The sequence below is a fragment of the Sphingomonas sp. Leaf25 genome (genome assembly GCF_001421635.1).
Taxonomy (GTDB): Bacteria; Pseudomonadota; Alphaproteobacteria; order Sphingomonadales; family Sphingomonadaceae; genus Sphingomonas.
The window spans coordinates 397992-455662 of sequence record NZ_LMKU01000012.1; the positions used below are offsets into that span (position 1 = coordinate 397992).

Sequence of the window (57671 nt, forward strand, 5' to 3'; positions counted from 1 at the left end):
ATACATGCGCCGGCGTCTGGTCGAATGTCGATCGGTCCCCGCCGGCCGGCAAGGGGCTGTCGGTGGTTCCGGCACCCCCTTGCCGGCCGGCGGGGGTCAGTATCTCCGCTGACCGGTGGCAGAAGACACGCCGGTCGTCCTCGATCAGCATCGGCGGCATTTCCGCGGCACAGGCGTCGATCGCCATCGGGCAGCGCGGCTGAAAACTGCACCCTTGCGCGCGCATGCGTGCTCCGCCGGCGGCACCCGCGTCGCGCGCGGGCGTTTCCTCCAGCCAGCCCGGGCGCAGTTCGGGCACCGACGCGGTCAGCAACCGGGTATAGGGATGGTGGGCGCCATGCCCCAGTCCGTCCCGCGTCACCCGTTCGGCGACGCGCCCGGCATAGAGCACCAAGACGTCGTCGCTGATCGCGCGCACGATCTCCAAGTCATGGGTGATGAACATATAGGCGAGGCCGAGTTCGCGGCGCAGCTCGATCAGCAGGTCGAGCACCGCTTCGGCGACCACCGGGTCCAGCGCCGAGGTCACTTCGTCGCACAGCAGCAGATCGGGCCGCGCGGCAAGCGCCCGGGCAAGGTTCACGCGCTGCTTCTGGCCGCCCGACAACTCGCCCGGCAGCCGCCCCGCCAGCGCGGCGGGCAGGCGGACGAGGTCGAGCAGGCGCGCGACTTCCGCCCGCGCCGACCGGCGGTCCAGCCCGTGATAGAAGGCGAGGGGGCGGGCAATCGCCGCGCCCACGCTGACCGCCGGATTGAGTGCGGTGTCGGCGCTCTGGAACACCATCTGCACCCGGCGCAACTCGTCGCGCGACCGCCGCCGCACGATCGGCGAGAGCGGTCGCCCGTCGAGCAGGATACGCCCGGCGGTCGGCGGATGCAGCCCGGCGGCGACCCGCGCCAGCGTGCTCTTGCCGCACCCCGATTCGCCGATCACGCCCAGCACCTGTCCGCGCCGGATCGACACGTCGATCCCGTCGAGGATGCGGGTGCGCGGGGTGCCGTCGTGGTTGGTGCCGCCATAGCCCGCGACCACGCCCCACAGTTCGAGCAGCGGGCGGTCGTCGACCACCGCCGGCGCCACGGCGGGCGCGCGCGGCGCGGCGGCGGCGACCAGCGCGCGGCTATAGTCGTGGCGTGGCGCGAACAGAATCTGGTCGGTCGATCCCAGTTCCTGCACCTCGCCGCCGCGCAGCACCGCGATGCGATCCGCGATCTGCGCGACCACCGACAGGTCGTGGGTGACATAGACTGCGGTGGTGCCAAGATCGCGCACCGCATCCTTGAACGCTTTCAGCACCTCGATCTGGGTCGTCACGTCGAGCGCGGTGGTCGGCTCGTCGAAGATCACCAGCTTGGGATCGGTGATGAGCGCCATCGCCGCCATGAGCCGCTGGAGCTGTCCGCCCGAGACCTGGTGCGGATAGCGCGCGCCGACCCCGTCGGGATCGGGCAGCGCGAGGCGGCGGAACAACGCCTTCGCCTTTTCCTCGGCGGCGGCGCGGTCGAGCGTACCGTGGATCAGCGCGGGTTCGATCACCTGCGCCATGATCGTCAGCGACGGGTTGAACGCTGCGGCGGCGCTCTGCGCGACATAGGCGACGGTGCGCCCGCGCAAGCCCCGCAGCGTATCGGCATCGGCGCCGTCGAGCCGTATCCCCGCGACCTCGATCTCGCCGCCCGCGATGTGGCAGCCGGGGCGGGCATAGCCCATCAGCGACAGCGCGATCGTCGTCTTGCCCGACCCCGATTCACCGATCAGTGCCAGCACCTCGCCCGGTGCCACCGACAGGGTGGCGTCGGGAACGATCACGATCTCGCGCCCGTCGTCGCCGGTGGCGGTGATGCGCAGATGCTCGATACGCGCGAGTGGCGCGGTCATCGCCGCCGCCGTCCGGGAAGGGAATCGATCAACAGGTTCATCCCGATGGTAAGAGAGGCGATCGCCACCGCCGGAAACAGCACGGCGGCCGCACCGAACCCCAGCCCGGCGATATTCTCGCGGACCAGCGCGCCCAGATCGGCCTGCGGCGGCTGCACGCCCAGCCCCAGGAACGACAGTCCGCTGAGCAGCAGCACGACGAAGACGAAGCGCAACCCGAAGTCGGCGGCGAGCGGCCCGGTGACGTTGGGCAGCACCTCGCGCACCACGATATAGGGCAGGCGTTCGCCGCGCGCGCGGGCGGCGGCGACGAAGTCGAGCGCCATGACCCCCATCGCCAGCGACCGTGCGGTGCGGAACGCGCCGGGGGTGTAGATCACCGCCAGCGTGCCGATCAGCACCGGGATCGACGCGCCGGTGGCGGCGATCACCACCAATGCGAACATCAGGCTGGGGATCGCGATCACGATGTCGAACGCGCGCGACAGCAGCACGTCGATCCACCCGCCCGCCGCCGCCGCGAGGCCCAGCAGGATGCCGGTCGCCGCCGCGATGGCGGTCGCGACGAACGCGACGAATACCGTGTAGCGCGCCCCGACCAGCAACCGGCTGAGCATGTCGCGACCGAGATAGTCGGTCCCCAGCGGAAAGGCGCGGCTGATCCCGCCGAACACGTCGAGATCGACGACCTCACCCACGCCGTGCGGCGCGATGGCCGGACCGACCAGCGCCACCGCCAGCCACAGCGCCACCAGCACCAGCCCGATCCGGCCGCTTGGTCCCAGACCCCTCACCGGTGGCGCAATCGCGGATTGGCGAGGATCGCGACGACGTCGGCGGTCGTCACCAGCAGCAGATAGGCGATGCAGAAGATGATCGCCACCGTCTGCACCAGCGGCAGGTCGCGGGTGGCCACCGCATCGACCATCAGCCGCGCAACCCCCGGATAGTTGAAGATGATTTCGACCACGATCACGCCCCCCAGCAAGGTCGACAGGCTGAGCGCGATCGCATTGGCGATCGGCCCGACGGCATTGGGCAACGCATGGCGCAGCACGACGCGGGCGGGCGAACACCCCTTCAGCCGCGCCGCTTCGGCATAGGAGGTGTCGAGCGCGTCGATCACCGCCGCGCGGGTCATCCGCACCATCTGCGCCATCACGAAACAGGCAAGGCTGAACACCGGCAGGGCGAACACCCGCAGCAGATCCCACATCGAATGCACGTCGCGCGTCGACGACAGCGCGGGCAGCCAGCGCAGCGTGACCGCGAACAGCATCACCGCCAGCGTCGCGATCAGGAATTCGGGGACCGACACGACGCCGATCGTCGCGATGCTGATCGCGCGGTCGAACGCGGTCCCGCGCTTCACCGCCGCGACGATGCCGAGCAGCAGCGCGAGCGGCACCGATACCAGCGCGGTTAGCCCGGCGAGCGTCAGCGAATTGCCAAGCCGCGCCGCGATCATCTCCCAGACCGGCAGTCCGGTGATGAGCGAGCGCCCCGGATCGCCGACGAGCACGCCGCCTGCCCAGTCGAGGTAGCGCGCCCATGCCGGCTGGTCGAGGTGCATCGCGGCGCGAAGCCCCGCCAGCGCCTCGGGCGTGGCGCTCTGCCCCAGAATGGCTTCGGCCACGTCGCCTTCCATGAGTTGGGCGATACCGAACACCGCCAGCGACACGAAGAACAGCGTCACCAGCGACGCACCGATTCGGCGCGCGGTCAGCGATACGAGCGGCGGGACGGTCATGCGCCTTCCAGCCAGACATGCGCGGCGAAATCGAACCCCATCAATCCCCCCTGCGGCATCGGGCGCAGCCCCTTCACGCGCGGGCTGTGCGCGTCGAGCAGGCTGAGGAACAGCGGAATGCCGACCCCGGCATGGTCGTGGACCAGATGCTGCATCTCGCCGTACAGCGACTTGCGGCGCGCTTCGTCGGTTTCCCCACGCGCTTCGACCAGCAGGCGGTCGAACCGCGCATTGCGCCACCCGCTTTCGTTCCACGCGGCGTCGGACGCGAAGAACTGGGTGAAGCTGATGTCGGCGGTCGGGCGCGGGTTGGTGTTGCCGAACCCCAGCGGGACCTTCATCCAACTGTTGGTCCAATAGCCGTCGGACGGCACCCGGCGTATGTCGAAGCCGATGCCCGCGCGGCGGCCCGCGTCCTGGATCAGCACCGCCATGTCGTCCGATTTGTCGGCGGCGGTCGAGGTGACGATCGGCACCTGCGCGCCGATCAGCCCGGCCCGGCGGAAATGGAACCGGGCGCGCTCAGGATCGAACGGGCGTTGCGGCACGCTGGGGTCGTAATAGGGGTTGGTCGGGGCGATCGGCTGATCGTTGCCGATCGTGGCATAGCCGCGAAAGATCGCGGTGCGCATCGTCTCGCGGTCGAGCAGCAGTTTCATTCCCGCGACGAAATCGGGGTTGTTGCCCGGTGCCCGGTCGACCCGGACGATCAGGTTGGTGTAGCCGCTCGACTTGGTTTCCAGAAGCTCGAACCCCGCGCCAGTCAGATGGCGCGCCATGCGCGGGTTGATCGCGTGGATCAGGTCGACATCGCCCGACAGCAGCGCGTTGATCCGCGCGCTGTCATCGGGAATCGCGAACAGCTCGACCTCGCCCAGCCGGACCGGGCCGCGCCAATACTCGTCGAACCGCGCCGCGACCGAGCGGACGCCGGGAGCGAATTCGATCATCCGCATCGGCCCGGTGCCGATCGGGCGGTGAAACTCGCGCGTACCGTCGCGGATGATCTGAAACTGCTGGATGCCAAGGATCGTCGGCAGGTCGGCGTTGGGGCTTTTCAGCACCACGCGCACCCGGTCGGGACCGTCGGCGACAACCGAGGCGAACTGTTCGGCGAACACCCGCGCCTTCGATCCGACACCGGGGTCGAGGTGACGGCGCAGCGAATAGACGACATCGGCGACGGTGAGCGGTGACCCGTCGTGGAAGCGCACGCCCTTGCGCAACCGGATCGACCAGTCGCGCGCGTCGGCCGTCTCGATCGCCTCGGCCAGTGCCGGTTCCGGGCGGAACTGCGCGTCGAGCCGGGTCAGCCCGTCATAGACCATCGCGCAGCGGCAAAAATCGGTGACGACCGTCTGGCGCGCCGGGTCCATCGTGTCGGCGGTCGAGCTGACCGCGACGGCGACGCGCAGCCGCCCGCCGGCAGGTTCGGGTTTCGCCGCTTCGAATCCGCACGCGCCGAGGCCGAGCGACAGCCCGCCACCGCCGAGCAGGCGGATCGCGTCACGCCGCGCGATCAATGCCGCCAGTCCTGATACCGGTAATAGGCGCCGACCGCGGGCAGGAACCATGGCGGTCCGAAATGCCCCGGCACGGCGGGCCACGGCAGGGCATGGAACGGATTTTCGTCCACGGAACGCGCGCCGCCGATGATCCGCGCCATGGTTTCGCCCATCAGCACCGACATCTGCGTGCCGTGCCCGCTATAGCCCAACGCATAGAATACGCCGTCGCGTTCCCCGGCGCGCGGCAATCGGTCGGCGGTCAGGTCGACGATACCGCCCCAGGTGTGGGTGATGCGGGTATCGGCCAGTTGCGGAAAGATGCGCCGCATCCCGGCTTGCAGGACTTCGCCGCTGCGCAGGTCGCTGCGCGGGCTGGACAGGGCGAAGCGCGCCCGCCCGCCGAAGATCAGCCGGTCGTCGGCGGTCAGCCGGAAATAATTGCCGATGTTGCGGGTCGTCGTCCCGTTGCGCCGCCCCGGCAGGATGGTGCGAGCCAACGCGCCCAGCGGCTCGGTCGCGACGATGAAGCTACCGATCGGGACGATCCGCCGGCGCAGCCACGCGAACGGCCCGGCCATCGACGCGCCGGTCGCCAGCAGCACCGCGTCCGCCTCGATCGTGCCGCGCGGGGTCGTCAGCCGGTGGCGGCCGCCGGGCAGCCGCGTCATCGCGGTCAGCGGCGCATCCTCGAACAGTCTCGCGCCGTGGCGCACCGCCGCGTCGGCCAGTCCGGCGGCGAACCGTCCCATGTGGAGCGACGCGCTGCGCGGGAATACCAGCCCCCCGTGAAAGGCGTCGGAGGCGATCTCGTCCGAAAGCCCGGCGCGCGACAGCAGTCGCAGGTCGGGTTCGACCGTCTGGGCCAGCACTTCGGCGGCGCGGGCCAGCTTGGCGGCGTGTTCGGGCTTGTCGGCCAGCTTCAGCTTGCCGTTGCGGGTGAAGTCGCAGGCGATGTGCTCTTCGGTCACAATCGCCTCGACCCGGTCGACCCCGGCGTCGAACGCGCGGTAAAGCGCGGTGGCGCGCTCGATCCCGAACCGGGAGATCAGCGCCGCCATGTCACCGGCGATGCCGTTGTTGCATTGCCCGCCGTTGCGCCCCGAAGCTTCGCCCGCGATGCGGCCCGCCTCGATCACCACGACGTCGGTGCCCGCCAGCGCCAGCGTTCGCGCCGCCGCCATCCCGGTGAAGCCGCCGCCCACGACCACCACCGATGCGCGCGTCGGCAGCGGGCCCGGTTCGGCCCGTGCGAAGCGCTCGCCGCTGTCCAGCCAATAGGATTCCAGCTTCATCGCGTGTCCGGCTTCCCCCGCCGGGGCACCAGCACCCCGTTGCGGCATAATCTGCTCGAACCGCACCGGCATCGATAGGGGATAGTTGTGCCGGTCGTCGGTCATCTATGCCGAACCTTCCCCACGGGACCGCACAGCGTACCGCGCCCTCCGGGTTCGCGACCCGTTCGCGGGTCGGGGCAGCATCGGCCTGCGATGGTGATGAAACCACTGGCGCAGCCGGACGTGCGGCAGGATATTCCGGGCGGAGCGGCGTTTCCGCGCGATATGATGCCGTCGCTTCCCCCGCGCGGCACCTCCTGCGCCAGGGGACGGGCTATAGCAGGGCAAGAGAGACAGCGATGGAACGCGAGACGATGCAGACAAGTGCCGCCCCCGAGCCCGCCCCGGCGGAGAGCCGCACCATGCGGTTGCGCCCGATGACGCAGGAGGACATCGACGGCGTCCACCGGTTGTCGAAGGGCGAGCAATGGCCGCACCGCGTCGAGGATCTGGCCGACATGCTGGCGGTCGGCACCGGCACCGTCGCCGAACTGAACGGCGAGGTCGTCGCCACGACGATGTGGTGGCGCGCGGGACCGGCGATCGCGACGCTGGGCATGGTGATCGTGTCACGGCGGCACCGGGGCGCGGGAATCGGCCGGATCATGATGGACGCGGTGCTCGACCAGATCGCCGCCGCGCTCGGCCCCGATGCCGCGATCCAGCTCAACGCGACCGAGGACGGGTTGCCGCTCTATCGCAAGCTGGGCTTTTCGGGGGTGGGGGAAATCCTCCAGCATCAAGGCGCGGCGTTTCAGGCGCCGCTGGTCCCGCTGGGGCCGGGCGAGCGGCTGCGCCCGATGGGCGAGCGCGACGGCGCGGTGGTCGATGCGCTGGTCCGCGCGGGCAGCGGGCTGGACCGTCCGGCGGTGATGACCGTGCTGCGCGACAAGGCGCATGGCGTGGTGCTGACGCACGGTGACGAGGTAAGCGGGGTCGCGCTGTTCCGCCGGTTCGGCCGGGGCTATGTCGTGGGGCCGGTGATCGCGCCCGACGTGACCCGCGCCAAGGCGCTGATCGCCCAGTGGATCGGGTCGCGCAGCGGCGAGTTCATCCGCCTCGACATCCATGGCGACAGCGGGCTGGGGCCGTGGCTGGAGGAACTGGGGCTGGTTCGGGTCGGGCGCGTGGTGACGATGGTCCGGGGTGGCGAGCCGGCCGCCGCCGCGCCCGCCACGTCGTTCGCGATCGTGAGCCAGGCGCTATGCTGAGCATCGCGGACCTGCGCGCGAGCGGGCTGCTGGTCGAGGCGATGCGGATCGGCGATCGCTGGTGCGGCGCGGCGGACGGCGGCACGCTCGACGTCACCGATCCCGCGACCGGCGCGACGATCGGCACCGTTCCGGCGGCGGGCACGGTCGATACCGATGCGGCGATCGCCGCCGCCGCCGCCGCGCTGCCGGCATGGCGGCGACGCACCGCCGACGACCGCGCGACGCTGCTCGAAGCATGGCATGCGGCGATCCTCGCCCATGCCGATGGGCTGGCGGCGATCATGACCGCCGAACAGGGCAAGCCGATCGCCGAGGCCAAGGGCGAGATCGGCTATGCCGCCAGCTTCGTCAAATGGTTCGCGGGCGAAGGCCGGCGGATCGCGGGGCACATGATCCCGGCGCCGAGCGGCGACCGCCGTATCCTCGCGACGCGCGAACCGGTCGGCGTCTGCGCGGCGATCACCCCGTGGAATTTTCCGGCGGCGATGATTACCCGCAAGGTGGCGCCCGCGCTCGCTGCTGGCTGCACCGTCGTCATCAAGCCGTCCGAACTGACCCCGTTCACCGCGCTGGCGCTGGTCCGGCTGGCCGAACGTGCGGGGATGCCGCCGGGCGTCGTCAACATCGTCACCGGATTGCCGCAAGCGATCGGCGCGGCGCTGACCGCCTCGCCGGTCGTGCGCAAGCTGTCGTTCACCGGATCGACGCGGGTCGGATCGCTGCTGATGCGGCAGTCGGCGGATACGCTCAAGCGGCTCAGCCTCGAACTGGGCGGCAACGCGCCGTTCATCGTGTTCGACGACGCCGATGTCGATGCGGCGGTGGCGGGCGCGATGCTCAGCAAGTTCCGCAACGCCGGGCAGACCTGCGTCTGCGCCAACCGCCTGCTGGTGCAGGACGGCATCCACGACGCCTTCGTCGCGAAGCTGGGCGAGGCGGTGCGCGCGCTCACGGTCGGCGACGGACGGACAGCGGGGGTGACGATCGGGCCGCTCATCAACGCCGCCGCCTGTGCCAAGGTCGCCGATCATGTCGCCGACGCGCTGGACAAGGGCGCGCGGATCGTCGCCGCGCCCGACGGTGCGCGCGACGACGATCGGTTCGCGCGCCCGGTCGTGCTGACCGGGGCCACCGCCGACATGCGGCTGGCGTCGGAGGAGACGTTCGGCCCGGTCGCGCCGGTGTTCCGCTTCACCCACGAAGCGGAGGCGGTGGCGCTGGCCAATGCCACGCCGTTCGGCCTCGCCAGCTATTTCTACACCAACGACCTGCACCGCGCATGGCGCGTCGGCGAGGCGCTGGAGTTCGGCATGGTCGGGCTGAACACCGGCACGCTGGCGATGGAAATGGCCCCGTTCGGCGGGATCAAGGCCTCGGGCCTCGGCCGCGAGGGCGGGCGTGAAGGCATCGACGAATATCTGGAAACCAAGGCGTTTCATTGGGGAGGGTTGCAAGGCTCGTGAAAAACTATCGGATCGCGGTGATTCCCGGCGACGGGATCGGCAAGGAAGTCGTGCCCGAGGGGATTCGCGCGCTCGAAGCCGCTGCCGCCGCGTACGGGTTCACCGTCGAGCAGCAATGGCATGATTTCGCGAGCTGCGACTATTACGTCCGCCACGGGCGAATGATGCCCGAGGACTGGAAGGCGCGGATCGGCGATGTCGATGCGATCTTCTTCGGCGCGGTCGGCTGGCCCGATACGGTGCCCGACCATATCTCGCTGTGGGATTCGCTGATCCAGTTCCGTCGCGAATATGACCAGTACGTCAATCTGCGCCCCGCGCGGCTGATGCCCGGCGTGCCGTGCCCGCTGGCGGGGCGCAAGCCGGGCGACATCGACATGATGATCGTGCGCGAGAATACCGAGGGCGAATATTCCGCGATCGGCGGCACCGCCTTTCCCGGCACCGACCGCGAGGTGGTGTTGCAGGAAACGATCATGACCCGCACCGGCACCGACCGCATCCTGCGCTATGCCTTCGACCTCGCGCAGCAGCGGCCCGCCAAACATCTGACGTCGGCGACCAAATCCAACGGCATCGCCATCACCATGCCGTGGTGGGACAGCCGCGTGGTGGAGATGGCGGCACGCTACCCGGACGTGCGGACCGACAAATATCATATCGACATCCTTGCCGCGCAGTTCGTGATGAACCCCGACCGGTTCGACGTGGTGGTCGCATCCAACCTGTTCGGCGACATCCTCTCCGACCTTGGCCCCGCATGTACCGGCACCATCGGCATCGCGCCGTGCGGCAACATCAACCCCGACCGGTCGGTCCCCTCGCTGTTCGAGCCGGTCCACGGGTCCGCTCCCGACATAGCCGGGCAGGGGATCGCCAACCCGATCGGGCAGATCTGGTGCGCGGCGATGCTGCTCGACCATGTCGGCGAACATGCCGCCGCCGCGTCGATCGTCACCGCGATCGAAACCGTGCTGGCGAGCGAAACCGGCCGGACCCGCGACCTGAAGGGCACCGCCTCGACCATCGATTGCGGCAAGGCGGTGGCGGCGGCGATCGGCTAGGGCCGATCGACATTCAGCTATTCCGGTGCAGTTCGTAGTCGAAAATACCACCATCCTTTGTCACCCCGGACTTGTTCCGGGGTCCACAGTGCAGCGATCGATGCCGCTCGAGGCACCTGCGACAGCGTTCGCGGCCAAGTGGACCCCGGAACAAGTCCGGGGTGACGGAAAGGGTCTTTGCTGGCGTTATGGCCGGCTGAATGTCGATTGGCCCTAGACGGCGGCTACGGCATAATCTGCCGCAGGATCGCCAACTTCGGCAGTCGGCGGCGGTGGCGGCGGCGGGTTGATCGTCCCGCCGCCCCCCGTCGCCGGGTAGGATGCGGCATCACTTCCAACGGGGCTGCCATGTTCTCCAATTCGCTGATCGAGGCCGACCGCCGTCACCTCATCCATCCCGTCACCGCATGGCGCGGGCATGAGGCGCGCGGCGCGACCGTGCTGACGCGCGGGCAGGGTATGTATCTGACTGACGGCGACGGTCGCGACCTGCTCGATGCCTTTTCCGGGCTGTGGTGCGTCAACATCGGCTATGGTCACGAGAACGTGGTCGAGGCGGCGGCCGAACAGATGCGGCGGCTGCCCTATGCCACCGGCTATTTCTCCTATGCCAGCGAACCGGCGATCCGGCTGGCCGAGCGGCTGGCCACGCTGGCCCCCGCCGGGCTGGACCGGGTCTATTTCACCCAGGGCGGATCGGATTCGATCGACTCGGCGCTGCGCTTCATCGTCCATTACTGGAACGCCAAGGGGCAGCCGACCCGGAAACACGTCATCGCGCTCGACAAGGGCTATCACGGGTCGTCGTCGAACGGCGCGGGGATCACCGGGCTGCCCGCGTTCCACCGGCTGTTCGATCTGCCGCATGGCTGGCAGCACCATATCCCCGCGCCCTATGGCTATCGCCACGCGGCGGGTGACGATCCGCAGGCGGTGATCGCCGCCAGCGTCGCGTCGCTGCGCGACAAGGTCGCGGCGCTGGGCGCCGAAAATGTCGCGGCGTTCTTTGCCGAGCCGGTGCAGGGATCGGCCGGCGTCCTCGTGCCGCCGAAGGGCTGGCTGGCGGCGATGCGCGCCACCTGCACCGAGCTGGACATCCTGCTGGTCGTCGACGAGGTCATCACCGGGTTCGGGCGGACGGGGCCGATGTTCGCGTGCGAGCACGAAGGCGTCTCGCCCGACCTGATGACGCTGGCCAAGGGGCTGACCGCCGGATACGCGCCGATGGGGGCGCTGCTCCTGTCCGAAGAAATCTATGCCGGGATCGCCGACGGGCCGGACAACCACCTGCCGATCGGGCATGGTGCGACCTATTCGGGGCATCCGGTGTCGGCGGCGGTCGGCATGGCGGTGCTCGACCTGTACGAAGACGGCATCCTCGCCAACGGCATCGCCCGCGCGCCGCAACTGGCGGCGGGGCTGGCGACGATCGCCGGTCATCCGCTGGTCGGCGACGTGCGGCAGGCGGGGATGCTGGCGGGGATCGAACTGGTCGCCGATCGCGCGACCAAGGCGCGGTTCGATCCCGCGCTTCGCCTTCCCGACCTGCTGACCCGCGCGGCCCACGCCAACCGGATCATCTTCCGCGCCTTTGCCGACGGCACGATCGGCCTTGCGCCCGCGATCAGTTGCGACGAAGCCGACATGGACGAACTGCTCGCACGGCTCACCGCCACGCTTGACGACGTGCTGGACCGGCCGGATGTTCGTGCGGCATTGCGATAGACGCCATCAATCCGGCAGGACGGGATAGACTTGCGACCATGACCCCATCGCCCAAACTCGACCGACTGGATTTCCGCATCCTCGCGCAGTTGCAGCGCAACGGGCGGATCACCAACGTCGATCTGGCCGATGCGGTCGGCCTGTCGCCCAGCCCGTGCCTGTCGCGGGTCAAGCGGCTGGAAAAGGCCGGGTATATCACCGGCTATGGCGCGCATGTCGCACTTGCCAAGCTGGGCGAGACATTGACCGTCTTTACCGAGGTGACGCTGAAGGACCATCGCACCGGCGATTTTTCCCGGTTCGAACAGCGCGCGCGCAACCTGCCCGAGATCGTCGAATGCCACCTCGTAAGCGGCGGCTACGACTATCTGGTGAAGTTCATCACCCGCAACGTGTCGCAATATCAGGAACTGATCGAATCGATCCTCGAAAGCGATTTCGGGATCGAGAAATATTTCAGCTACATCGTCCTGAAGTCGCCGATCGTGAAACGCTACGACCCGATCGAGGCGCTGTTCGAGGATCGCGGCTGAACCCCTAGCCCGGAAGGCCCCGCCGATGCGTATCGATGCCCACGACCTCGCCGACCTCGCCGCGCTGCGCCGCGACCTGCACGCTCATCCCGAACTCGGTTTCGCCGAGCATCGTACTGCCGGGATCATCGCCGCCGCGCTGCGCGATGCCGGGCTGGAGGTGACGACCGGCATCGGCGGGACCGGGGTGGTCGGCACGCTGCGCAATGGCCCCGGCAACGGCGCGATCGGATTTCGCGCCGACATGGACGCGCTGCCCTTTGCCGAGGAAACCGGGCTGGCGTATGCCAGCACGACCCCCGGTGTGTTCCATGGCTGCGGTCATGACGGGCACAGCGCGACGCTGATCGGCGCGGCACGGCATCTCGCGCGCATCCGTGAATTTTCAGGGACGATCCATTTCATCTTCCAGCCCGCCGAGGAAGGGCAGGGCGGGGCGGACGCGATGGTGCGAGACGGGTTGTTCGATCGCTTTCCCTGCGACCGGGTGTTCGCGCTGCACAACTGGCCCGACCTGCCGCTGGGCAGCGCGCGGACCCGGCCGGGTCCGATCATGGCGGCGGCCGACCGGTTCGACATCACCATCACCGGGCGCGGCGGCCATGCGGCGATGCCGCACCAGACCCCGGACGCGATCCTCGCCGCCGCGACGCTGATCGCACAGCTCAACACGATCGTCGCCCGGCGCATCCCCCCGACCGAGAGCGCGGTACTCTCTGTCACGAAGGTCGCCGGGGGCGATTCGCACAACGTGCTGCCCGCCAAGGTCACGCTGACCGGCACGGTCCGCACCTTTTCGGGCGCGGTGCAGGACCGCATCGAACAATCGGTGCGCGCGATCTGCGACGGGGTGGCACATGCGAGCGAAACCGTGATCGCCATCGACTATGTCCGCTATTATCCCGCGACCGTGAACGATCCCGCCAGCGCCGCGATCGCGCTGGCCGCCGCGCAGGCGGTGTGCGACGACGCCGGCGAAGCGCCAGCACCCGCATTCACCTCGGAGGATTTCGCGTTCATGCTGCGCGCGCGGCCCGGCGCCTATCTGTGGCTCGGCCAGCGCGACGAATCGCACACCGCGCCGCTGCATCACCCCGCCTATGACTTCAACGATGCCGCGACCCCGATCGGCATCGCGTGGTTCGCCGAACTGGCCCGGCGCGAGCTTCCCGCCGGCTGACGGCATGATCGCGTGGCAACGCCACGCACAACGCTGCATTTCGTTCCGATCCTGTCACGGCTTCGCAACAAAATGCTTGAACCCCTCGCCCATTATCCAGGTGCCGCAGAGGCGGCGCTACACCGGTCCGCCGGTCCGCAAAGGACCGGAAGCGAAGATCGGGACGCCGCCAGGTTGAGGACGATGCGACAGCCGTTTCATGCTTGGGGGGTTCTTATGCGCAACCGACAACTGCTTTTCCTCAGTGCCGCCGCTCTGGCGTTCACCATGCCCGTCGCCGCCACCGCACAGGATGTCGCCGCGACCGCCGGGGTTGCTGCCGCCGCGACGGCCGACGCCGAACCCGACCAGCAGGCCGACATCGTGGTGCAGGGTCAGCGTCAGCAATATGTCGCCAACGTCCCCACCATCGAAGTGCCGCAGAGCATCCAGATCCTGTCCGCCGCGACGCTGAAGGATGCCGGGATCACCCGGCTGGACAACGCCCTCGACTTCGCGACCGGAATCGCGCGGCAGAATAATTTCGGCGGGCTGTTCGACGTGTTCGCCTGTCGCGGCTTCACCGGCGATGAGGGAACGGCCAGCAACTATCTGGTCAACGGGTTCAACGGCGCGCGCGGCTATGGCGGATCGCGCGACATGTCGAACGTCGAACAGGTACAGGTGCTCAAAGGCCCCAACTCGTCGCTGTTCGGGCGGGGCGAACCGGGCTGTACCGTCAACATCATCACCAAGAAACCGGGGTTCGACCTGCACGGCGGCGCGATCCTGTCGGCGGGCAGCTTCAATAACTATCGCAGCGAGGGCGATGTGAACGTGCCGCTGTCGAGCAAGATCGCGGTGCGCGTGACCGGCGCCGCCGAATCCGCCGACAGCTTCCGCGATTTCATATCGAGCCAGAAGGTGACGGTGACGCCGTCGGTACTGGTGAAGCTCGGGCGCGACAGCTCGGCCAGCTATGAATTCGAATATATCGACCAGAAGGTGATGTTCGATCGCGGCATCGTCGCGCCGGGCGGCAATCTGTCGCTGGTTCCGCGCGAACGGTTCTTCGGCGAACCGGGCGACGGTCCGGTCCATGTCCGCGCCAAGGGGCATCAGGCGCAATTGCAGCATGATTTCAGTTCCGACTGGTCGCTGGTGCTGGGCGTCGGCTATCGCGACACCTTCTTCAAGGGCACCTCGACCGAGGCGGAACTGGCCGCCGGTCGCCAGCGGCTCTATACCGACGGCACCACCCTGTCGCGCCAGCGCCGCGCCCGCGACTATTCGACCACCGATCTTACGTTCCGCGGCGAGCTGAGCGGCGAATTCGCCACCGGATCGCTCACCCACCACATGATCGTCGGTGCTGACTGGGACCAGTATGAGCTGGACGTGATCCAGAACCGTTATCGTCCGCCGCTGGTCGCGTCGCAGGCGGCGGGCAATCTGGTGGCGGGCAACCGCGTCGACATCTTCAACCCGGTCTATGGCAAGCAGCCCGCGACCGGCACCTTCCAGAGCTATCTGGAACGGCAGTTCAGTTGGGGTGGCTATCTTCAGGATCAGGTCGATGTGACCGATGCGCTGAAGGTCCGCTTCGGCGGGCGCTACGACGAATTCGAACAGGTGATCGACGAGCGTGTCGGCGGGCGCCGGACCCAGCAGTTCAAGACCGCGTTCAGCCCCTCGGTCGGCGCGACCTATCTGATCGGCGATGCGCTCTCGATCTATGCCAATTACGGGCGCGGCTTCCGCCCGAACAACGGCACCGATGCGAACAACAACCCGTTCCTTCCCGAACGCACCGAATCCTACGAGGCAGGGGCCAAGGTCGCGCTGTTCCACAACCGGCTGACCGGCACGGTCGCGCTGTTCCGCACGACCAAGAGCAACGTGCTGACCGCCGACCCGGTCAACGCCAACTTCTCGCTGGCGGTGGGCAGGGCGCAGAGCAAGGGCGTCGAGGCCGAACTGTCGGGCAATCTACCCGCCGGGTTCCGCGTCCAGTTCAATTACGCCTATATCGACGCGACGGTGGCGCAGGACGCGCTCGACCCCAATTTCGGGTTCGGGCTGCGCAAGGGCGATCCGCTGCTCAACATCGCCAAGAACAGCGGCAGCGCGCTGATCTTCAAGGATTTCGACATCGGCAGCAGCCGGCTGACGCTGGGCGCGGGGGTGAATTATGTCGGGCGACGGCTGGGCGAAACCGGCTATCGCTTCCCGAACGGCGACTTCTACTATCTGCCGGGCTATACGCTGACCCGGCTGACCGCCGCGTTCGAACCGACCGACCGCATCCGCGTGTCGGGCGAAGTCACCAATCTGTTCGACAAGCAGTATTTCCCCAGCTCCTATTCGCGGCTGTGGACGCTGCCGGGCGCACCGCGCCAGTTCATGGTGCGCGTCGGCTACAGCTACTGAGCGCGGAACGCCGTCCGTAACGCCTGTCCCCGGGCCAGTGCTATGGCACTGGTCCGGGGACACCTATTTGCGCCAGGCATAGGGGCCGATGACCGTGCCGGTGAAGCCGCCCGCCGTCGCCGTGCTCAGGAACCGGGCGTCGAGCCCGGTTTTCAGCGTCGCGGCCCTGCCACCGGCGCGATAGTCGACCGCGATCGTGCCGCCGTCGATCCGCAGCGTCAGCGTGACCGGGCCGGTGCCGTTCCATGGCGCGGAGGCGATGAGGCGTTCGTCGCCCTTGTCGCGGGTGAACAGCGCGATCGCCGGTCGGCCGGCGATCCGCGTGGCGCCGAAGAACAGATAGCTCCGGTCGCTCTGCAACGCGACCAGCCCGGCGCGATCACCGTCGCCGGTCGGGGCGAAGCGCACCGTCGTCGACACCGTCGCCGTCGCATGCTGCTGCCGCCGGCCGACGAAGCCCGGCACGCCGTTCTGGTCGCCAAGCGCCGCGCCGCCGGGAACGATCAGCTCGCCGCCGGCGATGCTGTACACCGGCGTGCGTGGCGTGCGGATGCCGACCCACGCCAGACCCAGCCTCGGCGTGTCGAACCGGTCGACATAGGCGAAGTCGCCGGTCGTCGGCCGCGCCGGCGCGGGCTGGCGCGGCAGCGCGGGGCGGCCGGCGACATGCGGGATCGGCTGGCCCTTGGGCAGGATCACCGGCCAGCCGTCGACCCATGTCACCGGCAGCAGGAACGTCTCGCGCCCGGTGTTGTAATAATCACCGGCATAGGGCTGCACGGCAAGGAAGGTCGCCCACCAGTCGCCGCGCTGCGTCTGGACGAACTTGGCATGGCCGGCCGAGGTGATCGGGTTCGCCCGGTCGGCGGGCAAATCACGCTGCGTCAGGATCGGATTGCCGGCGAACGGCACATACGGCCCGAGCAACGCGCGCGATCGGAACACGACCTGGGAATGATTGACCTCGGTCCCGCCCTCGGCGGCGGTCAGGTAATAATAGCCGTCTTTCCGCAGGATATGCGGTCCTTCGATCCACACCGGCTGCCTGGTGATGTCGACCCCGCCGTCGACGATCTGGGTCGATGGACCGATCATCCTGCCCGCGCGCCAGTCGAATTCCTGAATCCACAGCGCGCGATGCCCCTCGTACCGGGCAGGTCCGGCGGGGGCGCGGTTGTTGACGATCCATGCGCGCTCGCCTTCCCAGTGGATCGACGGATCGATCCCCTCGAACGGCAGCCACACCGGGTCCGACCACGGCCCCTTCGGATCGCGCGCGGTGATGACGAAATTGCCGCCGCATTCGACACAGGTGTTGACGATGTAGAAGGTGCCGGCGTGATAGGAAATATCGGGCGCGAACACCGCTTCGGACACGCGCCGCCTGCTGAAATCGAGCTGGGTCGGCCGGTCGATCGCGTTGGCGATCTGCGTCCAGTGGACCAGATCGCGCGAATGGAAGATCGGGATGCCGGGGAAATGCGCAAACGACGAATTGGCGAGGTAATAATCCCCGCCGACGCGCACGATCGACGGATCGGGATAATAGCCCGCCAGGATCGGGTTGCGATACTGGTCGGGGCCGGGCACCGCGCGATCGATCGTGCGACCGGTATAGCGGAATTCGCTGAAGCGCGCCGGTTCGCTGCCGACAGCAGCCGTCCCGAACAGCGCGAGCGTGGCGAACAGCATCCGCATCACGCCGCCGCCAGCCGATAGAGCGCGGCACCGTGCGACGGCAGGTTGGCCTCGATCCGGCCGGTTACGGGTGGCAGGTCGGCACGCGCCCACAGGTCGCGGACGCGCAGCCGCCCGGCAAGGTTCAGCCAGCGCGGATCGATCCCGATCCGGGTCGCCTTGGGTGTCGGGTTGAACAGCGCAAGATAGGTGTCGCCGTTCGCCGCGCGTGCTTCCCACGCGCGCATCCCGTCCTGGATGTGGAGCGGGCGGTTGCGCGAACTCGCCTGATTGACCGCGATCACCTCCGGGTTGGTCAGCAACGCCAGCGTCGCCGCGTCGAGATGGCGCAGGTCGCCGCCCATGATGAGCGGCGATCGGGCGATCGACCACAAGGTCATCAGCGTGCGCTGTTCGGGCGGCGTGAACTTCGTGTCGCGTTGCCCCAGCGCCAGCCGGCCGAGCGGGAGCATGTCGGCATCGGGCCAGCCGCCCGGTCCCGCGTACCGCTGCCAGTTTTCCAGCCGGGTGAACTGTGCGTCGAGCAGCGCCCATTCGTCCCAGAAATCGTCGCTAATCCGCCACATCTGCGCATGCGCGCGGACATGGTCGGCCGAGGACAACGGCGTTTCGCCCGGCGACAGGCTCAGCAGGATCGCCCGGCCCGAGCGGCGGATCGCGGCGGCGGCCGCCTCGATCTCGGGCGCATGCGAATCATACGGGCGGCTCATGTCGTCCATCTTGACGAGGTCGACGCCCCAGTCGGCATATTGCGCGAACACACTGTCGTAATAGGCCTGCGCACCGGGCCGGCGCATGTCGACACCGACCATGTCGCTGTTCCACGAACAGATGCTGGTCGGGTCGGCGATGTCCTGCGCGCGATACCGGGTGCCGAGGATCGGCAGGTTGCGTCGCACCGCCTCGCGCGGGATGCCGCGCATCAGGTGGATGCCGAATTTCAGGCCCATCGCATGGACCCGGTCGGCGATGCTGCGAAAACCGCGACCGTCGGCGGCGGAAGGAAAGCGCTTCGGGTCGGGCTGCAACCGGCCGTGCCCGTCGAGCACCGGCACCGCATCGGCACGATATTCGTATCCGGTCGCGCCGGGTTCGTACCATTGTATATCGATGGTGAAGATCGAATAGCCCGCCGGCAGCAGCCGGTCGCGCTGGATCGTCGCGGTTTCCAGCGCCTGCGCCTCGGTAATCGTGGTGGCGAAGCTGTTCCAGCTATTCCAGCCCATCGGCGGGGTGGGGGCGAGCGGCGCGCCCTTGCGCGGGGCGGCACGGGCGATGCCGGCGGCGGCGGCGGGCGCGATGCCGCCGGCGGCGATCAGCGTGCGGCGCGACAGGCGGGTCACTGCGTCACCAGCGCGGCATCGGCCCACACCACCGGATCGGGGAAGCGTTCGCCGGTTTTCCCTTCCGCGACCAGCTCGACCAGCTTCACCCCGGCGACATCGGCGGCGATCGGGACCGCCGCCTCGCCGAAACGCATCGGTTTCGACCGGGCGAGCAGCCGGCCGTCGCCATAGACGAGGAAGCGGACCGGATGGCTGCGGTCGCGCGCGGTGTCGTCGACCCCGACCGAGGCGGTGAAGCGCTTCGCATCGCCCGCGCGAACCTCCAGCCGCGAATTGGCGAGCACGCCAAGGCCGGTCGCATAGCGCTTGCCGGCGATACCCAGCGTCTCGCCATAGGGCGTGGCATCGACCTGCGCGCCGCCCCAGCCGGCATAGCGCGGCCGCTCGCCGCCGCCGCGCGTGCTGTTCCAGTGGAGGATGCCGCGGTGGATCATCGGTTCGTTCTCCGGCACGGTGACACCATCGACCGCCGGGTTCACCCGGCCGGGCAGTTCGGAGAGATACAGCCCGTTCGGCAACTGCCGGCCGCCCTGCGCGCGGAACACCAGCGCCTGATGCGCGGCGAGCGTGAATTTCCGTTCGTCGCGGAAGCTGGTCCGCGTGCCGGTCCACAAATCGTCGAGGCTGATGTCGGCATCGGCGCGCAGTTTCAGGTGATCGGCGGTCAGCGTCGCGTCGAACGGCTTGTCGCGACGGTTGAGGATCGCCACCGCCTTGGTCCCGTCGGCTAGCGCCTTGACGTAGATCTGCACATCCTCGCTGTCGTACGCCAGCGTCGCCTGATTGCCGGCCGGGTCCTGGTTGAGCGCGATGATCCGCTCGTTGCCGAGGATCGCCATCAGCTCCGGCCCCGCCTTGCGCAGATCATAGCCGATCAGCAGCGGCGCGTTGACCATCGCCCACAGCGAGAAATGCGCGCGCGCTTCGGTCAGGTGATCCTTGTCGAAATCGCCGGTGCCGACGAACAGCATGTCGGGATCGTTCCACGAACCGGGATGGCCATAGAGCGCGCGGCGCGACGTGCTGTCGAGATTGTGGAGCATCCGCGTCCACGACGCGGTGATGTCCTCGCTGGTGCGCGACGTGCCGCCGATGAACCGCCCCCAAGAGCGGACGTCGGCCGATCCCCACAGGCAGACCGAAAAGATATAGTCGCCATCGGGATTGTGGCGCTTCAGCGCGTCGGCGACCTGCTGGTACAGCCCGCGCACCGCCGCAATATCGGTCCGGCCAAGCGAATCGACGTCGACGATCGGCCCCAGCGCACGGTAGCGGCCACCCTGCACCATCTTGCTGTCGGGGCCGAGCGCGCGGATGCCGCAGCCATCGACCTTGATGTAATCGAAGCCCCATTCGGCGAAATAGGAGCGAATATCGCCATCGACATGGTCGTACAGCCCTATCTCGCGCTCGGCCATGCTGCCTTCGGGTTGGTTCGGGCCATTGGCGGTATAGGCCTGCCCGCACGAATTGCGGCCGATGTCGGTATAGATGCCGGCCTTCAGTCCCATGGCGTGCAGCCGGTCGGTCAGCGGGCGGAAGCTGGTGGCGCCGTCGGCGGTCCGCGCCGAGGGGAAGGTGGCGGTGCGGATCAGCACCCGCCCGTCGCGCTGGCGGCGTTGCAGCCACCAGCCGTCGTCGATGTTGACGTAGCGATAGCCTTTGGCGGCAAGACCGGAATCGACGATGATCTTCGCCGAGGCGAGCACCTTCTCCTCGTCGACATCGGTGTAAAAGGCGTTCCAGCTATTCCAGCCCATCGGCGGCAAACTGGCGCGGCCGGCGGTGTTGGCGCTCCAGCGACCAGTGGGGGCAAGCGCCTGTCCCGCCGCGACGGCGGGCAGGGCGGCGGCGGCGAGCAACACCCCTCCGGTCCAGCGTCTCCACGATGCCATGCTACTCTCCCCGTTCGATCCCGGCCTTTGCGGCGTTCGGATCGGCGTATTTGTCTGACCAGGGAGCGTCAACGCGCTTTTTACATCCACGCCGCTAAAGGATCGGCCGTGGCGCGGGCCGATGACCTGCGCCATGATAGCGATGTCAATTTGTGAGTCGGGGAGTGGGATGCGGATGATGGCCAGACGGCGGGCGATGCGATGGTTGGCGGGCGCAGCGATGTTGGGGGCGGCCGTGCCGGCCTTCGGCCAGGCGACGGCGGTGCCGCCGACAGGCGCGCAGTTCGCGAACATCTTCGCCGATCATGCGGTGGTGCAGCGCGACCGGCCGATCGCTGTCTGGGGCACCGGCACACCCGGCGGTACGGTCAGCGTGCAACTGGGCGATCGTCGGGTGAGCGCGAAGGTCGGCAGCGACGGCAACTGGCGCGCCACGCTCCCGGCGATGCCGGCGGGCGGGCCGTACACGCTGTCGGTGGGCGCAGCCGGCGCGGCCGCGCAGACGCTGTCGGACATCATGGTCGGCGACGTGTTCCTGTGCGGCGGCCAGTCGAATATGGAGTTCAAGGTGTCGGCCTCGACCAACGCCTGGGGCACGACCCGTTCGTCGGCCGATACCGGGCTGCGCTTCGTCGTGATCGACGACGCCAACCGGCCGAACGTCGCCCGCGACCTCGACAAGCGCGCGAAATGGGCCCAGGTCTCGCCCGAGACGGTCGGCGATGCGTCGGCGGTCTGCTATTACATGGCCCGCTCGCTTCGTCAGTCGGAGAAGGTGCCGATCGGCTTCATCTCGTCCGAATGGGGCGGCACGCGGATCGAAAGCTGGATCAGCGTGCCCGCGCTGTTGACCGTTCCCGACCTGCGCGCCGGCGTGGCGGCGGTGGCGCAATATGGGCGCGATCCGGCGGCGGCGATCCTCGCCGACGGCGAACGACGCGAGGCATGGTGGCAGGCGAACGATCCCGCCGCGACCAGCCAGCGCGCATGGCGGACCGAGGGCTTCGACGACGCGGCCTGGGGCACGATCAAGGAAGCGGCATGGCGGCAGGCGGGAATCCCCGCGCTGGCCGATTTCGAGGGCGCGGTGTGGCTGCGCACCACGATCGAGCTGACCCCCGAACAGGCCGCCGCCGCCAGGACGCTGCGGCTGGGGCCGATCGACAAGTTCGACGAAAGCTATGTCAACGGCACCTATGTCGGCGGTGGCAGCATCGAATGGGCATGGCGCGGCTATGCGATTCCGGCGGGCAGGCTTCATGCCGGGCGCAACGTCGTGGCGATCCGCGTGCTGGGCGGCGCCAACGGCGGCGGCTTCGCCAGCCCCGCGCCGCGCGGGGTCGAACTGGCCGATGGCACGCTCGTCCCGTTCAAGGGGCCGTGGCGCTATGCGAAGGGTACGCCGCTCAAGGACAAGTGGATCGCCCCGCCGCCATGGGATACGCCCAACAGCCTGACCACGCTCTACAACGGCATGATCGCGCCGTTCGCCGGCTACGGGCTGAAACTGGCGGCATGGTATCAGGGGGAATCGAACGCGGCGGAAGCCGGCGCCTATCGCCGGTTGCTGCCGCTGTTGATGGCCGACTGGCGGCGGGCGTTCGATGCGCCGAAACTGCCGTTCTTCGTCGTGCAGCTCACTTCCTATGGCAAGCCGATGACGACGCCCGGCCAGTCAAGCTGGGCCGAATTGCGCCAGGCGCAGGCCGAAGCGGTCGCGGCCGATGCCGATGCGGGGCTGGCGGTGACGATCGACGTCGGCGACCGGTTCGACATCCATCCGACGCAGAAGACGCTGGTCGGCGAGCGGCTGGCCCGGCTGGCGAGCGTCATCGCCTATGGCAAACCGGGCACGCGATCGGGGCCGGAAGCGGTCGACGTGACCCGCGCCGGGGCCGATCTGGTCGTGCGCTATCGCAACGCACTGGGCGGATTGCAAAGCTACAGCGGCGCGCAGGCGATCGGGTTCGAAACGTGCGCGGGCGAGACGTGCAGCTATACCACCGCCGTGCCGCGCGGCGAGACGGTGGTGCTGCCCGGCGCCAACCGGCCCGGGGTGACGCGGGTGCGCTATGCGTGGGCCGACGCGCCGTTCGTCAACCTGTTCGACAAGGCCGACCTCCCGGCCGCGCCGTTCGTGTTGCCGGTGAAGTAGGCTTCTCCGCGTCGTCATTCCCGCGAAGGCGGGAATCCATAGACGCCGGTGTTTCGATTGAAGCACCGGCGTCGATCGGAGAGTATCCCTATTTCGCCACGAAGGTCGTGGTGGCGGTGTGATAGATTTTGGCGACCGGTCCTGCGGGCACCGCCAACTGGCCGGTTTCCTCCTTGGTCGCGCTCAACAGATAGCGGCCTCCCCCACGCAGCGGCACGGTGACGATACCGTTCGCGTCGGCGCTCAGCACCTTCGTCCATTTGTCGGGCGACACCACCGTCACCTTGGCATCGGCGACCGGCTTGCCGCCCTGCATCAGCGCGAAGCGGTTGCCGTTGGCGGTGAGCGGCGCGATCTCGTACGGCATGGCGGTGCTGGTGTCGCTGCGCCCGGCGCGAGCATAATAGATCACCGCTTCCTTCGCACCCTCCGCGCCCCATGGCGCGAATACCGCGTCGTCGGTCACGCGCAGGTCGCCCTTCGCCGGCACCATCGCCTCGATATAGCCCGCGCGGCGATCGCTGCGGGTGGCGGTGGTGCCGACGAACTTCGGCGCGACCAGCCGCTTGAACTCGGGATCGCCGCCCGCCGGCATCGGCTCGCCCGGTTCGCCGAGGTAGATGCGTGCCGGCCCCGCGCCGTCGCGCTCGACCCAGACTTCGTGCGCCTGCGCGACGGTGGGCAGGGTAAGGGCAAGGATAAGCGCCAGCGTTCGCATGATAATCTCCCGGGGCGGACAAGGGCGTCCGCGATTGCCGCTGGCATAGTAAGAATGCGAATAGGTCGCAATAGCGTTGCATTGTCCGAATTGTGCCGATAGATGCGCTTCATATTGAGAGTGAATCGCATAAGGGGGAATGATGGCGCGTTGGAACCGATCGACGGCATGGGCCGCGAGTGTGGCCACGCTGGCGCTGGCGGCCCCGGCATGGGCCGAACCGGTGGTCGAGGCCACGGCGGAGGCGGAAACCGATGAGGAAGCGGCGCAGCGCGGCGACGACATTATCGTTCTGGGCAAGAGCTATGGCCAGGCGGTCGGCAAGACGGTCACGCCGCTCAAGGACGTGCCCAACATCATCACCGTGATCGATCAGGAACAGTTGCAGCAGCGCAACCTGTTCACCCTTGAGGACGCGCTGACCGTCACCAACGGCGTGACGATCACCGGCGTCGGCAGCGAGGACCCGTCGTTCCTGTCGCGCGGCTTCACCATCAACAATTATCTGGTCGACGGCGTGCCGACGCTCGGCTTCGGCTTTCCTGCCGTCGTCCCCGACCTGTTCCTGTACGACCGGGTGGAGGTGCTGCGCGGGCCGGCGGGGCTGTTCAGCGGTGCCGGCAATCCGGCGGGGAGCATAAATCTGGTGCGCAAGCGTCCGTTCGATGATCTCCGGGTAAGCGCGTTGGCCGGCTATGGCAGCTATAATAACTTCCGGGGCGAGGTGGACGTGTCCACACCGCTCGACGACCGCTCGGGGTTGCGGCTGGGCGCGTTCATCCACGATCAGGACCAGTTCTTCGACGTGGCGCACCGCTATCGCGTCGGCGCGTTCGGCGTGGCGGATACGCGGATCGGCGAGAACACGACGATCACCGTCGGCGGCAATTACGAACTGTTCAAACCGGCGATCCAGTCAGGCCTGCCCGGCCTCATCGGCGGGGCCGACGGCAGCGACGGGCAGTTGCTCGACATCGACCGCTCGACCTATCTCGGGGCCGACTGGAACCGCTTCCGCTCGGAAAGCTGGTCGGGCTTCGTCGAGGTCGCGCACCGGGTCAGCGACCGCTGGACGCTGCGGGCCACCGGCCTGCTCACCGACGTCGATCGCATCGACATCTACAGCTATATCGGCAACCAGCCGATCACCGCGACCAACGGCGTGACCAGCCACATCGCCTATCGCGGCGACAGCACGATGCAGACCCGCTCGTTCGACTTCAACGGGGTGGGCAGCTTCCCGGCGTTCGGGCGCGACCATACGCTGATCCTCGGGGTCGATTATCAGGCGCTGTCGACCACCTCCGCTTTTTCGCGGCGGTCGAATTATGCCCAGATCAACGTGTATAATCCGGTGTCGCCCGCCGAACCCGATCTCGATCCTTATGCGCTGGCGACGGGCAAGGTCGTCGGTGGAAGCGATGCAGAAACCGAACAATATGGCATCTATGGTCAGACGCGCGTCAACTTGTTCAAGGGGCTGACGCTCGTCGGCGGCGGGCGAATGACGTGGTGGGACACGACCAATGTCACGACCTCGGCACAGCTTGTACGGGGCCTTCCTTCGACCTACAGCTTCGACGGGCGCTTCACTCCCTATGCCGGGGTGGTGTGGGACGTCACGCCGCAGTTGAACGTCTATGCGAGCTACGCCGACAGCTTCACCCCGCAGCCGCCGCCCGCTGGCCGCTTCCGCCCCGACGGCGAGGCGATCGAGCCGTTGATGGGCGCGCAATATGAAGCGGGAACCAAGCTGTCGCTGATGAACGACCGGCTGCTGCTTTCGGCCGCCGTCTATCAGATCACGCAGGACAACCGCCTGTTCAACGACCCCAATCTGATCGACGTCGTCTATCAGATCGGCAAGGTCCGCGCGCGCGGGATCGAGGCGGAAGCGAGCGGCGAGATCCTGCCGGGCTGGCGGATCAACGGCGGCTACAGCTTCACCCGCACCAAATATCTGGAGGATGCCAACACCACGTTGGAGGGCCTCAGCCTGCTGCCGGTGATCCCCGAACATATGGTCAAGCTGTTCACCAACTACGCCCCGGTCGACGGACCGCTGGCTGGGGCCAGCGTCGGTGCGGGCGTGACGTGGTTCGACAAAACATGGAGCGGCACGGCGGCGGGCACCAATGCCAACGGTTCGTTCCGCCCGTCGACGATCGTGCGGCAGGGGGCCTATGCCGTCGCCGACCTGCGCGCCGGCTATGCGATCAACGACAAGGTGACGCTGGCGGTGAACGTCAACAACCTGTTCGACCGCGACTATTACGCACGCATCTCCTCGACCGGGCGTGGCAATTACTACGGTGTTCCCCGCACCGTGTTCGCCAGCGTGCGCGTCGGCCTGTGACGAGCGCGGGGCAGGCACGCCACATCCTGTGGCGGCGGGGGATCGACAATCTGCTGCGGATCGTCGCGGCGATGCCGGTCGGCTACGGCGTTGCCAGCCTGTGGGCGATGGCGCTCGCCCGCATCCTGCCCGGCGAACGGTCGGCGGCGACCATCACCGCGACGCTGATCGCGTTCGTGCTATGCGCGGCGGCGGTGATGTGGGCTTATGCCGCGCGCAGCGGCTGGCGGGCGTTGTGGACGCTGGGCGTGGCAGGCGCGGTCGCGGCGGCGATCACCTGGGGTTCGATCGCGATCGGAGGACGGCTGTGAGCAAGGGGTTCCGCCAGTCGCAATCGACGCTCCATACCTGGTCGGGGCTGCTGCTCGGCTGGGTGCTGTTCGCGGTGTTCGTGGCCGGCACCTCGGCCTATTGGCGCGAGGCGCTCAACCGCTGGGCCCGGCCCGAACTGACGCAGATCGTCGATCCGGCGCAGGTCGTGGGCAGCGCGGCCGCCGTGCTTCAGCGCAAGGCACCCGACGCGCAAAGCTGGTTCATCACCGTGCCGACCCGCGACAGCGCGGGGGCAAGCGTGTTTTGGGTGCCAGCCGCCAAGGAAGGCGAAGGCAAGCAACGCCGCCGCGGCCGGCGCGATACCAGCGCCTTCATCGGGGCGGACGGCGTTGAGGGCACCGCGCGCGAGACTCGCGGCGGCGACTTCTTCTACCGTTTCCATTTCGACCTGCACTATATGCCGGTGTTCTGGGCGCGCTGGATCGTCGGTATCGCCGCGATGTTCATGCTGGTCGCGATCCTGAGCGGGATCGTGACGCACAAGAAGATCTTCAAGGATTTCTTTACCCTGCGGCGCGGCAAGGGGCAGCGATCGTGGCTCGACGGGCATAACGCCAGCGCGGTGCTGGCGCTGCCGTTCCACCTGATGATTACCTACACCGGCCTCGTCACGCTGATGGCGATGCTGATGCCATGGGCCGTCACCGCCAACTACAGCGACGAGGCGAAGCTGTTCGCCGACGTATTCCCGCAGGCCCCGGTCGCCGAGCGGGCGAAGGTCGCAAAACCGCTGGTCGATCTGGCGGTGTTGCTCAAGGATGGCGAGCGGCGGCTGGGTGGCGAGGTCGGCTATATCACCGTGTTCAATCCCGGCGACGCGGCGGCGCGGGTGACGATGACGCGCGGCGGCACGTCGATGCTGTCGGCGCGCGCCCCGGCGATCGGCTATGACGGGACGACCGGGCGGCTGTTGTGGCAGGCCCCGGCCCCCAATGGCGCGGTGGTGACGCAGGGGGCGATGGTCGGCCTGCACGCCGGGCGGTTCGGTGACTATCCGCTGCGCTGGCTGTATTTCCTGTGTGGGATCGCAGGCTCGCTGATGGTCGCCAGCGGGCTCGTCCTGTGGACGGTCAAGCGGCGCGAACGGCTGCCCGATCCCACCCGCGCCCCGTTCGGCTTCCGGCTGATCGAACGGCTGAACATCGGCTTTATCGCCGGTTTTCCGATCGCGATGACGCTGTATCTGTGGGCCAACCGGCTGCTGCCGGTCGACATGGCCAGCCGCGCCGATGGCGAGATCAACGCGATGTTCGCCGGCTGGGCGGTCGTATTCGCCTATGCGCTCACCCGGCGGCCGGCGCGCGCGTGGGTCGAACTGCTGGTGCTACAGGCAGGATTGCTGGTCGCGCTGCCACTCTACAATATCGCCCTGCTGCCGACCGGCCTCTTCGCCAGCATCGCGCGCGGCGACTGGGTGCTGGCGGGGGCCGACCTGACGTTCGTGGCGCTGGGCGCAGGGTTCGGCTTCGCCGCATGGCGGGTGCATCGCTTCCGCCCGAAGCCGAAACGGGTGCGTAGCGCGCCTGCCATTTCCTCCGACGCATGGGCACCCGCCGAATGATGATCGTCGCATTGCTCGCCGCACTCGCCGGCTTCGCGCTGCTGGCGCTCGCCACCCATCGCCATGGCGACCGGCTGGGTGGCGCGCGCCAGTGGCGGCGGCCGGCGGGTTGGGCGCTGATCGCGCTGTCGCTCGCCGCCGCGTTCGGCGCATGGGGGCCGGTCTATGGCGCTATCGGCGGCATGGGGCTGCTGATGCTTGCGGCAGGCGCGAACCTGCTCGCACTCAACCTCACGCGGCGGTGAGCGCCCGCCAGTCGGCGAAGGCATCGCGCGCGCGGGCGGTGTAGAGCTTCTTGCGATCGGCCTTCTTGGTGCGCCCGGGAATCGGCGGCATCAGCCCGAAATTGACGTTCATCGGCTGATACGTCTCCGCCACCGCCGCGCCGGTGATGTGATGCAGCAGCGCGCCCAATGCCGTCTCGACCGGCGGGCTCCCAAGCTCGCGCCCGGCCAGCTCGGCGGCGGCGAACCGCCCGGCCATCAGCCCGACCGCGGCGCTTTCGACATAGCCCTCGCACCCGGTCATCTGCCCGGCGAAGCGCAGATGCGGCCGCGCCTTTAGCCGCAGCGTCGGGTCGAGCAGTTCGGGCGAACGGATGAACGTGTTGCGGTGCAGGCCCCCCAGCCGCGCGAACTCTGCATTCTCCAAGCCCGGAATGGTGCGGAACAGCCGCACCTGCTCGCCATGCTTCAGCTTGGTCTGGAAGCCGACGATGTTCCACAGCGTTGCCGACGCATTGTCCTGCCGCAACTGCACGACCGCGTGCGGCCAGCGCCCGGTGCGCGGATCGTCGAGCCCCACCGGCTTCATCGGCCCGAAGCGCAGCGTATCCAGCCCGCGCTCGGCCATCACCTCGATCGGCATGCAGCCCTCGAAATAGGGCACGTTCTCCCATTCGCGGAACTCGGCCTTTTCGCCGGCCATCAGTCCGGCGTGGAAGGCTTCATACTGCTCACGGTTCATCGCGCAGTTGATGTAGTCCTTGCCGTCGCCCTTGTTCCAGCGGCTCTGGAACCACGCCTGTTCCATGTCGATCGACTCGAAATGGACGATCGGCGCGATGGCATCGAAGAAGGCGAGCGCCTCGGCACCGGTCGCCCCGCCGATGTCGCCGGCAAGGGCAGGGGCGGTCAACGGCCCGGTGGCGACGATCGTCATGCCCTGTTCGGGCAGCGTGTCGACCCGTTCGCGCACGATGGTGATGTTGGAATGCGCGGCAAGCGCCGCCGTTACCCCGGCGGAAAACCCGTCGCGGTCGACTGCCAGCGCCGATCCGGCGGGCACCTTGTACTCGTCGCCCTTGGCCATGATGAGCGACCCCAGCGCACGCATCTCCGAATGGAGCAGCCCGACCGCGTTCGATTCGGCATCGTCCGACCGAAAGCTGTTCGAACACACCAGCTCGGCCAGCGAATCGCCCTGATGCGCGGGCGTGGTATCGCCGCCACCGCGCATTTCCGACAGGCGGACCTTCGCCCCGGCCTGCGCCAACTGCCACGCCGCTTCGGACCCGGCGAGGCCGCCGCCGATGATATGTACGTCATATTGCATGGCAATGTGCTTAGGGCGTCGGACCGTAACGGGCAATGAACGATCGGCCCGTCGCGCTCATCGTTCGGCGCGCTGGCGCAGGATACCGAGCAGGTTGTTCTCCAGATCGCCGAGGAACAACTCACCCCACAGCCGTGAATAGGCGTTGACCGGCGTGGTGATGCGATAGCTGGTATGCACGGTCAGCAGGGTGCGGCCATCGCCAAGCGGCGTCATCCGGTATCCGCCGGTCGTCACCCGGAAATACCGGCTGTCGGGGCGCAGGTGGCGATCGGTGAAATCCCACCCGTCGCTGTCGTCGAACACGAAACGCCAGCCGATCCGGCGACCCGGCTGCCAATCGATGATCCGTTCGCGAAAGCGGATGCCATATTCCCACACGCCGATCCGTTCGCCGCCGATGCCGTCGCGCGACAAGGTCGCGCCGATCGGGCGGGGGATGCCGAAAATGTCCTGCGACACATTCCACCGACCCTCGCCCGGCCGAACGTCGGGCACGCCGCGCAGCAACGGCCACAGCGTTTCGGGCGATGCGGCGATCACCGCGCTGCGCTCGACGGTGGCATGGTCGGTCGGCAGGGGGATCGCCGGTTCGATCTGCATGGCGAGCAGCGGAACGACCAGCAGCGCGGCGGAATGCAGCCGGTTGCCCGCGTCCCCACGCCGTCGCAGGCGATAGGCGATCACCGCACCGATGCAGCCGCTCCCCAGCCACAGCGGGGTCAACATCAGCACGCAGATCACGCCTTCCCGCAGGACGACTGCCGACAACAGCATCGCCGCGCCATAGAGATAGAGCGAAACCTTCATATAGTGGCTGAGCGACCGGGTGGCCAAGGGATCGGAGACATAGCCGGCGAAAGCCGAGATACCCGCCGGCAGGAGCAGCAGGAACGAGAAGCTGACGAGACCGGAATCCGGCTGGGTCGCCTCCAGCATCAGATACGCACCAAGCGCGACGATCAGCGCGACGCCGATCGCACCGGCGATCCGCAGCCCGGCGCTCGGGGTAGGGGGAGTGTCCGGTTCCATCATGTCCTCCACGCGCTATTGTTATGACGGTTATTTCTGTAATTTCAGAAAGATACTCACAAAAAAAGGTGGGCTTAATCCCCCCGCCGGCCAGGCAAGAAACGGGCGATCTTGCCGCCGAGCTTCATCAGCGCCACCAGCGTCGGTTTGGGCAGCACCCGCATCTGTTCGTACCAGGTGCCGAGCGCGCCGATGAAGTCGTACATCGCCAGCACCCGTTCGCGCAGATGCGGCGGGGCGCCCTTGTCGGTCGCCAGCCGCGACGACAATTCGTTCAGCAGCGCGATCGTCGGGTCGATCTCTCGGCGTTTCCGTTCGGCGACGATCCGCAACATGATCTCCCATGAATCGGTTTCGGCCACGAAATGGTCGCGCCGGTCGCCCTCGACATGGACCCGGCGGACGATGCCATAGGATTGAAGTTCCTTGAGCGCGGTCGATACGTTCGACCGCGCAAGCCCCAACGCATCGACGATCGAGTCAGCGGGTAACGGCCGGTCGGACAGGTACAGCAGTCCATGCACCTGCCCGACCGAGCGATTGACCCCCCATTGCGTCCCCATCTCCCCCCAATGAAGGATGAAGGTCCTGGCATCGGGATGGTCGAGCAGTGTCATCGATTCTCTCTATTTCTGTAAAGACAGAAATATCGGAAAGCGCTGCCTCCGTAAAGCGCCGTCTCCGCCTGTGTTGCCATCCGGCGGCACGGGCTGGATCGCGCGCCGTATGTGCCCATATCCACGGCGATGACGATACGCATCTACACCATCGGCTATGAAGCCGTGACCGTCGCCGAATTCGTTGCGGCGTTGCAAGCCGCCGGCGTGCGGCGGGTGATCGACGTGCGTGCGCTGCCGCTGTCGCGGCGACCGGGGTTTTCCAAATCGGCGCTGGCCGCCGAACTCGCGGGCCACGACATCGATTACATCCATCTGAAAGCGCTCGGCACGCCCAAGCGCGGTCGCGATGCTGCCAAGAAGGGTGATGTCGCCACGCTGCGCGCGGTGTACGACCAACAATTGGGCCTGCCCGAAGCACAGGCGCAGGCGGCGATCATGTTGGGCCTCGCGGCGGAACTGCCCTCGGCATTGCTGTGCTTCGAACGCGACCCGGCACATTGCCACCGCACGCTGCTGCTCGACGCGGTGGGCGAGGGGGCGGAGGTGGTGGCGCTCTATCCGTAGCCGGCTTTCTCCCCTCCCTGACAAGGGAGGGGCCGGGGGTGGTAGGCTTGGGGCTGGTGCTGCCGTTCCCTCGCTGACCGACCCACCCCCAACCCCTCCCTTGTCAGGGAGGGGAGCAAGTCAGCTCGTCACCGGCCGCTGCACCCGCCCATCGTCATCGCGGTGCAGCGGCCCATAGGCCACCACGCTATCCAGCGGCAGCGGCGCATAGAGGTGCGGAAACAACTGCCCGCCGCGCGACGACTCCCACTTCACCGCGTCACCCAGCGCGTCGAGATCGACCTCGGCGACATGCAACGCCTCCTGCCCCGCGAAGTGCTTGTCGACCGTCTCGGTCAACTGGTCGAACGTCGACAGGTGGATATAGCCATCGGCCAGATCGACCGGCGCCCCGGCAAAGCTGCCGTCGGCCTCCAGCGCCGCCATCTGGCCGGCGGTCAGCACCTTGTAGGCGGTGGCGGGGTGGCTCATTCCTCGACATCGCCTTCGCTGATCGTGTCCGGGCCGGTGCCGTCGTCGAGCAGGATGCCGTCCCCGGGCGCGATGCCCGGCGCGGCGGCCACTTCCTCGGCGATCATCGCTTCCGCCGGATTCTCCGGGGTTTCGCCCTCGTCGATCTTGGCGGCGGAGACGACCTGTTCGCCCATCCCGACGCGGAAGATCGTGATCCCCTGCGTATTGCGCCCCGCCACGCGGATGTCGCCGACGGTGGTGCGGATCAGCTTGGCCTGATCGGTCACGAGCATCAGTTGCTCGCCGTTATGCGCCGGGAAGCTCGCCACCACCGGACCGTTGCGGTCGGAGGTGACGATGTTGGTGATCCCCTGACCCCCGCGATTGGTCCGGCGATATTCATAGGCGGAGGTGCGCTTGCCGAAGCCGTTGGCGGTGACGGTAAGGATGAACTCCTCCGCCGCCTCGAACGCCGCCATGCGGTCGGCGTCGAGCGTGACCTCGCGGTCGCCCTCCTTCCACGGCGCGGCCTTCAGATACGCCTCGCGCTCCTCGGACGTCGCGTCGAACCCGCCGAGGATCGACAGCGAGATCACCTCGTCCCCGGTGGCGAGGTTGATGCCGCGCACGCCCGTAGAGGTGCGGCTCTGGAACTCGCGCACGTCGGTCGCGGCGAAGCGGATCGCCTTGCCTGCCTTGGTCGCCAACAGCACGTCGTCGGTTTCGGTCAGCAGCGCGACGCCGATCAGCCGGTCGGGGCTGTCGTCCTCGAACCGCATCGCGATCTTGCCCGCCGTGGGGATGTTGGCGAAGGCATCCATCGAATTGCGCCGCACCGTGCCGTTGGCAGTCGCGAACATGACGTGCAGGTCGGCCCAGCGATCCTCATCCTCGGGCAGCGGCAACACGGTCGAGATCGTCTCGCCGGTCGCCAGCGGCAGCAGGTTGACCATCGGCCGCCCGCGCGTCGCCGGCCCGCCTTCGGGCAGACGCCACACCTTCATGCGATACACCTTGCCGGCGGTCGAGAAGAACAGGACCGGCGTGTGGGTGCTGGTCACGAACAGGTTCGTGATCGCATCCTCGTCCTTGGTCGCCATGCCGGCACGGCCCTTGCCGCCACGCTTCTGCGCGCGGAAAGCGTCGAGCGGCGTGCGCTTGATATAGCCCTGCACCGTGACGGTGACGACCATCTCCTCGCGCTCGATCAGGTCCTCGTCATCGATCCCGTCGGCCGCGCCGGCGATCTCGGTCCGCCGCGGCGTCGCGAATTCGGCGCGAACCTCGACCAGTTCCTGCCGCATGACCGCGTACAGCTTGGCGCGGTCGCCGAGGATGTCGAGCAGATGGGTGATCGATCCGGCCAGTTCCTTCAGCTCGTCGCCGATCTCGTCGCGGCCGAGCGCGGTGAGACGGTGGAGCCGCAGGTCGAGGATCGCACGGACCTGAAGGTCGGACAGCCGGTAATAGTCGCCGACATGATCGGCCTCGACCGCCTCGACCAGCTTGAGATAGGGCGCGATCTCGGCGACCGGCCATTCGCGCATCAACAATGCGGCGCGGGCGGCGGCGGGGCTGTCCGATCCCCGGATCATCCGCACCACTTCGTCGAGGTTGGTGACGGCGATGACGAGGCCGAGCAACAGATGCGCCCGGTCGCGCGCCTTGGCCAGTTCATACTTCGACCGGCGGGTGATGACCTCTTCGCGGAAGCCCACGAAGGAATCGATGATCTGGCTGAGGTTGAGCAGTTCGGGCCGCCCGCCGCGAATGGCGAGCATGTTGGCGGCGAAGCTCGACTGCGCCGGGGTGTGTCGCCACAACTGGTTGAGCACCACATCGGGGGTCGCGTCGCGTTTCAGGTCGATGACGATCCGCACGCCCTCGCGGTTCGATTCGTCGCGAATGTCGCTGACGCCCTCGATCCGTTTGTCCTTGGCGGCCTCGGCGATCTTTTCGACCAGCCCCGACTTGCCGACCTGGAACGGGATTTCGGTCAGCACGATCGACCGCCGCTCGCCACGCGCCTCGACCATGTGGCGCGAGCGCAGGATCACCGATCCGCGCCCGCCGGCATAGGCCGCACGCGCCCCCGCCCGGCCGAGCATCAGCGCGCCGGTGGGGAAGTCCGGCCCGGGCACGATCTCGCACAATTCCTCATGGGTCAGCGGCTCGCCGCCCTCCACGCGCCGGTCGATCGTCGCGAGACAGGCATCGACCACCTCGCCCAGATTGTGCGGCGGAATGTTGGTCGCCATGCCAACGGCGATGCCGCCCGCGCCGTTGACCAGCAGATTGGGGAAGCGCGCCGGCAGCACGGCGGGCTCACGCTCCGACCCGTCGTAGTTCGGCACGAAATCGACGGTATCCTTGTCGAGATCGTCGAGCAGCGCCATCGCCGACTTGGCGAGGCGCGCCTCGGTATAGCGCATCGCGGCGGGCGGATCGGGGTCCATCGATCCGAAATTGCCCTGACCGTCGATCAGCGGCAGCCGCATCGACCATGGCTGCGCCATGCGCGCCAGCGCCTCATAGATCGCGCTGTCGCCATGCGGGTGATATTTACCCATCACGTCGCCGACGATGCGCGCCGATTTGCGGTACGCCTTGCCCGGCACGAAGCCGCTTTCCTGCGCGGAAAACAGGATGCGGCGGTGAACGGGCTTCAACCCGTCGCGCACGTCGGGTAGCGCCCGCGCCACGATCACGCTCATGGCATAGTCGAGATAGCTCGACCGCATCTCCTCGACGATCGAAATGGGAGCAATATCGGAGGGGTCGGCGAGCAGCGTCGCTTCGGTCAATTTACAGGCTTTCGGGGAATGTTTCGATTGCATGGCAGCCTAGCCGGTCAGCCAGCGAAAGCCAAGCATCACGGGCGAAACCGGGAACATGGCGCGGCGCGGGCGGTTGGCGGGGGATGCGCGATTTCCAACGCCTGCTGCGCGACCTGCCGCCCGCCGCCGTCGATCTGACGACGATCGCCGTCGCGGTGATCGCCGCGTTGTTGCTCCACGCCGTCGCCTTTCGCGTGCTGCGCCGCTTTGCCGCGCGTACGCCGGGGTCGGTCGACGACACCTATGTCGATCATGCGTGGCGGCCGATGCGCTGGATCCTCGTCGCGATGGCGCTGGCCAGCGTCCGCCGTCCGCTGCGCCTGCCCGACCGGTGGGACGATCTGTGGACGCAGGGCGCGGGGCTGATCGTACCGCTGCTGATGGGCTGGTTCGCGATCGCGATGATCCGCGCCTCGGTCACGGCGATCGAGATCGCGACCGACATCACCGTCGCCGACAATCTGCGCGCAAGGCGGCGGCGGACGCGCAGCGCGATCCTCGGCCGGATCGCGATCATCGCGATCGGCTTCATCACCGTCTGCCTGATGCTGTTGTCGATCCCCAGCATCCGCTCGATCGGCGTTACGCTGATGGCGTCGGCGGGTCTGGCAGGCCTTGCGGTCGGCGCCGCCGCGCAGCCCGCGCTCAAGAACATCATCGCCGGCGTGCAGATGGCGTTCACCGAACCGATCCGCATCGACGACGTGGTCATCATCGAAAACGAATGGGGCCGGATTGAGGAAATCCGCCTGACCTATGTCGTCGTCCGGCTGTGGGACGAACGGCGGCTGGTGGTGCCGGTGTCGAAATTCCTCGAATCGAGTTTCCAGAACTGGACGCGCACCACTAGCGGGCTGCTGGGATCGGCGTTCTTCTGGCTCGACCCGACCGTCAACATCCCCCGCCTGCGCGCAAAGTTCGAGGAACTGGTGCAAGCCGATCCGCTGTGGGACGGCCGCGCCCACGTCCTGCAAGTGACCGATACCAAGCCCGACGCGATCGAGGTCCGCATCCTCGCCACCGCATCGGACGCCGCCCGCGCCTTCGACCTGCGCTGTTCGCTGCGCGAGGGGATGCTGGCCTATATCCGGGACGAAATGCCCGAGGCGCTGCCCAAGCGGCGGCTGGTGATGGAGGACGCAACCAACTCCCCTCCCTGACAAGGGAGGGGGCGGGGGTGGGTAGGGTCGTGGCGGACGTTCCGTTCCCGCGCAGGCCGACCCACCCCAACCCCTCCCTGTCAGGGAGGGGTTAGAGGCACCTCACCCCCAAACCCGCTCGCGAAACCACTTCGTCAGCACATATTTCGCACCCTCGCGCACCTTCATGCCGTGATGCAGCGTCGCCGGGTTCGGCGTCCCGTCGCTGCGCAGGTTGTTCCATGCCAGCAGCTTGCCCGTCTCGGGCTGGACGATCTTGTCGATCCCCTTGAACCGCGTGGCGCCGCCCGCGCCGGGCTCGTTCAGATAGAGCATCACCGTCCACGTCCGCTGCCCCGCGACCGAGCAGTAGCGCGCGAAGTCGCGCCCCTGCGGATCGAAATAATCGGTATGTGCCTTGAACTCCTGCCCCACCGCATAGCGTTGCCCCTGGAGCGGCTCGCCATGCGCCGGGTCGAGCCCGCTGAACCCGTGGATCAGCGCCTCGGCCGCCGCGACCACCGGATCGCTCGAATCGAGATCGCAGGTTTCGCTGGTGCGAAACGTCGGGTCGCCGTTCGCGTCGGCGATGGTCGAGGGGCGGCGCTTCGCATCGATTCGCTCGATCAGTGCGGCACATAGCTCGGGCGGCACCATCGCCCGGCGGATGAACAGCGTCAGCTTGGGGCTTGGCACGCGCTGCACGCCCGCTTGCGCCAGCATGTGATCGATCACCGGTTCGGCCGGAAAACCCGAACCGAAGCCGGGGCGGGGGGCGGGATGTGCTTCCATCGCCGCCGCTCCTGCCAGATCGTTTCGCCGCACGCCACCGCTTGACCGCCGCGTTTCCCCCCGCTAAGCGCGCCCTTCTCACGGCGACCGTAGTTCAATTGGTTAGAGCGCCGGCTTGTGATGCCGGAAGTTGCGGGTTCAAGTCCCGTCGGTCGCCCCATCCTTTCTCAGAGCTGGAACCGCGCCGTGCAGACCGATTGGGGCTATCCCGACTTCGACGACCACGAGGGCGTTCATCTCTTCTCCGATCATGTCACCGGCCTGCGCTGCGTCATCGCGGTGCATTCCACCGCGCTCGGCCCGGCGGCGGGCGGCGTGCGCTTCTGGCGCTATGCCGACAGCGGTGCGGCGATCACCGACGCGCTGCGCCTGTCGCGCGGCATGAGCTTCAAGAATGCGATGGCCGGCCTGCCGATGGGCGGCGGCAAGGGCGTGGTGCTGGCACCCGAGGGCGGGGCCAAGACGCCCGAACTGCTCGCCGCGTTCGGCCGCGCGGTCGAATCGCTCGGCGGGCGCTACGTCACCGCCGAGGACGTCGGCATGTCCGAAGCCGACATGATTACCATTTCTGGTGCCACCAAGTACGTCTCCGGCCTGCCGGTCGCGGCGGGCAATGCCGGCGGCGATCCGGGGCCGTTCACCGCCATGGGCGTCTATCTCGGCGTCCGCGCGGCGGCGAAGCGTGCGCTGGGCAGCGACGAGATGCGCGGCGTGCGAGTCGCGATTCAGGGTGTCGGTTCGGTCGGCGGCGGGCTTGCCCGGCTGCTGGCGAAGGACGGCGCGGTGCTGACGCTAGCCGATGTGAACGAGGCGAAGGCCGAGGCGCTGGCGAGCGAACTGGGTGCGGCGACCGCCGATCCGGCGAGCGTGCTGACCATGGACGCCGACATCGTCAGCCCCAATGCGCTGGGCGCGGTGCTCGACGCCACGACGATCGCCGCGCTCAAGGCGAAGGCGGTGGCGGGCGGCGCCAACAACCAGCTCGCAACGGCGGCGGACGGTGCCCGGTTGCAGGAGTGCGGCATCCTCTACGCGCCCGATTACGTCATCAACGCCGGCGGCATCATCAACGTCGCGCTCGAATATCTCGGCCACGGCGACCGTGCCGAGGTCGAGGCGCGCATCGCCCGCATCCCCGACCGGCTGGTCGAGGTATGGGACGAAAGCGACGCCACCGGCCGCTCGAACGCGCAAGTCGCCGACAGCATCGCCAAGCGGCTGATCGGTCGGGGCTGAGCCCCCCCCTTCGTCATTCCCGCGCAGGCGGGAATCCATACACGCAGCGCATCGGATGGACTCGCAACGTCGGCGTCTATGGATTCCCGCCTGCGCGGGAATGACGATGGAGAGACAAGTCGCGCATCCCATTGCCCTCCACGCCCCCGCGCCCTAGACAGGCGGCGACCGTGTCCAGCCTTCACGCCCTTGCCAATCCCCGACGGTTCCTGTCGATCGCGAAGCCGCTGACGCCGCTCCTGCTGTGGGGCGGGGCGGTGCTGTTCGCGATCGGTTGCTGGGCGGGGCTGACGCAGACGCCGCCCGATTATCTCCAGGGCGAAAGCGTCCGCATCCTCTACATCCACGTCCCCGCCGCATGGCTCGGCATGGGCGGCTGGTCGGGCCTCGCCATCGCCAGTGTCGTCTATCTGGTGTGGCGCCATCCGCTGGCCAATGTCGCCGCGCGCGCCATCGCGCTGCCCGGCGCGGTGTTCGCCGCCGTCTGCCTCGCGACGGGCTCGATCTGGGGCCGGCCGACATGGGGGACATGGTGGCAATGGGACGGGCGGCTGACCTCGATGCTGCTGCTGTTCTTCGTCTATCTCGCCTATCTGGCGCTCGCCCGCGCCGATGCCGAGCGCGACGGCGACGGGCGGATCCCCGCGCTGTTCGGCATCGCCGGCACCGCGCTGCTCCCGGTCATCCGCTATTCGGTGCTGTGGTGGAACACGCTGCATCAGGGGCCGAGCATCACGCTGACCAAATCGACGATCGATCCGGCGATCCTGTGGCCGCTGGGCTTCACCGCCGGTGGAGCGAGCCTGTTGTTCGGCGCGATCGTGCTGATGCGGATGCGCACCGACCTCGCCCGGATCAAGGCCGAGGCGCGGCTGCGCCGGCGGGCGGCGATGCCGTGAACCACTGGCCGTTCATCCTCGCCGCCTATGGGCTGGGCGTCGGCGCGCTGGCGACGCTCGCCATCACCTCATGGATCGCGATGCGCCGCGCGGAGCGGCCGTGAGGGCCAAGAACCAGCGGCTGATGCTGATCGTCCTCGCCATCGTCGCGGTCGTCGGCGCGGTGCTGCTCGCCATGTCGGCGCTGGGTGAGGAAGCCGCCTTCTTCTACGCGCCCGCCGATGCGAAGGCCGCGCCGATCGACAAGCCGGTGCGGCTGGGGGGGNGGATCGGTCGCCCATGCCGCCGACGGCGTCACGATCACCTTCACCGTCACCGACGGCACGGCATCGGTCCCGGTCCGCTTCGCCGGCATCGCACCGGACCTGTTCCGCGAAGGATCGGGCGTGGTCGCCGAGGGGCGCTTCGTGAAGGGTGGCGGTTTCGTCGCCGACAATCTGCTGGCCAAGCATGACGAACGCTACATGCCGCCGCAAGCCGCCGGCACGATGCACAAGACCGAGAGCCTGAAACCATGATCGCCGAGGCCGGCCTCGCCGCGCTGTGGCTGGCGGCGGCGATGGCGCTGCTGCAACTGGCGATGGCGGCGATCGGCCTATCGGCGCGTCATGACGATCCGCCACCGATCGCGGCGCAACTCCTCGCCGCCGTCCGCCCGGTGGCGATGGTGCAGGCGCTGCTCGCCGCCGGCGCCTTCGCCGCGCTGCTCGCCGTCTTCGCGCGCACCGACTTGTCGGTCCTGCTGGTCGCCGAGAACAGCCACACCGCCAAGCCGATGCTCTACAAGATCGCCGCGACCTGGGGCAATCACGAAGGGTCGATGCTGCTGTGGGTGACGGTGCTGGCGCTGGCGGGCGGCGGCATCGCGCTGTTCGAACGGCTGCTGGCGGTGCGCACCCATGTAGCGACATTGGGCGGGCAGGCGGCGATCGCGCTCGGCTTCTATGCGTTCCTGCTGTTCGCCTCCAACCCGTTCGCCCGGTTGTCGCCTGCCGCACCCGAGGGGCTGGGGCTCAACCCGCTGTTGCAGGACCCCGGCCTCGCCTTCCACCCGCCGACGCTCTACCTCGGCTATGTCGGGCTGTCGGTCGCCTTCTCGTTCGCGATCGGCGCGCTGGTGACGCGCGACGTCGGCCGCGATTTCGCGCGCGCGATGCGGCCGTGGGTGCTCGGCGCATGGGTGTTCCTGACGATCGGTATCACCGCGGGCAGCTACTGGGCCTATTACGAGCTGGGCTGGGGTGGCTGGTGGTTCTGGGACCCGGTCGAGAACGCCTCGCTGATGCCATGGCTCGCCGCCACCGCGCTGCTCCACTCGGTGACGGTGCTGGCGACGCGCGATGGCCTGCGAGCATGGACGATCATGCTCGCGGTCGTCGCCTTCTCGATGTCGATGGTCGGCACCTTCCTCGTCCGCTCGGGCATCCTGACCAGCGTCCACGCTTTCGCGGTCGACCCGAGCCGGGGCAGCTTCATCCTCGCGCTGCTGCTGCTCTATATCGGCGGCGCGCTGGCGCTGTTCGGGGCGCGCATCGGCACGGTACGGCAGGGGACTCTGTTCGACCCCGTCAGCCGCGAAGGCGCGCTCGTCCTCAACAACCTGCTGCTGTCGGTCATCCTCGGCATCGTGCTGATCGGCACGCTCTACCCACTGGTGGCGCAGGCGTTCGGCGTGCAATTGTCGGTCGGCCCGCCGTTCTTCAACAAGGCGGCGGGGCCGGTGGCGCTGGCGCTGGTCGCCGCCACCGCGCTCGGCCCCAGCCTGCGCTGGCGGCGTGACAAGGGCCGCGCGGTCGCGCGACGGATGGCGCTGCCCGGCGGTGCCGCGCTACTGGCGCTGCTCGCTTTGGTCGTGCTGAGCGATGCCGGGGTGCTGCCGGTCCTCGGCCTGTCGCTCGCCGCCGGCCTCGCCGTCGCGAGCATCCTGCCGATCGCCGCCCGCGTGCCGTGGCGCACGCCGCTGTTCACCTGGGGCATGGTCGTCGCGCACTTCGGCGTCGCGGTATCGCTCGCCGGCATGGCCGCCGACAGCGCGTTCACCGCCGAACGCCTCGTCGCCGCCAGCCCTGGCACCACCACCGCGATCGGCCCGTTCGCGATCCGCTTCGACGGGATCAAGCCGGTCGTCGGCCCCAACTGGTCGGCGGTGCAGGGGCGGCTGGTCGCGACGCGCGGGGACGGGGCGCCGTTCGTGCTGCGCCCCGAACAGCGCTTCTTCGCCAATCCCCCGACCGAGACGAGCGAGGCGGCGATCACCACCTTCGCCGACGGGCAGCTCTATGTCGTGCTCGGGCGCGGCGACGGCGCGGGGCGGCGACAGCTCCGGCTGTGGTGGAAGCCGTTCGTGACGCTCATCTGGGCGGGCGGCGGGCTGATCGCGCTCGGCGGGCTGTTGTCGCTGGTCGGCCGCGTCCGTCGCCGCCGCCGCCCGGTCCCGCGCGAGCGCTACGCATGACGCGCCGCATCCTGTGGGTGCCGCTGCTGGTGTTCGTCGTGCTGGCCGCGCTGTTCGCGTGGGCGCTGCCGCACGGGCCGCAGGGCCAGGTTCGCTCGCGCCTGATCGGCAAGCCCTTGCCCGCCTTCACCCTCGCCCCCGCCGTTCCCGGCAAGCCCGGCCTGTCGAACACCGGTTTGCAGGGGAAGCCCCGCCTGCTCAACGTATTCGGAAGCTGGTGCGTGCCCTGCGCCGCCGAAGCCCCGCAACTGGCGAAACTGCGCGCCGCCGGGGCGACGATCGACGCTATCGCCATCCGCGACACGCCCGCCGACATCGCCCGCTTCCTCGCCGACTATGGCGACCCCTATGCCGCGATCGGCGACGACAAGGCGAGCGCGGTCCAGCTCGCGCTCGGATCGTCGGGCGTGCCCGAAACCTTCGTGATCGACGGGCAGGGCCGCATCGCCCACCAGCATATCGGCGCGATCCGCGACGAGGACGTGCCGGTGCTGCTCGCCAAACTCAAGGAAGCCGAATGATCCGCTTCCTCGCTCCCGTCGCGCTGCTGATCGCCGGCCCCGCCGCCGCACAGTCGCGCGTGCCGCCGCCCGCGCTCGCCGACACGCAACTGCCTGATCCGGCGCGCGAGGCGGAGGCGAAGGCGCTGATGGAAACGCTGCGCTGCCTCGTCTGTCAGGGCCAGTCGATCGCCGACAGCGATGCCGATATGGCCGCCGACATGCGCGCGCTCGTCCGGCAGCGCATCGCGGCGGGCGACCGCCCGGTCGCGGTGCGCGACTGGCTGATCGAACGCTATGGCGACTATGTGAGCTACGACCCGCCGCTGTCGTCCGCCACCGGGCCGCTGTGGATCGCGCCGCTGCTGTTGGTCGCTCTCGGCGGCTGGCTCGCCTCGCGCAGTTTCCGGCGGCGGCGATGAGCGGCTGGCTGATCCTTGCGCTGCTTGGCGGCGGCGTCTTCGCCATCCTCGCCATTTTGCGCGTCGGCCGTCCGCTGTGGAGTTTCGTCGGCGCGGCGTTGATGCTGGGCGCGGCGGGCTATGCGTGGCAGGGGCGCCCGTCGCTCGCCGGCGCTCCCCGCGAAGCGGCACGCGCGCGCCTGCCCGACGATCTCGCTGCCGACGATCTGCGCGACGCGATGTGGGGCCGCTTCACCTACGACTATGCCTATGCCGTCGCCGCCGACGGCCTTGCCAAATCGGGCGCGAACGAGGCTGCGGTCGGCGCGCTGCTCGGCGGGTTGCAGGGTGCACCGCAAAGCGCGCGGCTGTGGACCCGGCTCGGCAGCGCGATCCTCGCGCACGATGGCGGCCGGGTCCTGTCGCCCGCCGCCCGCCTCGCCTTCGATCGCGGGCTGACGCTCGCCCCGGATCATCCCGCGCCGTATTTCTATTACGGCATGGCGCTGGTGCAGACCGGCGACCTGCCCGGCGCGAAGCGCGCATGGCTGGCGTCACTGGCGCGGACACGGCGCGACGCCAGCTATCGTGAGGATTTGGCGGTGCGGCTGGTGTTGCTCGACCGGCTGATGGCGATGCAGAAGGGGCGGTAGGTCAGCTCCTGGCCTGTCCGTCTCGTTACAACCTTGTAAAACACGTCATCCCAGCGAAGGCTGGGATCTCATGGAGCAATCGCGCGACGCGAGCCGCGAGAGACTCCAGCTTTCGCCGGGGTGACGGTTCGGGGCGGATGGCGGAGCGTTCAGAAGAAGATTGGTTCGCGCGGAGGCGCGGAGGCGCGGAGATGTCGTGCTTGATGCCACATCACCCGCGCCAGCGGCCTGTCATTGTCGGCAACCGTGAGCGCAGGTGTCTTCCGAACGCGAAGGTGGTGCCGCATCTCCAACCCCTCCGCGTCTCCGCGCCTCTGCGCGAACAAAACTTCTTCTACTTTATTCCTTCCCGCGCCCGGTCTTCTCCTGCAACGCATCGATCCGCTTCGAAGCATCGGCCTTGGTCAGCGAATCATCGAACGGCTCGCCGGCTTCCTCGCTCAGCGTTTTCAGGTACGACGCCTGCGCCCCGGTCATCGCCTCGTCGCCGGTGGTCCAGTCGTCGGGGTCCTTTTCCGCGTTCGAAAAGGGTTCGCTCTTGGGGTTCTGTTGCTCGGACATGGGCAGGTTCCTTTCGCCATGCCCAACCCCGGGCGTTCGGTTTTCGTTCCCGTCACGTCACCGCGTTGCGCACCCGGTACGCCGGGTCGTCATAGCGCCGCCCGGCCATGATCGCCGCCAGCACCTCGACCGCGCGCCACAGGTCGCCGAAACTGTTGTAGAGCGGCGCGAAGCCCAGCCGGATCACGTCGGGCGCGCGGAAATCGACGATCACCTGTTCGGCGATCAACGCCTGCGCAATGCCGTAGGCAGAAGGGTGGCGGAACGACACATGGCTCCCCCGCGACCCGGCGGCGCGCGGCGACACCAGTTCCAGCCCTTCGCACCGCGCCTCGACCAGCGCGATACACGCATCGCCCAGCGCCCGCGACTTGGCGACCAACGCGGTGAAATCGACCGGTCCGAACACGTCGACCCCGCTCTCCAGCGCGGCCAGCCCGAGGATCGACGGCGTCCCGCACTGGAACCGCCCGATGTCGCCCGCCGGACGATAGTCGTCGTCGAACGCGAACGGCGCGGCATGCCCCATCCACCCCGACAAGGGCGACTGCAACGCCACCTGATTCCGCCCGGCGACATACAGGAACGCCGGCGCGCCGGGTCCGCCGTTCAGATATTTATAGCCGCACCCGACCGCCAGATCGGCGTTACACCCGTTGAGGTCCACCGGCACCCCGCCGACGCTATGGCTCAGGTCCCACAGCACCAGCGCGCCCTTGGCCTGCGCGGCGGCGGTGATCGCCGCCATGTCGAGCATCCGGCCGGTCTTGTAATGGACATGGGTGAGCATCACCACCGCGACCCGCTCGTCGATCGCCTCGACGATGCGATCGGCCGGCACGGTGCGCAGTTCGGCGTCACCCACGCTCCACGCCGCCCCTTGCGCGACATACAGATCGGTCGGAAAATTGCCCGGTTCGGACAGGATGACATTGCGCCCGACCTGCGCCTTCAACCCCGCGACCAGCAGCTTGTAGAGATTGACCGAGGTCGAATCGGCCACCAGCACCTCGTCGGCCTTCGCGCCGATCAGCGGCGCGATCTTCGCCCCCACCCGCTTCGCCGCACCGATCCAGTCGTTGCTGTTCCAGCTTCGGATCAGGCCTTCGCCCCATTCGCGAGTCACCACCGCCTGCATCCGCTCCGGCGTCGCGGTAGGCAGCGCCCCCAGCGAATTGCCGTTGAGATAGACCAGTCCCTCGGGAAGCGCGAACCGTGCCCGCATCGCCCGCAACGGATCGGCTGCATCGCGCGCAAGAAAATCGTCGTTCGTCACAATGCCTGCCTGACACTCAAGAGTTCGGGGAAAAACACCTCGCCGACCACCTTCGCCAGATAGGGGACACCCGCGCTCCCCCCGGTGCCGCGCTTGAAGCCGATGATCCGCTCGATCGTCTTCAAATGCCCGAAGCGCCACAATTGCACCCGGTATTCTAGGTCGACCAGCTTCTCGGCCAGCTCGTACAGGTCCCAATGGCGTTCCGACTGGCCATAGACCTGCGCCCACGCCGCCTCGACTTCGACCGATGCCTGATAGGGCAGGGTGAAGTCGCGCTCCAGCCGGTCGGCCGGAACCCCGAACCCCCGCCGCGCGAGCAGCCGCAATGCCTCGTCATACAGGCTGGTCCGCGTCAGCGCCGCGCGCAACACCTCCTGCGCGGGGACGTCGCCGTCATGCGCCGCCAGCATCGCCGTATTCTTGGCGCCCAGCATATATTCGAGCAGCCGGTACTGCACCGACTGAAACCCCGAACTGCCGCCCAGCCGCCCGCGCATCGCCGAATAATCCGCCGGGGTGATGGTGGCCAGCACGTCCCAGCTCTGGATCAACTGCTGCTGTACCCGCGCCACCCGCGCCATCATCTTGAACGCCGCGCCCAGCCGGTCCTGCATCAACGCCTGCCGTGCCGCCTCCAGCTCGTGCAGGCACAGCTTGATCCACAGTTCCGACGCCTGATGGATGACGATGAACAGCAGTTCGTCATGCGTTTCCGACAGCGGCTCCTGCGCGTCCAGTACCTTGTCGAGCCGCAGATAGCTCGAATAGGTCGGGCCGTTTGTCGGCGGGGCGGGGCGGTCGGTTTCGCGCGTCTCCATCTCAGTGGCCGGTCGGCCCACCGATGTCGCGGAAGCTGTCGGGCACGTCGGTGCGCGGATGGCCCGAGGGGGTCGGCAACGGCTCGATCACCGCGCTCTCGGGCTTGTCGAACCCGCCCTCCCATTTCGCGACGACGCTGGCGGCGATCGCGTTGCCGATCACGTTGGTCGCGGTGCGCCCCATGTCGAGGAAGTGGTCGACCGCGAGGATCAGCAGCAACCCGGCCTCGGGGATATTGAACATACCCAAGGTCGCGGCGATCACGACCAGGCTGGCGCGCGGCACGCCGGCGATTCCCTTCGACGTCACCATCAGCACCAGCAGCATGGTAATCATCTGCGTCCAGCTCAGGTCGATGCCGTACGCCTGCGCGATGAAGATCGACGCGAACGTCATGTACATCATCGACCCGTCGAGGTTGAACGAATAGCCCAGCGGCAGCACGAAGCTGGCGATGCGCGGTGGCACCCCGAACCGGTCCAGTGCCTCCAGCGTGCGCGGATAGGCGGCCTCCGACGACGCGGTCGAAAAGCCGAGCAGGATCGGATCGCGCAGATAGCGCAGCAACATCCCCGTGCGCGGCCCGATGATGAGGAACGCGACGCCGATCAGCACCGCCCACAGCACCGCAAGCCCCAGATAGAAGCTGCCCATGAAATAGGCGAGGTCGCCGATCACCCCCGGCCCGCGCTCGGCCAGCGTCCCCGCCACCGCCGCGAACACCGCGAGCGGGGCGACGCGCATCACATAGTCGGTGATCTGGAGCATCACCGCCACCAGCCCTTCGAGCGCGCGGACCAGCGGCGCACCCTTGTCGCCCACCGCCGTCAGCGCGACGCCCACGAACACCGAGAACACGACGATCTGCAAGATCTCGTTGGTCGCCATTGCCTCGAAGCTCGACGCGGGCACCAGATGCGCCACGAAGTCCTTGAGATTGAACGCCGCCTTCGCCACCCCGGCATCCGCTGCTACCGGCGGCAACGGCAGCCCCAGGCCCACGCCCGGCTGCAACAGATTGACCAGCAACAACCCTAGCGTCAGCGACACGAGGCTCGCGCCGATGAACCACGTCAGCGACCGCAGCCCCACGCGGCCCAGCGCCGAACTGTCGCCCATATGCGCGATGCCGACGACCAAGGTCGAGAAGACCAGCGGCGCGATAATCATCTTGATGAGCCGCAGGAACAGCGTCGTCACGATCGAGAAATAGCCCGCGATCTCCTTCAGCCGCGCGCTGCCCGCCCCGCCGCCGTCGTCGATCCCCGCGTTCAGCGCCCAGCCGAGCACGAGGCCCGCCACCAGCGCGATGAGGATATAGGTCGTGAGCCGCTTGGCCATTCAAAGGTTTCCCGGTCGATGTCGCGCGCAAAGGGACGGGATTGCGGCTCCAAGGTCAACCCCCGCTTGGCAAGTCGCCCGCCGCTGCGTATCGAGCGTGGTCATGACCTCCACCAACGATGTCCGCCGCTCGTTCCTCGACTTCTTTGCCAGCGAAGGCCATGCCCGCGTGCCCTCGGCGCCGCTGGTGCCGCAGAACGATCCGACGCTGATGTTCGTCAATGCGGGCATGGTGCCGTTCAAGAACGTGTTCACCGGCCTCGAAACCCGGCCCTACACCACCGCCACCTCGTCGCAGAAATGCGTCCGCGCCGGCGGCAAGCACAACGACCTCGACAATGTCGGCTATACCGCGCGGCATCACACCTTCTTCGAGATGCTCGGCAACTTCTCGTTCGGCGATTATTTCAAGGAACAGGCGATCCTGAACGCCTGGACGCTGCTGACCCGCGACTGGGGGCTGGCCCCGGAGAAGCTGACCGCGACCGTCTATCACACCGACGACGAAGCCTTCGACCTGTGGAAGAAGATCGCCGGCCTCCCCGATCACAAGATCATCCGCATCCCCACCAAGGACAATTTCTGGGCGATGGGCGACAGCGGCCCGTGCGGCCCCTGCTCGGAAATCTTTTACGACCACGGCGACCACATCCCCGGTGGCCCGCCCGGCAGCCCCGACGAGGACGGCGACCGGTTCGTCGAGATATGGAACCTCGTGTTCATGCAGTTCGAGCAGGACGCCAACGAGATCGTCGGCGAACTGCCCAAGAAGTCGATCGACACCGGCATGGGGCTTGAGCGCATCGCCGCCGTCATGCAGGGCGTCTCGGACAATTACGATACCGACACGTTCAAGGCGCTGATCGCCGCGTCGTGCGAGCTGACCGGCACCCGCGCCGAGGGGGCAACCCAGGCCAGCCACCGCGTCATCGCTGACCACCTGCGCGCCTCGGGCTTCCTGATCGCCGACGGCGTCCTGCCCGCCGCCGATGGCCGGGGCTATGTCCTGCGCCGCATCATGCGCCGCGCGATGCGCCATGCCCATCTGCTCGGCGCCAAGGACCCGTTGATGCACCGCCTCGTCGGGTCGCTGGTGTCGGAAATGGGCGCGGCCTATCCCGAGCTGGTCCGCGCGCAGCCGCTGATCGAAGCGACGCTGAACCAGGAGGAAACCCAGTTCCGCCGCACGCTCGACAAGGGGCTGAAGCTGCTCGACGAGGCGATCACCGGCTTCGCACCCGGTGCGACGCTGGCCGGCGAAACCGCGTTCAAGCTCTACGACACCTTCGGCTTCCCCTATGATCTGACCGAGGATGCGCTGCGCGCGCAAGGGTTCGCGGTCGATCGTGCCGGCTTCGACGCGGCGATGGCCGAACAGAAGCGCGCCGCCCGTGCCGCATGGAAGGGATCGGGGGCCAAGGCGTCCGACGAGGTGTGGTTCGACGTGCTCGAAACCGCCGGCCCCACCGAATTCATCGGCTATTCGGTCGAGGCGGGCGAGGGGCAGGTCGTCGCGATCCTGAAGGACGGCGAGCGTGTCGAGCACGCCACGGCGGGCGACGAGGTCCTGATCCTCACCAACCAGACGCCGTTCTACGCCGAAAGCGGCGGTCAGGTCGGCGACGCCGGCACGATGACCACCGAAGCGGGGTTGCAGGCGACCGTCACCGACACCGCCAAGCAGCTCGGCAAGCTGCACGCCCATGTCGTGACGATCGACGCCGGCAGCGTGAAGCTCGGCGACAGCGTCGCGCTGACCATCGATACCCAGCGGCGCGGCGCGATCCGCGCCAACCATTCGGCGACGCACCTGCTGCACGAGGCGCTGCGCCAGCGGCTCGGCACCCATGTCGCGCAAAAGGGGTCGATGGTCGCCCCCGAACGCCTGCGCTTCGACTTCTCGCAGCCCTCGCCGATCGCGGCGGACGCGCTCGCGCTGGTCGAAACCGACGTCAATGCGCAGGTGCGCGGCAACGGCAGCGTCACCACCCGGCTGATGACCCCCGACGACGCGATCGCGATGGGTGCGATGGCGCTGTTCGGCGAGAAATACGGCGACGAAGTTCGCGTCGTCGCGATGGGCGAGGATGCCGACGGCACCTATTCGATCGAACTGTGCGGCGGCACCCATGTTAAGGCATTGGGGGAAATCGGCGTTTTCAAGATCGTGTCCGAAGGCGCGGTGTCCTCAGGCATCCGCCGCGTCGAGGCGCTGACCGGCGAAGCCGCGCGCCAGTGGCTCGGCAACCGCGACGCGAAGCTGCGCGAAGCCGCCGCTGCGCTCAAGGCCACCCCCGACGAAGTCCCCGCGCGCGTCGCGCAACTCGTCGAGGACCGCCGCCGGTTAGAGCGCGAACTCGCCGATGCCAAAAAGGCATTGGCGATGGGCGGTGGGGCAGGGGCGGCACCCGCCGGCCCCGAACAGATCGGCGACATCGCGTTCCTCGGCCAAGTCATCGACGGCCTCGATGCGAAGGCGCTGCGCGGCACGATCGACGAAGCCCGCACCCGCGTGCCCTCGGGCGTCGTCGCGCTGGTCGCGGTCAACGACGGCCGCGCCTCGGTCGGCGTCGGCGTGTCGAGCGACCTCACCCCCCGCATCAGCGCGGTCGATCTGGTCAAGGCGGCGGTGGCGGCGCTGGGCGGTCAGGGTGGCGGCGGCCGCCCCGACATGGCGCAGGGCGGCGGGCCCGACGGTAGCAAGGCGGGCGACGCCATCGCCGCGATCAAGTCGTTGATTGCAAACTAATACTTTCCTCTCCCCTGAAGGGGAGAGGGAAGCGCAAACTTGGTCTTTGCAGAAGCAAAGGCCTAGTCGAAGCTGGGAGAGGGGCAGGCGCTTGCATCGCAAGCGCGCGAGCCTTNACCGAAACGTCGCCCCAGCGAAGGCTGGGGCCTCCAGCGGCTCCTGCCCTGTATCCACCCGGGAGATCCCGGCCTTCGCCGGGATGACGCCTGCTTTGGAGTGGATCGGTCTACGACCAGCAAGCAAACAAGCCGGCGCACGGCCGACCGCCGACGACGGTGGCTGTCCTACACCCCCGAGCGCCGCTATCCTGACCGCAGCTCTTTCCCACCGTCGTATTTCGCAGCCCCGAAACCTGCCCCAATTTCGCCTACATTCGCATCGCAAGTGTAAACTTTGTAAACTTTGGACCGTCAGCACAGGGTATCCTTAGCTCTCCCCAACCCGCCGCAACCGCCGGATGCGCGGTTCGCGCTCCAGACTGGCCTGCGCGCGGATCGACTGGCGCAGTTCGTCGCGCTTTTCGTGGATCGAGGCGATCACCGGCCCCATCGCCACGCCCAGATCGACCAGCACCGCTTCCGACAGTTGCAGCGACGATTCGAGCGTCTCGGGCACCGCGTCGCTGACTCCGGCGGCATAGAGTTCCGCCGCATGCGCCGCATCGCGCGCGCGCGCGAGGATCGTCAGCCCCGGCACCCATCCACGCACCCGCCGCGTCAGCCGGACGGTCAGCACCGGATCGTCCATCGTCAGCACCAGCGCGGTCGCCCGCCCCAGATCGAGCCGGTCGACCAGCTCGGATCGCGACACGTCGCCGAACAGGATCGGATGCCCCTCGGCCCGCGCCTGCGCGACATTGTCGATGTCCGAATCGACCGCGATATACGGCTTGCCGTGGGTCTTGAGCATCTCGGCCACCAGCCGCCCGACCCGGCCGAAGCCGATGATGACCACGCCCGATCCGGCAGTTTCCGGGGCAGGGGGCTCCTCGCCACCGGTGCGCGTCTCGATCCGCCGCGACGCGCGCTTGCCGATCATCGCCAGCAGCGGGGTGATCGTCAGGCCGATCGCCGTGACGGTCTGCCAGAAGGCGGCGGTCGAGGGCAGGATGAGCTGCGCCTGTGTCGCCGCCGCCAGCACGATCAGCGTGGTTTCCGACGGGCTGGCCATCAGCAGCCCGGTTTCGGTCGCGGTGCCCGGCCGCACGCCGTTCAGCCACAACAGCCCGCTCGTCACCAGCGCCTTGACCACCACCACCCCGGCGATCGCGCCGAGCAGCGATCCCCAATTGTCGATGATCGTCGCGATGTCGAGGCTCATGCCGATGGTGATGAGGAACACGCCCAGCGCCAGCCCCTTGAACGGCGCGGTGATGACCTCGACCTCGCTGTGATACTCCGTCTCGGCGATCAGCAGCCCGGCGAGCAGCGCGCCGACGATCGGCGACAGCCCGGCGGCGGTCGTCACCAGACTGGCGACGATCACGACGAGCAGGCTGGCGGAGAGGAACAGCTCGGGGCTCTTGGTCCGCGCCGCCTGCGCGAACAGCTTGGGCAGCACCAGCCGGCCCGCCACATACAGGCCGACGACGCTCAAACCGCCCCACATCGCGGTGGTGGCAAGGTTGGTCCAGCCATCCTCGCTCGCGGTCGGGGCCAGCGCGCCCAGGGCGAAGATGATCGGCACCAGCGCCAGATCCTCGAACAGCAGCATCGCGAAGGCGGTGCGCCCGACCGGCCCGGTCGTCCCCGCCATCGGCAGCACCAGCGCGGTCGACGACAAGGCGAGCGCAAGGCCGAGGCCGATCGCCCCGGCGGTCCCCTGACCTAGCAGCATCAGCGCGATGCCGATCAGCAGCCCCGACCCGATCAGCTCGGCCGCGCCCAGCCCGAACACCAGCCGCCGCATCGCGAACAGCCGCTTGAACGAAAGCTCTAGGCCGATGGAGAACAACAACAATATGATGCCGAACTCGGCGAACGGCTCGATCGAATGGCGATCGGTGATGGTGACGTGATAGAGCCACGGCAGCCGCTGGACCAGCGCGCCCAGCCCGAACGGCCCGACTAGTACACCCACCAGAATGAACCCGATGACCGGGTTGACCCGGAACCGCGCGAACGCAGGGATGACGAGGCCGGCGGCCCCCAGGATGACCAGCGAATCGCTGAACGGTGTCGAATCGATCGGAAGCGGCATGGGCGCATTGTTGCGGATGCGGCACGGCCGCGGCAACCGCCCAAACGCAGGAACGGCGCCCACCCCGTCGGAGTGGACGCCGCCCTTTCACGATTAAAACGCGGGGATCAGCCCTGCGACCCCATCGCCGATTCGAGGTTGAGGCGAACCTGCTCGAAGAACTGCTCGGTCGTCATCCACGGCTGGTTCGGCCCGATCAGGATCGCGAGATCCTTGGTCATGTGGCCGGCCTCGACCGTCTCGATGCAGACCCGCTCCAGCGTCTCGGCGAATTTCGTCACCTCGGGCGTGTCGTCGAACTTGCCGCGATACTTCAGGCCGCCGGTCCATGCGAAGATCGACGCGATCGGGTTGGTCGACGTCGCCTTGCCCTGCTGGTGCTGGCGATAATGGCGGGTGACGGTGCCGTGCGCCGCTTCGGCCTCGATCGTCTTGCCGTCCGGCGACATGAGCACCGAGGTCATGAGGCCCAGCGAACCGAAGCCCTGCGCGACCTGATCCGACTGCACGTCGCCGTCATAGTTCTTGCAGGCCCAGACGAACTCGCCATGCCACTTGAGCGCCGATGCGACCATGTCGTCGATCAGGCGGTGCTGATATTCGATGCCGGCGGTCTGGAACTTGTCCTTGAACTCGGCGGCGAACACTTCCTCGAAGATGTCCTTGAACCGGCCGTCATAGGCCTTGAGGATCGTGTTCTTGGTCGACAGATACACCGGCCAGCCGCGACCCAGGCCATAGTTCATCGATGCGCGCGCGAAGTCGCGGATCGATTCGTCGAGATTATACATGCCCATGGCTACGCCGGCGGCGGGGAAGTCGAACACTTCCTCCTCGATCACCTGGCCGTCGGTGCCTTCCCACTTCATGGTCAGCTTGCCGGCACCGGGCACCTTGAAATCGGTTGCCTTGTACTGGTCGCCGAACGCATGACGGCCGACGACGATCGGCTTGGTCCAGCCGGGGATCAGGCGCGGCACGTTCGAGATCACGATCGGCTCGCGGAAGACCACGCCGCCGAGGATGTTGCGGATCGTCCCGTTGGGCGAACGCCACATCTTCTTCAGGCCGAATTCCTCGACGCGCTGTTCGTCGGGGGTGATGGTGGCGCACTTCACGCCCACGCCATACTTCTGGATCGCCTTGGCGCTGTCGACGGTGATCTTGTCGTCGGTCTCGTCGCGCTTCTCGATGCCGAGATCATAATAGTCGAGGTCAATCTCGAGATAGGGCTGGATCAGGCGTTCGCGAATCCATGCCCAGATGATGCGGGTCATCTCGTCGCCGTCGATCTCGACGACGGGGGTTTTGACCTTGATCTTCGCCATATAGCTCTCTCGATTTCGTTGGAGTTGGACGGGCCTTACGGACTGGATCGGCTTCGATCAACCGCATCGCGCCATGCGGCGGTTGTCAGCACGGCTTGCCTTGGGTACACCACGGTTCATGGCATCGCTCGAAAAGCCCGCGGTCGGCACCACGACCGTCAAGTGGCGCTGGCCCTCGGTTCATCCCGAAGGGTACAAATACGTCCTCATCGCCGCTGGCATCACCGCCTTCTTCGCCGCCATGGCGTGGGAAACGCTGGCATGGCCGATGGGCCTCGTGACGCTGTGGGTCGCATCGTTCTTCCGCGATCCCGTTCGCACCACCCCGCAGGGCGAGGGATTGATCGTGGCGCCGGCCGATGGCCTCGTCACCATGATCCAGCGGGTGGAACTGCCGCCCGAACTGCGCGGGGCCAACGGCCTGGGCGATGCGCCGCTGATGCGCGTGTCGATCTTCATGTCGGTGTTCGACGTCCATATCAACCGCACCCCGATCGCCGGCACGATCCGGCAGGTCGTCTATATCTCGGGCAAGTTCCTCAACGCTGATCTCGACAAGGCGAGCGACGAGAACGAACGCCAGCATATCGTCGTCGAGGGGCTGAACGGCCAGCGGGTCGGCTTCACCCAGATCGCGGGCCTCGTCGCCCGGCGGATCGTGGGTTTCGTGAAGCCCGGAGACATCGTCGCGGCGGGTCAGCGGATCGGCCTGATCCGCTTCGGCAGCCGGGTCGACGTCTATCTGCCCGATGGGATCGAGCCGCAGGTGGCGCTCGGCCAGCGCAGCGTCGCCGGGGAAACCGTGCTCGGACGGCCCGGCATCGCCGCCGCGACCGGGATCGCGCAATAGCTATGCGACCACCGCTTCCCGGCCGGGGTATCCCGCTGCGCGCGATCGCGCCCAATGCCGTCACCGCGCTCGCGCTGTGTTCCGGCCTGACCGGCATCCGCTTCGCGATCGGGCAGGATTGGGAGCGCGCCGTCCTGATGGTGCTGCTGGCCGGCGTCCTCGACGGGATCGACGGGCGGGTGGCACGAATGGTGCGCGGCGAGAGCCGCTTCGGTGCCGAACTCGATTCACTGTCCGACGCGATTTCGTTCGGGGTGTCGCCGGCGCTCATCATCTATCTGTGGGCGTTGCTGGCCGAACCCCGCATCGGCTGGATCGTCTGCCTCGTCTATGCGGTCTTCACCGCGCTGCGACTCGCCCGGTTCAACGCCCGGATCGACATCGCGGACCAGCCACACAAGTCGGCGGGGTTCCTGACCGGCATTCCGGCACCGGCTGGCGCCGGTCTGGCGATGCTGCCGCTCTATGTCTGGATCTGGAGTGGCGAGGAACTGTTCCGCTCGCCGTGGATCGTCGCGCCATGGATCGCGCTGATCGCGTTCCTGATGGTGTCCAGCGTGGCGACCTATAGTTGGTCGTCGCTGAAACTGCGCCGGAACATCCGGTTCGAGGCGATAGGTCTGGTTGTCGTCGTCGCGGCAGCACTGGTATCGGCGCCCTGGCAGACGTTGACGCTGGTGTGCGTCGCCTATCTGGCGACGATCCCCTTGAGCATCCGCAGCTTCGCCAAGGTCAGGCGGCAGCGCGAAGCCGCACTGCCGCAGGCGTAACCGCGCGCTGGCGGATAACGCCGCGCCGCGAGGTCAGCCGTACCGAGGGAAGCGGGTCGACCATCGTCTGCCCCGATCCCTGACGCAGCAGGTCGATGATGCGCCCGCGAGCGGAAAGGATCGTACCGACGATCGCGCCAATGGCGATAAAGAAGGCGATGGCGAAAACCAGCGAGGCAAACAGGGCCATCTCGTAACTCCCCGAGTTGCGGGCTGACGATCATGCCCGCGGCGGATTGAACCACCGGGTTCTGCCCGGGTTCCGCAATCCGCTTCCGATCGCTTTATGTTCTCATATCGTTCCATCGGTCAAGACTTGATCGGTACGGCAGCGTGCGCTAAGGGCGCTCCCCTCAACCCCACATGGGAAGCGCACATACCGGTGCCCGGACCTTCGGTCCAATCAAGGGTTCCTGCTTCCCAGAGGATCAACCGGAAGGAATTATCCTATGGCGGCACCTGTCGTCACCATGCAGGCCCTGCTCGAATCGGGCGCGCACTTCGGCCACCAGACCCACCGCTGGAACCCGAAGATGAAGCCGTATATCTTCGGCGACCGCAACGGCGTTCACATCCTCGATTTGTCGCAGACCGTGCCGCTGTTCGCGCGCGCACTGGAATTCGTGTCGTCGACCGTGGCGTCGGGCGGCAAGGTCCTGTTCGTCGGCACCAAGCGCCAGGCGCAGGAGCCGATCGCCGAGTCCGCGCGCAAGTCGGGCCAGCATTTCGTCAACCACCGCTGGCTGGGCGGCATGCTCACCAACTGGAAGACGATCAGCAACTCGATCAAGCGTCTCAAGGCGCTCGAAGAGCAGCTCTCGGGCGACACGCACGGCCTGACCAAGAAGGAAGTGCTGAACCTGACGCGCGAGAAGGACAAGCTCGAGATGTCGCTCGGCGGCATCCGTGATCTCGGCGGTATTCCCGACATCATGTTCGTGATCGACGCGAACAAGGAAGAGCTGGCGATCAAGGAAGCTAACACGCTCGGCATTCCGGTCGTCGCAATCCTCGATTCGAACGTGTCGCCGGACGGCATCGCCTTCCCGGTTCCCGCGAACGACGACGCAAGCCGTGCGATCCGCCTGTATTGCGAAGCGATCGCGATCGCCGCGACCCGTGGCGGCCAGCAGGCGATGGCGCATTCGGGCCGTGACCTCGGTGCGATGGACGAACCGCCGGCGGAAGAGGCGCTGACCGCCGAGCCGGAACATCCGGCCGCCGCGACCACCCCGGAAACCGCGGGTGAGGGCGAGCGTCAGATCGACGCCTGACCTGTCACGGAACTGACGTGCGGGCGGGGCAGGGCGGGACACGCGCTGCCTCGCCCGCAACTATATTCAACACCTGATATTCCTAGGAGCCAAGCCATGGCAGAAGTTACCGCCGCCGCCGTCAAGGAACTGCGTGAGCGCTCGGGCGCCGGCATGATGGACTGCAAGAAGGCGCTGTCCGAGAACAATGGTGACATGGAAGCCGCCGTCGACTGGCTGCGCACCAAGGGCCTCGCCGCCGTCGCCAAGAAGTCGAGCCGCACCGCCGCCGAAGGTCTCGTCGGCCTCGCCGTTGCCGGCACCAAGGGTGTCGCGGTCGAAGTGAACAGCCAGACCGATTTCGTCGCGAAGAACGAGCAGTTCCAAGGCTTCGTGCGCAGCGTCGTCGCGATCGCGCTCGAATCGGGCGACGACATCGAAGCGCTGAAGGCGCAGCCGATGCCGAACGGCGGCACCGTCGAGGACGCGCTGGTCGCGAGCATCTCGACGATCGGTGAGAACCAGGTGCTGCGCCGCGCGAAGGCGGTCGAAGTGTCGCAGGGCGCGGTGATCCCGTACGTCCACAACGCCGCAGCTCCGGGCCTCGGCAAGATCGGCGTGCTCGTCGCACTCGAATCGGATGCGGGCGTCGACGTGCTCGAACCGCTCGGCAAGCAGATCGCGATGCACATCGCGGCTGCCTTCCCGCTGGCGCTGTCGGTCGAGGCGCTGGACCCCGAGGTCGTGGAACGCGAAGCGGCGATCCTGCGCGAGAAGAACGCCGAAAAGATCGTCGGCAAGTCGGCCGAGGTCGCCGAGAAGATTCTCAACGGCCCGATCGAGAAGTTCAAGAAAGAGAACGCGCTGCTGACGCAGGCGTTCGTCATGGACGGCAAGACGCCGGTCGCCGACGTGGTCGCCAGCGCCGCCAAGGACGCCGGCACGACGATCGTGCTCAAGGACTATGTCCGCTTCCAGCTCGGTGAAGGCATCGAGAAGGAAGAGAGCGATTTCGCCGCCGAAGTCGCCGCAACGGCCGGCCTGACCAAATAAGGTCCGGGCTTTTCGTGCGCGCCGCGGGCCGTGGGGACAGACCGTCCCTGCGGCCCGTTTCGCATCGGCATAACGTCGCTTGGCTTTGTGGGCGGCCCCGTCTAGGGTCCGCCGCGCTCCCGACAGATCATCTTGCAGGTTCCATGACCCGTCCCCGTTTCAATCGCATCCTCCTGAAATTGTCGGGCGAAGTCCTGATGGGATCGCAACAGT

At 67.9% G+C, this 57671-nt stretch carries 50 protein-coding genes, 1 tRNA gene and 1 pseudogene (1 of these 52 only partly in view); 30 read left to right on the forward strand and 22 right to left on the reverse strand.

Going from position 1 to position 57671, the window contains the following annotated elements:
* The 5 genes from ASE78_RS06450 to ASE78_RS06470 all read right to left on the reverse strand — a co-directional run.
* Positions 1-1879: ABC transporter ATP-binding protein (locus ASE78_RS06450; RefSeq protein WP_082467039.1), on the reverse strand; the 1879-nt coding region annotated here is incomplete at its 3' end.
* On the reverse strand, positions 1876-2673 hold the full coding sequence (locus ASE78_RS18910) for an ABC transporter permease (RefSeq protein WP_230769863.1): 798 nt from the start codon (positions 2671-2673) through the stop codon (positions 1876-1878). The genes ASE78_RS06450 and ASE78_RS18910, both read right to left, overlap by 4 nt.
* Complete coding sequence (locus ASE78_RS18915) at positions 2670-3629, reverse strand: ABC transporter permease (protein ID WP_056494678.1); 960 nt, start codon at positions 3627-3629, stop codon at positions 2670-2672. Before ASE78_RS18915 ends, ASE78_RS18910 begins: the two co-directional genes overlap by 4 nt.
* Entirely contained in the window at positions 3626-5152 is a 1527-nt protein-coding gene (locus ASE78_RS06465; RefSeq protein WP_235514894.1) for an ABC transporter substrate-binding protein, read from the reverse strand. Before ASE78_RS06465 ends, ASE78_RS18915 begins: the two co-directional genes overlap by 4 nt.
* A complete protein-coding gene (locus ASE78_RS06470; protein ID WP_235514895.1) occupies positions 5149-6534 on the reverse strand; it encodes an NAD(P)/FAD-dependent oxidoreductase in 1386 nt (461 codons plus the stop codon). The genes ASE78_RS06465 and ASE78_RS06470 overlap by 4 nt, the downstream gene beginning before the upstream one ends.
* Positions 6535-6770: 236 nt before the next feature.
* On the opposite strand from ASE78_RS06470, the gene ASE78_RS06475 reads away from it, so the two are divergent.
* From ASE78_RS06475 to ASE78_RS06505, 7 genes are all read left to right on the forward strand, one after another.
* A complete protein-coding gene (locus ASE78_RS06475; protein ID WP_162236469.1) occupies positions 6771-7682 on the forward strand; it encodes a GNAT family N-acetyltransferase in 912 nt (303 codons plus the stop codon).
* The gene (locus tag ASE78_RS06480) at positions 7676-9148 is read left to right on the forward strand and encodes an NAD-dependent succinate-semialdehyde dehydrogenase (RefSeq protein ID WP_056494684.1); all 1473 of its coding nucleotides are present in this window, start codon (positions 7676-7678) and stop codon (positions 9146-9148) included. Before ASE78_RS06475 ends, ASE78_RS06480 begins: the two co-directional genes overlap by 7 nt.
* Positions 9145-10212: a tartrate dehydrogenase gene (locus ASE78_RS06485; RefSeq protein ID WP_056494688.1), complete on the forward strand. Its 1068-nt coding sequence runs from the start codon at positions 9145-9147 to the stop codon at positions 10210-10212. The genes ASE78_RS06480 and ASE78_RS06485 overlap by 4 nt, the downstream gene beginning before the upstream one ends.
* Positions 10213-10560: 348 nt before the next feature.
* Positions 10561-11937 (forward strand): aminotransferase class III-fold pyridoxal phosphate-dependent enzyme, encoded by a 1377-nt coding sequence (locus ASE78_RS06490; protein ID WP_056494691.1) that lies wholly within the window; start codon positions 10561-10563, stop codon positions 11935-11937.
* A 38-nt stretch (positions 11938-11975) separates the two neighbouring features.
* Positions 11976-12470, forward strand: coding sequence for an Lrp/AsnC family transcriptional regulator (locus ASE78_RS06495; RefSeq protein WP_055756417.1), 495 nt, complete (start codon positions 11976-11978; stop codon positions 12468-12470).
* A gap of 25 nt (positions 12471-12495) precedes the next feature.
* Positions 12496-13650 carry an amidohydrolase gene (locus tag ASE78_RS06500; RefSeq protein WP_056494694.1) on the forward strand — a complete coding sequence of 385 codons (1155 nt, stop codon included), beginning with the start codon at positions 12496-12498 and terminating at the stop codon, positions 13648-13650.
* A gap of 216 nt (positions 13651-13866) precedes the next feature.
* The gene (locus tag ASE78_RS06505) at positions 13867-16059 is read left to right on the forward strand and encodes a TonB-dependent siderophore receptor (RefSeq protein WP_230769868.1); all 2193 of its coding nucleotides are present in this window, start codon (positions 13867-13869) and stop codon (positions 16057-16059) included.
* Between the two features lie 63 nt (positions 16060-16122).
* On the opposite strand, the gene ASE78_RS06510 is transcribed toward ASE78_RS06505, so the two are convergent.
* From ASE78_RS06510 to ASE78_RS06520, 3 genes are read right to left on the reverse strand one after another with little or no spacing between them, the layout of a single operon-like run.
* On the reverse strand, positions 16123-17757 hold the full coding sequence (locus ASE78_RS06510; protein WP_056494697.1) for a glycoside hydrolase family 43 protein: 1635 nt from the start codon (positions 17755-17757) through the stop codon (positions 16123-16125).
* Complete coding sequence (locus ASE78_RS06515) at positions 17757-19100, reverse strand: glycoside hydrolase family 27 protein (protein WP_056494699.1); 1344 nt, start codon at positions 19098-19100, stop codon at positions 17757-17759. Before ASE78_RS06515 ends, ASE78_RS06510 begins: the two co-directional genes overlap by 1 nt.
* Positions 19097-20998, reverse strand: coding sequence for an NPCBM/NEW2 domain-containing protein (locus tag ASE78_RS06520; RefSeq protein WP_056494703.1), 1902 nt, complete (start codon positions 20996-20998; stop codon positions 19097-19099). The genes ASE78_RS06515 and ASE78_RS06520 overlap by 4 nt, the downstream gene beginning before the upstream one ends.
* Positions 20999-21218: 220 nt before the next feature.
* Here ASE78_RS06520 and ASE78_RS06525 point away from each other — a divergent pair, with 220 nt between their 5' ends.
* Positions 21219-23153 carry a sialate O-acetylesterase gene (locus ASE78_RS06525; protein WP_156351308.1) on the forward strand — a complete coding sequence of 645 codons (1935 nt, stop codon included), beginning with the start codon at positions 21219-21221 and terminating at the stop codon, positions 23151-23153.
* 88 nt (positions 23154-23241) lie between these two features.
* Here ASE78_RS06525 and ASE78_RS06530 read toward each other — a convergent pair whose 3' ends face one another.
* Positions 23242-23871, reverse strand: a complete 630-nt coding sequence (locus ASE78_RS06530) for a DUF4198 domain-containing protein (protein WP_156351309.1) — start codon at positions 23869-23871, stop codon at positions 23242-23244.
* 142 nt (positions 23872-24013) lie between these two features.
* Between ASE78_RS06530 and ASE78_RS06535 the strand changes: the two genes are divergently transcribed.
* The 4 genes from ASE78_RS06535 to ASE78_RS06550 are packed head-to-tail and all read left to right on the forward strand — an operon-like array spanning position 24014 to position 28366.
* Positions 24014-26227, forward strand: coding sequence for a TonB-dependent siderophore receptor (locus ASE78_RS06535; RefSeq protein WP_056495310.1), 2214 nt, complete (start codon positions 24014-24016; stop codon positions 26225-26227).
* Positions 26224-26538: a hypothetical protein gene (locus tag ASE78_RS06540; RefSeq protein WP_056494706.1), complete on the forward strand. Its 315-nt coding sequence runs from the start codon at positions 26224-26226 to the stop codon at positions 26536-26538. Before ASE78_RS06535 ends, ASE78_RS06540 begins: the two co-directional genes overlap by 4 nt.
* Entirely contained in the window at positions 26535-28121 is a 1587-nt protein-coding gene (locus ASE78_RS06545) for a PepSY-associated TM helix domain-containing protein (RefSeq protein ID WP_056494709.1), read from the forward strand. Before ASE78_RS06540 ends, ASE78_RS06545 begins: the two co-directional genes overlap by 4 nt.
* On the forward strand, positions 28121-28366 hold the full coding sequence (locus ASE78_RS06550) for a DUF3325 family protein (protein ID WP_235514896.1): 246 nt from the start codon (positions 28121-28123) through the stop codon (positions 28364-28366). Before ASE78_RS06545 ends, ASE78_RS06550 begins: the two co-directional genes overlap by 1 nt.
* Here the strand turns inward: ASE78_RS06550 and trmFO are convergent.
* From trmFO to ASE78_RS06565, 3 genes are all read right to left on the reverse strand, one after another.
* A complete protein-coding gene (trmFO, locus tag ASE78_RS06555) occupies positions 28353-29675 on the reverse strand; it encodes a methylenetetrahydrofolate--tRNA-(uracil(54)-C(5))-methyltransferase (FADH(2)-oxidizing) TrmFO (protein ID WP_056494714.1) in 1323 nt (440 codons plus the stop codon). The genes ASE78_RS06550 and trmFO overlap by 14 nt on opposite strands.
* 57 nt (positions 29676-29732) lie before the next feature.
* Entirely contained in the window at positions 29733-30707 is a 975-nt protein-coding gene (locus ASE78_RS06560; RefSeq protein WP_056495313.1) for an SRPBCC family protein, read from the reverse strand.
* 74 nt (positions 30708-30781) lie between these two features.
* On the reverse strand, positions 30782-31324 hold the full coding sequence (locus tag ASE78_RS06565; protein ID WP_056494717.1) for a GbsR/MarR family transcriptional regulator: 543 nt from the start codon (positions 31322-31324) through the stop codon (positions 30782-30784).
* A 135-nt stretch (positions 31325-31459) separates the two neighbouring features.
* On the opposite strand from ASE78_RS06565, the gene ASE78_RS06570 reads away from it, so the two are divergent.
* Entirely contained in the window at positions 31460-31891 is a 432-nt protein-coding gene (locus ASE78_RS06570; protein WP_414886817.1) for a DUF488 family protein, read from the forward strand.
* 120 nt (positions 31892-32011) lie between these two features.
* On the opposite strand, the gene ASE78_RS06575 is transcribed toward ASE78_RS06570, so the two are convergent.
* Together ASE78_RS06575 and gyrA are read right to left on the reverse strand one after the other, a co-directional pair.
* Positions 32012-32362, reverse strand: coding sequence for a DUF952 domain-containing protein (locus ASE78_RS06575; protein ID WP_056494721.1), 351 nt, complete (start codon positions 32360-32362; stop codon positions 32012-32014).
* Complete coding sequence (gene gyrA / locus ASE78_RS06580; protein ID WP_056494724.1) at positions 32359-35148, reverse strand: DNA gyrase subunit A; 2790 nt, start codon at positions 35146-35148, stop codon at positions 32359-32361. The genes ASE78_RS06575 and gyrA overlap by 4 nt, the downstream gene beginning before the upstream one ends.
* Positions 35149-35264: 116 nt before the next feature.
* Between gyrA and ASE78_RS06585 the strand changes: the two genes are divergently transcribed.
* Positions 35265-36341, forward strand: coding sequence for a mechanosensitive ion channel family protein (locus tag ASE78_RS06585; protein ID WP_055756393.1), 1077 nt, complete (start codon positions 35265-35267; stop codon positions 36339-36341).
* Between the two features lie 102 nt (positions 36342-36443).
* Here the strand turns inward: ASE78_RS06585 and ASE78_RS06590 are convergent, their stop codons facing one another.
* Positions 36444-37112, reverse strand: a complete 669-nt coding sequence (locus tag ASE78_RS06590; protein ID WP_056494727.1) for a prolyl hydroxylase family protein — start codon at positions 37110-37112, stop codon at positions 36444-36446.
* Positions 37113-37195: 83 nt separating this feature from the next.
* On the opposite strand from ASE78_RS06590, the gene ASE78_RS06595 reads away from it, so the two are divergent.
* From ASE78_RS06595 to ASE78_RS06630, 10 genes and pseudogenes are all read left to right on the forward strand, one after another.
* Positions 37196-37272: transfer RNA gene (locus ASE78_RS06595), tRNA-His, on the forward strand.
* A 26-nt stretch (positions 37273-37298) separates the two neighbouring features.
* On the forward strand, positions 37299-38348 hold the full coding sequence (locus tag ASE78_RS18920; protein WP_056494731.1) for a Glu/Leu/Phe/Val family dehydrogenase: 1050 nt from the start codon (positions 37299-37301) through the stop codon (positions 38346-38348).
* 170 nt (positions 38349-38518) lie between these two features.
* Positions 38519-39247 carry a heme ABC transporter permease CcmC gene (gene ccmC / locus ASE78_RS06605; RefSeq protein ID WP_055756388.1) on the forward strand — a complete coding sequence of 243 codons (729 nt, stop codon included), beginning with the start codon at positions 38519-38521 and terminating at the stop codon, positions 39245-39247.
* Positions 39244-39351, forward strand: coding sequence for a heme exporter protein CcmD (gene ccmD, locus ASE78_RS18615; RefSeq protein ID WP_156351313.1), 108 nt, complete (start codon positions 39244-39246; stop codon positions 39349-39351). Before ccmC ends, ccmD begins: the two co-directional genes overlap by 4 nt.
* On the forward strand, positions 39348-39512 hold a 165-nt coding region (locus ASE78_RS19475), incomplete at its 3' end, for a cytochrome c maturation protein CcmE (RefSeq protein WP_235514916.1). The genes ccmD and ASE78_RS19475, both read left to right, overlap by 4 nt.
* 1 nt (position 39513) lies before the next feature.
* Positions 39514-39765: pseudogene (locus ASE78_RS19480) on the forward strand (cytochrome c maturation protein CcmE); the annotation flags it as partial.
* Positions 39762-41702, forward strand: a complete 1941-nt coding sequence (locus tag ASE78_RS06615) for a heme lyase CcmF/NrfE family subunit (RefSeq protein ID WP_056494736.1) — start codon at positions 39762-39764, stop codon at positions 41700-41702. The pseudogene ASE78_RS19480 and the gene ASE78_RS06615, both read left to right, overlap by 4 nt.
* A complete protein-coding gene (locus ASE78_RS06620) occupies positions 41699-42223 on the forward strand; it encodes a redoxin family protein (protein WP_056494739.1) in 525 nt (174 codons plus the stop codon). The genes ASE78_RS06615 and ASE78_RS06620 overlap by 4 nt, the downstream gene beginning before the upstream one ends.
* Positions 42220-42624 (forward strand): cytochrome c-type biogenesis protein CcmH, encoded by a 405-nt coding sequence (locus tag ASE78_RS06625; RefSeq protein WP_056494741.1) that lies wholly within the window; start codon positions 42220-42222, stop codon positions 42622-42624. The genes ASE78_RS06620 and ASE78_RS06625 overlap by 4 nt, the downstream gene beginning before the upstream one ends.
* Complete coding sequence (locus tag ASE78_RS06630; RefSeq protein WP_056494744.1) at positions 42621-43256, forward strand: tetratricopeptide repeat protein; 636 nt, start codon at positions 42621-42623, stop codon at positions 43254-43256. Before ASE78_RS06625 ends, ASE78_RS06630 begins: the two co-directional genes overlap by 4 nt.
* Positions 43257-43595: 339 nt before the next feature.
* On the opposite strand, the gene ASE78_RS06635 is transcribed toward ASE78_RS06630, so the two are convergent.
* The 4 genes from ASE78_RS06635 to ASE78_RS06650 are packed head-to-tail and all read right to left on the reverse strand — an operon-like array spanning position 43596 to position 47256.
* Complete coding sequence (locus tag ASE78_RS06635) at positions 43596-43817, reverse strand: DUF3072 domain-containing protein (RefSeq protein ID WP_055756376.1); 222 nt, start codon at positions 43815-43817, stop codon at positions 43596-43598.
* Between the two features lie 52 nt (positions 43818-43869).
* Positions 43870-45093 (reverse strand): kynureninase, encoded by a 1224-nt coding sequence (gene kynU, locus ASE78_RS06640; RefSeq protein WP_056494747.1) that lies wholly within the window; start codon positions 45091-45093, stop codon positions 43870-43872.
* Positions 45090-45914 (reverse strand): tryptophan 2,3-dioxygenase, encoded by an 825-nt coding sequence (locus ASE78_RS06645; protein WP_056494752.1) that lies wholly within the window; start codon positions 45912-45914, stop codon positions 45090-45092. The genes kynU and ASE78_RS06645 overlap by 4 nt, the downstream gene beginning before the upstream one ends.
* A 1-nt stretch (position 45915) precedes the next feature.
* Positions 45916-47256, reverse strand: coding sequence for a dicarboxylate/amino acid:cation symporter (locus tag ASE78_RS06650; protein ID WP_056494755.1), 1341 nt, complete (start codon positions 47254-47256; stop codon positions 45916-45918).
* A 103-nt stretch (positions 47257-47359) separates the two neighbouring features.
* Here ASE78_RS06650 and alaS point away from each other — a divergent pair, with 103 nt between their 5' ends.
* Positions 47360-50005: an alanine--tRNA ligase gene (gene alaS, locus ASE78_RS06655; RefSeq protein WP_056494757.1), complete on the forward strand. Its 2646-nt coding sequence runs from the start codon at positions 47360-47362 to the stop codon at positions 50003-50005.
* 426 nt (positions 50006-50431) lie between these two features.
* On the opposite strand, the gene ASE78_RS06660 is transcribed toward alaS, so the two are convergent.
* Positions 50432-52204, reverse strand: a complete 1773-nt coding sequence (locus ASE78_RS06660; RefSeq protein WP_055757299.1) for a cation:proton antiporter — start codon at positions 52202-52204, stop codon at positions 50432-50434.
* 107 nt (positions 52205-52311) lie between these two features.
* On the reverse strand, positions 52312-53532 hold the full coding sequence (locus tag ASE78_RS06665) for an NADP-dependent isocitrate dehydrogenase (RefSeq protein WP_056494760.1): 1221 nt from the start codon (positions 53530-53532) through the stop codon (positions 52312-52314).
* A 118-nt stretch (positions 53533-53650) separates the two neighbouring features.
* Between ASE78_RS06665 and ASE78_RS06670 the strand changes: the two genes are divergently transcribed.
* The gene (locus tag ASE78_RS06670) at positions 53651-54382 is read left to right on the forward strand and encodes a phosphatidylserine decarboxylase (protein ID WP_056494763.1); all 732 of its coding nucleotides are present in this window, start codon (positions 53651-53653) and stop codon (positions 54380-54382) included.
* A 2-nt stretch (positions 54383-54384) separates the two neighbouring features.
* Entirely contained in the window at positions 54385-55152 is a 768-nt protein-coding gene (locus ASE78_RS06675; RefSeq protein ID WP_055756360.1) for a CDP-alcohol phosphatidyltransferase family protein, read from the forward strand.
* Here the strand turns inward: ASE78_RS06675 and ASE78_RS06680 are convergent.
* A complete protein-coding gene (locus ASE78_RS06680; protein ID WP_056494767.1) occupies positions 55115-55342 on the reverse strand; it encodes a hypothetical protein in 228 nt (75 codons plus the stop codon). The two genes, ASE78_RS06675 and ASE78_RS06680, sit on opposite strands and share 38 nt — an antisense overlap.
* Positions 55343-55601: 259 nt before the next feature.
* Here ASE78_RS06680 and rpsB point away from each other — a divergent pair, with 259 nt between their 5' ends.
* From rpsB to pyrH, 3 genes are all read left to right on the forward strand, one after another.
* Positions 55602-56426, forward strand: coding sequence for a 30S ribosomal protein S2 (gene rpsB / locus ASE78_RS06685; protein ID WP_055756355.1), 825 nt, complete (start codon positions 55602-55604; stop codon positions 56424-56426).
* A 96-nt stretch (positions 56427-56522) separates the two neighbouring features.
* Positions 56523-57458, forward strand: coding sequence for a translation elongation factor Ts (tsf, locus tag ASE78_RS06690; RefSeq protein ID WP_055756353.1), 936 nt, complete (start codon positions 56523-56525; stop codon positions 57456-57458).
* A 143-nt stretch (positions 57459-57601) separates the two neighbouring features.
* On the forward strand, positions 57602-57671 hold the 5' portion of the coding sequence (pyrH, locus tag ASE78_RS06695; protein ID WP_055756351.1) for a UMP kinase. 653 nt of this gene lie beyond the right edge of the window; the window shows 70 of its 723 coding nt (coding positions 1-70); the start codon lies at positions 57602-57604; its stop codon lies beyond the right edge, outside the window.

Excerpts from the sequence above, each read along its gene's own strand:
- ASE78_RS18915 (WP_056494678.1), bottom strand. The coding sequence starts at position 3,629 with ATGACCGTCCCGCCGCTCGTATCGCTGACCGCGCGCCGAATCGGTGCG.
- ASE78_RS06470 (WP_235514895.1), bottom strand. The coding sequence starts at position 6,534 with ATGACCGACGACCGGCACAACTATCCCCTATCGATGCCGGTGCGGTTC.
- ASE78_RS06475 (WP_162236469.1), top strand. The coding sequence starts at position 6,771 with ATGGAACGCGAGACGATGCAGACAAGTGCCGCCCCCGAGCCCGCCCCG.
- ASE78_RS06480 (WP_056494684.1), top strand. The coding sequence starts at position 7,676 with ATGCTGAGCATCGCGGACCTGCGCGCGAGCGGGCTGCTGGTCGAGGCG.
- ASE78_RS06490 (WP_056494691.1), top strand. The coding sequence starts at position 10,561 with ATGTTCTCCAATTCGCTGATCGAGGCCGACCGCCGTCACCTCATCCAT.
- ASE78_RS06495 (WP_055756417.1), top strand. The coding sequence starts at position 11,976 with ATGACCCCATCGCCCAAACTCGACCGACTGGATTTCCGCATCCTCGCG.
- ASE78_RS06500 (WP_056494694.1), top strand. The coding sequence starts at position 12,496 with ATGCGTATCGATGCCCACGACCTCGCCGACCTCGCCGCGCTGCGCCGC.
- ASE78_RS06505 (WP_230769868.1), top strand. The coding sequence starts at position 13,867 with ATGCGCAACCGACAACTGCTTTTCCTCAGTGCCGCCGCTCTGGCGTTC.
- ASE78_RS06510 (WP_056494697.1), bottom strand. The coding sequence starts at position 17,757 with ATGCGGATGCTGTTCGCCACGCTCGCGCTGTTCGGGACGGCTGCTGTC.
- ASE78_RS06520 (WP_056494703.1), bottom strand. The coding sequence starts at position 20,998 with ATGGCATCGTGGAGACGCTGGACCGGAGGGGTGTTGCTCGCCGCCGCC.
- ASE78_RS06525 (WP_156351308.1), top strand. The coding sequence starts at position 21,219 with ATGTTGGGGGCGGCCGTGCCGGCCTTCGGCCAGGCGACGGCGGTGCCG.
- ASE78_RS06530 (WP_156351309.1), bottom strand. The coding sequence starts at position 23,871 with ATGCGAACGCTGGCGCTTATCCTTGCCCTTACCCTGCCCACCGTCGCG.
- ASE78_RS06535 (WP_056495310.1), top strand. The coding sequence starts at position 24,014 with ATGGCGCGTTGGAACCGATCGACGGCATGGGCCGCGAGTGTGGCCACG.
- ASE78_RS06550 (WP_235514896.1), top strand. The coding sequence starts at position 28,121 with ATGATCGTCGCATTGCTCGCCGCACTCGCCGGCTTCGCGCTGCTGGCG.
- trmFO (WP_056494714.1), bottom strand. The coding sequence starts at position 29,675 with ATGCAATATGACGTACATATCATCGGCGGCGGCCTCGCCGGGTCCGAA.
- ASE78_RS06560 (WP_056495313.1), bottom strand. The coding sequence starts at position 30,707 with ATGGAACCGGACACTCCCCCTACCCCGAGCGCCGGGCTGCGGATCGCC.
- ASE78_RS06565 (WP_056494717.1), bottom strand. The coding sequence starts at position 31,324 with ATGACACTGCTCGACCATCCCGATGCCAGGACCTTCATCCTTCATTGG.
- ASE78_RS06575 (WP_056494721.1), bottom strand. The coding sequence starts at position 32,362 with ATGAGCCACCCCGCCACCGCCTACAAGGTGCTGACCGCCGGCCAGATG.
- ASE78_RS06585 (WP_055756393.1), top strand. The coding sequence starts at position 35,265 with ATGCGCGATTTCCAACGCCTGCTGCGCGACCTGCCGCCCGCCGCCGTC.
- ASE78_RS06590 (WP_056494727.1), bottom strand. The coding sequence starts at position 37,112 with ATGGAAGCACATCCCGCCCCCCGCCCCGGCTTCGGTTCGGGTTTTCCG.
- ASE78_RS06615 (WP_056494736.1), top strand. The coding sequence starts at position 39,762 with ATGATCGCCGAGGCCGGCCTCGCCGCGCTGTGGCTGGCGGCGGCGATG.
- ASE78_RS06620 (WP_056494739.1), top strand. The coding sequence starts at position 41,699 with ATGACGCGCCGCATCCTGTGGGTGCCGCTGCTGGTGTTCGTCGTGCTG.
- ASE78_RS06625 (WP_056494741.1), top strand. The coding sequence starts at position 42,220 with ATGATCCGCTTCCTCGCTCCCGTCGCGCTGCTGATCGCCGGCCCCGCC.
- ASE78_RS06630 (WP_056494744.1), top strand. The coding sequence starts at position 42,621 with ATGAGCGGCTGGCTGATCCTTGCGCTGCTTGGCGGCGGCGTCTTCGCC.
- ASE78_RS06635 (WP_055756376.1), bottom strand. The coding sequence starts at position 43,817 with ATGTCCGAGCAACAGAACCCCAAGAGCGAACCCTTTTCGAACGCGGAA.
- ASE78_RS06645 (WP_056494752.1), bottom strand. The coding sequence starts at position 45,914 with ATGGAGACGCGCGAAACCGACCGCCCCGCCCCGCCGACAAACGGCCCG.
- ASE78_RS06650 (WP_056494755.1), bottom strand. The coding sequence starts at position 47,256 with ATGGCCAAGCGGCTCACGACCTATATCCTCATCGCGCTGGTGGCGGGC.
- alaS (WP_056494757.1), top strand. The coding sequence starts at position 47,360 with ATGACCTCCACCAACGATGTCCGCCGCTCGTTCCTCGACTTCTTTGCC.
- ASE78_RS06660 (WP_055757299.1), bottom strand. The coding sequence starts at position 52,204 with ATGCCGCTTCCGATCGATTCGACACCGTTCAGCGATTCGCTGGTCATC.
- ASE78_RS06665 (WP_056494760.1), bottom strand. The coding sequence starts at position 53,532 with ATGGCGAAGATCAAGGTCAAAACCCCCGTCGTCGAGATCGACGGCGAC.
- ASE78_RS06670 (WP_056494763.1), top strand. The coding sequence starts at position 53,651 with ATGGCATCGCTCGAAAAGCCCGCGGTCGGCACCACGACCGTCAAGTGG.
- ASE78_RS06675 (WP_055756360.1), top strand. The coding sequence starts at position 54,385 with ATGCGACCACCGCTTCCCGGCCGGGGTATCCCGCTGCGCGCGATCGCG.
- ASE78_RS06680 (WP_056494767.1), bottom strand. The coding sequence starts at position 55,342 with ATGGCCCTGTTTGCCTCGCTGGTTTTCGCCATCGCCTTCTTTATCGCC.
- rpsB (WP_055756355.1), top strand. The coding sequence starts at position 55,602 with ATGGCGGCACCTGTCGTCACCATGCAGGCCCTGCTCGAATCGGGCGCG.
- tsf (WP_055756353.1), top strand. The coding sequence starts at position 56,523 with ATGGCAGAAGTTACCGCCGCCGCCGTCAAGGAACTGCGTGAGCGCTCG.